This is a genomic window from Pseudomonas kielensis (assembly GCF_014236655.1).
Taxonomy (GTDB): domain Bacteria; phylum Pseudomonadota; class Gammaproteobacteria; order Pseudomonadales; family Pseudomonadaceae; genus Aquipseudomonas; species Aquipseudomonas kielensis.
In genome coordinates this window covers 113,061-168,898 of record NZ_JACMYG010000010.1, presented here as the reverse complement: position 1 = coordinate 168,898, position 55,838 = coordinate 113,061, and the positions used below count along the sequence as shown (strand labels likewise).

At 62.6% G+C, this 55,838-nt stretch carries 55 protein-coding genes and 1 other RNA gene (2 of these 56 cut by a window edge); 22 read left to right on the top strand and 34 right to left on the bottom strand.

Features of this window, described 5'->3' with window-relative positions; genetic code table 11:
• Positions 1–1,120, top strand: the 3' portion of a protein-coding gene (locus H7995_RS12815) for a DegT/DnrJ/EryC1/StrS family aminotransferase (RefSeq protein ID WP_185818452.1). The gene continues 20 nt to the left of window position 1, outside the view; only the last 1,120 of its 1,140 coding nucleotides appear in the window; its start codon lies beyond the left edge, outside the window; the stop codon is at positions 1,118–1,120.
• Positions 1,121–1,189: 69 nt separating this feature from the next.
• Here H7995_RS12815 and gcvH read toward each other — a convergent pair whose 3' ends face one another.
• The 9 genes from gcvH to H7995_RS12770 all read right to left on the bottom strand — a co-directional run bounded on the left by gcvH (position 1,190) and on the right by H7995_RS12770 (position 10,654).
• Positions 1,190–1,573 (bottom strand): glycine cleavage system protein GcvH, encoded by a 384-nt coding sequence (gene gcvH, locus H7995_RS12810; RefSeq protein ID WP_182342808.1) that lies wholly within the window; start codon positions 1,571–1,573, stop codon positions 1,190–1,192.
• Between the two features lie 51 nt (positions 1,574–1,624).
• Positions 1,625–2,707 (bottom strand): glycine cleavage system aminomethyltransferase GcvT, encoded by a 1,083-nt coding sequence (gene gcvT / locus H7995_RS12805; protein WP_159998509.1) that lies wholly within the window; start codon positions 2,705–2,707, stop codon positions 1,625–1,627.
• 155 nt (positions 2,708–2,862) lie between these two features.
• Positions 2,863–4,479 carry an ABC transporter permease gene (locus H7995_RS12800; protein ID WP_166589205.1) on the bottom strand — a complete coding sequence of 539 codons (1,617 nt, stop codon included), beginning with the start codon at positions 4,477–4,479 and terminating at the stop codon, positions 2,863–2,865.
• Positions 4,480–4,719: 240 nt separating this feature from the next.
• On the bottom strand, positions 4,720–5,721 hold the full coding sequence (locus tag H7995_RS12795; RefSeq protein WP_166589206.1) for an extracellular solute-binding protein: 1,002 nt from the start codon (positions 5,719–5,721) through the stop codon (positions 4,720–4,722).
• A 131-nt stretch (positions 5,722–5,852) separates the two neighbouring features.
• Entirely contained in the window at positions 5,853–7,070 is a 1,218-nt protein-coding gene (locus H7995_RS12790; protein WP_166589336.1) for a 2-octaprenyl-3-methyl-6-methoxy-1,4-benzoquinol hydroxylase, read from the bottom strand.
• Between the two features lie 9 nt (positions 7,071–7,079).
• Positions 7,080–7,565: a DUF4442 domain-containing protein gene (locus H7995_RS12785; RefSeq protein WP_166589207.1), complete on the bottom strand. Its 486-nt coding sequence runs from the start codon at positions 7,563–7,565 to the stop codon at positions 7,080–7,082.
• Entirely contained in the window at positions 7,558–8,745 is a 1,188-nt protein-coding gene (gene ubiH, locus H7995_RS12780) for a 2-octaprenyl-6-methoxyphenyl hydroxylase (protein WP_185818449.1), read from the bottom strand. Before ubiH ends, H7995_RS12785 begins: the two co-directional genes overlap by 8 nt.
• Positions 8,742–10,076: a Xaa-Pro aminopeptidase gene (pepP, locus tag H7995_RS12775; protein ID WP_166589209.1), complete on the bottom strand. Its 1,335-nt coding sequence runs from the start codon at positions 10,074–10,076 to the stop codon at positions 8,742–8,744. The genes ubiH and pepP overlap by 4 nt, the downstream gene beginning before the upstream one ends.
• 20 nt (positions 10,077–10,096) lie before the next feature.
• Positions 10,097–10,654: a YecA/YgfB family protein gene (locus H7995_RS12770; protein WP_166589210.1), complete on the bottom strand. Its 558-nt coding sequence runs from the start codon at positions 10,652–10,654 to the stop codon at positions 10,097–10,099.
• Between the two features lie 128 nt (positions 10,655–10,782).
• Between H7995_RS12770 and H7995_RS12765 the strand changes: the two genes are divergently transcribed.
• The 4 genes from H7995_RS12765 to H7995_RS12750 all read left to right on the top strand — a co-directional run bounded on the left by H7995_RS12765 (position 10,783) and on the right by H7995_RS12750 (position 12,232).
• A complete protein-coding gene (locus H7995_RS12765) occupies positions 10,783–10,992 on the top strand; it encodes a TIGR02449 family protein (RefSeq protein WP_166589211.1) in 210 nt (69 codons plus the stop codon).
• Positions 10,989–11,306: a cell division protein ZapA gene (locus H7995_RS12760; RefSeq protein ID WP_095164733.1), complete on the top strand. Its 318-nt coding sequence runs from the start codon at positions 10,989–10,991 to the stop codon at positions 11,304–11,306. Before H7995_RS12765 ends, H7995_RS12760 begins: the two co-directional genes overlap by 4 nt.
• Positions 11,307–11,336: 30 nt before the next feature.
• A non-coding RNA gene (gene ssrS, locus H7995_RS12755) (6S RNA) lies at positions 11,337–11,515 on the top strand.
• Between the two features lie 87 nt (positions 11,516–11,602).
• A complete protein-coding gene (locus tag H7995_RS12750; protein ID WP_185818451.1) occupies positions 11,603–12,232 on the top strand; it encodes a 5-formyltetrahydrofolate cyclo-ligase in 630 nt (209 codons plus the stop codon).
• 3 nt (positions 12,233–12,235) lie between these two features.
• Here H7995_RS12750 and H7995_RS12745 read toward each other — a convergent pair whose 3' ends face one another.
• On the bottom strand, positions 12,236–12,382 hold the full coding sequence (locus tag H7995_RS12745) for a hypothetical protein (protein ID WP_166589212.1): 147 nt from the start codon (positions 12,380–12,382) through the stop codon (positions 12,236–12,238).
• Between the two features lie 198 nt (positions 12,383–12,580).
• On the opposite strand from H7995_RS12745, the gene H7995_RS12740 reads away from it, so the two are divergent.
• The 4 genes from H7995_RS12740 (at position 12,581) to H7995_RS12725 (ending at position 17,971) form a co-directional block, all read left to right on the top strand.
• Positions 12,581–13,030 (top strand): EVE domain-containing protein, encoded by a 450-nt coding sequence (locus H7995_RS12740; RefSeq protein ID WP_166589213.1) that lies wholly within the window; start codon positions 12,581–12,583, stop codon positions 13,028–13,030.
• Positions 13,031–13,170: 140 nt separating this feature from the next.
• Entirely contained in the window at positions 13,171–14,136 is a 966-nt protein-coding gene (locus tag H7995_RS12735) for an HlyD family secretion protein (protein WP_166589214.1), read from the top strand.
• Positions 14,133–16,853 (top strand): ribosome-associated ATPase/putative transporter RbbA, encoded by a 2,721-nt coding sequence (gene rbbA, locus H7995_RS12730; protein WP_185818448.1) that lies wholly within the window; start codon positions 14,133–14,135, stop codon positions 16,851–16,853. The genes H7995_RS12735 and rbbA overlap by 4 nt, the downstream gene beginning before the upstream one ends.
• Positions 16,853–17,971 carry an ABC transporter permease gene (locus H7995_RS12725; RefSeq protein WP_166589216.1) on the top strand — a complete coding sequence of 373 codons (1,119 nt, stop codon included), beginning with the start codon at positions 16,853–16,855 and terminating at the stop codon, positions 17,969–17,971. Before rbbA ends, H7995_RS12725 begins: the two co-directional genes overlap by 1 nt.
• Positions 17,972–18,161: 190 nt before the next feature.
• Here the strand turns inward: H7995_RS12725 and H7995_RS12720 are convergent, their stop codons facing one another.
• On the bottom strand, positions 18,162–18,569 hold the full coding sequence (locus H7995_RS12720; RefSeq protein ID WP_166589217.1) for a flagellar basal body-associated protein FliL: 408 nt from the start codon (positions 18,567–18,569) through the stop codon (positions 18,162–18,164).
• A gap of 158 nt (positions 18,570–18,727) precedes the next feature.
• On the opposite strand from H7995_RS12720, the gene H7995_RS12715 reads away from it, so the two are divergent.
• On the top strand, positions 18,728–19,705 hold the full coding sequence (locus H7995_RS12715; protein WP_185818447.1) for an NADPH:quinone oxidoreductase family protein: 978 nt from the start codon (positions 18,728–18,730) through the stop codon (positions 19,703–19,705).
• 49 nt (positions 19,706–19,754) lie between these two features.
• Here the strand turns inward: H7995_RS12715 and H7995_RS12710 are convergent, their stop codons facing one another.
• The gene (locus H7995_RS12710) at positions 19,755–20,363 is read right to left on the bottom strand and encodes an energy transducer TonB (RefSeq protein ID WP_166589219.1); all 609 of its coding nucleotides are present in this window, start codon (positions 20,361–20,363) and stop codon (positions 19,755–19,757) included.
• Between the two features lie 324 nt (positions 20,364–20,687).
• Here H7995_RS12710 and glpT point away from each other — a divergent pair, with 324 nt between their 5' ends.
• A complete protein-coding gene (glpT, locus tag H7995_RS12705; protein ID WP_166589220.1) occupies positions 20,688–22,037 on the top strand; it encodes a glycerol-3-phosphate transporter in 1,350 nt (449 codons plus the stop codon).
• Here the strand turns inward: glpT and H7995_RS12700 are convergent.
• Positions 22,013–22,681: a gamma-glutamylcyclotransferase gene (locus H7995_RS12700; protein ID WP_185818446.1), complete on the bottom strand. Its 669-nt coding sequence runs from the start codon at positions 22,679–22,681 to the stop codon at positions 22,013–22,015. The two genes, glpT and H7995_RS12700, sit on opposite strands and share 25 nt — an antisense overlap.
• A gap of 331 nt (positions 22,682–23,012) precedes the next feature.
• On the opposite strand from H7995_RS12700, the gene H7995_RS12695 reads away from it, so the two are divergent.
• Positions 23,013–23,492: a sn-glycerol-3-phosphate transporter gene (locus H7995_RS12695; RefSeq protein ID WP_166589222.1), complete on the top strand. Its 480-nt coding sequence runs from the start codon at positions 23,013–23,015 to the stop codon at positions 23,490–23,492.
• 93 nt (positions 23,493–23,585) lie between these two features.
• Here the strand turns inward: H7995_RS12695 and H7995_RS12690 are convergent, their stop codons facing one another.
• The 5 genes from H7995_RS12690 to H7995_RS12670 form a co-directional block, all read right to left on the bottom strand.
• Positions 23,586–24,554, bottom strand: a complete 969-nt coding sequence (locus tag H7995_RS12690) for a CDP-6-deoxy-delta-3,4-glucoseen reductase (RefSeq protein ID WP_166589223.1) — start codon at positions 24,552–24,554, stop codon at positions 23,586–23,588.
• A complete protein-coding gene (gene ubiD / locus H7995_RS12685) occupies positions 24,554–26,020 on the bottom strand; it encodes a 4-hydroxy-3-polyprenylbenzoate decarboxylase (protein WP_166589224.1) in 1,467 nt (488 codons plus the stop codon). Before ubiD ends, H7995_RS12690 begins: the two co-directional genes overlap by 1 nt.
• A gap of 140 nt (positions 26,021–26,160) precedes the next feature.
• A complete protein-coding gene (gene rho, locus H7995_RS12680; protein ID WP_025216061.1) occupies positions 26,161–27,420 on the bottom strand; it encodes a transcription termination factor Rho in 1,260 nt (419 codons plus the stop codon).
• 247 nt (positions 27,421–27,667) lie between these two features.
• Positions 27,668–27,997 (bottom strand): thioredoxin TrxA, encoded by a 330-nt coding sequence (gene trxA, locus H7995_RS12675; protein ID WP_003206727.1) that lies wholly within the window; start codon positions 27,995–27,997, stop codon positions 27,668–27,670.
• A 120-nt stretch (positions 27,998–28,117) separates the two neighbouring features.
• Positions 28,118–28,825, bottom strand: coding sequence for a FadR/GntR family transcriptional regulator (locus H7995_RS12670; protein WP_166589225.1), 708 nt, complete (start codon positions 28,823–28,825; stop codon positions 28,118–28,120).
• Positions 28,826–29,081: 256 nt separating this feature from the next.
• Here H7995_RS12670 and H7995_RS12665 point away from each other — a divergent pair, with 256 nt between their 5' ends.
• The 5 genes from H7995_RS12665 (at position 29,082) to ppx (ending at position 33,649) form a co-directional block, all read left to right on the top strand.
• Positions 29,082–29,867 (top strand): transporter substrate-binding domain-containing protein, encoded by a 786-nt coding sequence (locus tag H7995_RS12665; protein ID WP_166589226.1) that lies wholly within the window; start codon positions 29,082–29,084, stop codon positions 29,865–29,867.
• 22 nt (positions 29,868–29,889) lie between these two features.
• A complete protein-coding gene (locus H7995_RS12660) occupies positions 29,890–30,558 on the top strand; it encodes an amino acid ABC transporter permease (RefSeq protein WP_166589227.1) in 669 nt (222 codons plus the stop codon).
• Positions 30,555–31,205, top strand: coding sequence for an amino acid ABC transporter permease (locus tag H7995_RS12655; RefSeq protein ID WP_185818445.1), 651 nt, complete (start codon positions 30,555–30,557; stop codon positions 31,203–31,205). Before H7995_RS12660 ends, H7995_RS12655 begins: the two co-directional genes overlap by 4 nt.
• Positions 31,192–31,929 carry an amino acid ABC transporter ATP-binding protein gene (locus H7995_RS12650; RefSeq protein ID WP_166589229.1) on the top strand — a complete coding sequence of 246 codons (738 nt, stop codon included), beginning with the start codon at positions 31,192–31,194 and terminating at the stop codon, positions 31,927–31,929. Before H7995_RS12655 ends, H7995_RS12650 begins: the two co-directional genes overlap by 14 nt.
• A gap of 217 nt (positions 31,930–32,146) precedes the next feature.
• Positions 32,147–33,649, top strand: a complete 1,503-nt coding sequence (gene ppx / locus H7995_RS12645; protein ID WP_166589230.1) for an exopolyphosphatase — start codon at positions 32,147–32,149, stop codon at positions 33,647–33,649.
• Between the two features lie 75 nt (positions 33,650–33,724).
• On the opposite strand, the gene ppk1 is transcribed toward ppx, so the two are convergent.
• On the bottom strand, positions 33,725–35,992 hold the full coding sequence (gene ppk1, locus H7995_RS12640; protein WP_232534570.1) for a polyphosphate kinase 1: 2,268 nt from the start codon (positions 35,990–35,992) through the stop codon (positions 33,725–33,727).
• Positions 35,993–36,010: 18 nt separating this feature from the next.
• The gene (hemB, locus tag H7995_RS12635) at positions 36,011–37,024 is read right to left on the bottom strand and encodes a porphobilinogen synthase (protein WP_095164764.1); all 1,014 of its coding nucleotides are present in this window, start codon (positions 37,022–37,024) and stop codon (positions 36,011–36,013) included.
• Positions 37,025–37,231: 207 nt separating this feature from the next.
• On the opposite strand from hemB, the gene H7995_RS12630 reads away from it, so the two are divergent.
• Positions 37,232–37,861 (top strand): DedA family protein, encoded by a 630-nt coding sequence (locus tag H7995_RS12630; RefSeq protein WP_166589232.1) that lies wholly within the window; start codon positions 37,232–37,234, stop codon positions 37,859–37,861.
• Here the strand turns inward: H7995_RS12630 and H7995_RS12625 are convergent.
• Complete coding sequence (locus H7995_RS12625; protein ID WP_185818444.1) at positions 37,842–39,077, bottom strand: sterol desaturase family protein; 1,236 nt, start codon at positions 39,075–39,077, stop codon at positions 37,842–37,844. The genes H7995_RS12630 and H7995_RS12625 overlap by 20 nt on opposite strands.
• 114 nt (positions 39,078–39,191) lie before the next feature.
• Between H7995_RS12625 and elbB the strand changes: the two genes are divergently transcribed.
• Complete coding sequence (gene elbB / locus H7995_RS12620; RefSeq protein WP_166589234.1) at positions 39,192–39,860, top strand: isoprenoid biosynthesis glyoxalase ElbB; 669 nt, start codon at positions 39,192–39,194, stop codon at positions 39,858–39,860.
• 51 nt (positions 39,861–39,911) lie between these two features.
• Here elbB and H7995_RS12615 read toward each other — a convergent pair whose 3' ends face one another.
• The 5 genes from H7995_RS12615 to H7995_RS12595 all read right to left on the bottom strand — a co-directional run bounded on the left by H7995_RS12615 (position 39,912) and on the right by H7995_RS12595 (position 45,781).
• Positions 39,912–40,367: a YaiI/YqxD family protein gene (locus H7995_RS12615; protein WP_095164772.1), complete on the bottom strand. Its 456-nt coding sequence runs from the start codon at positions 40,365–40,367 to the stop codon at positions 39,912–39,914.
• A gap of 136 nt (positions 40,368–40,503) precedes the next feature.
• The gene (locus H7995_RS12610) at positions 40,504–42,402 is read right to left on the bottom strand and encodes a cytochrome c/FTR1 family iron permease (RefSeq protein WP_182342822.1); all 1,899 of its coding nucleotides are present in this window, start codon (positions 42,400–42,402) and stop codon (positions 40,504–40,506) included.
• Between the two features lie 147 nt (positions 42,403–42,549).
• The gene (locus H7995_RS12605) at positions 42,550–43,182 is read right to left on the bottom strand and encodes a LysE family transporter (protein WP_166589236.1); all 633 of its coding nucleotides are present in this window, start codon (positions 43,180–43,182) and stop codon (positions 42,550–42,552) included.
• 107 nt (positions 43,183–43,289) lie between these two features.
• On the bottom strand, positions 43,290–43,871 hold the full coding sequence (locus H7995_RS12600) for a mechanosensitive ion channel family protein (protein ID WP_185818443.1): 582 nt from the start codon (positions 43,869–43,871) through the stop codon (positions 43,290–43,292).
• Positions 43,871–45,781 carry an ATP-binding cassette domain-containing protein gene (locus H7995_RS12595; protein ID WP_166589237.1) on the bottom strand — a complete coding sequence of 637 codons (1,911 nt, stop codon included), beginning with the start codon at positions 45,779–45,781 and terminating at the stop codon, positions 43,871–43,873. Before H7995_RS12595 ends, H7995_RS12600 begins: the two co-directional genes overlap by 1 nt.
• A gap of 50 nt (positions 45,782–45,831) precedes the next feature.
• Between H7995_RS12595 and H7995_RS12590 the strand changes: the two genes are divergently transcribed.
• Entirely contained in the window at positions 45,832–46,296 is a 465-nt protein-coding gene (locus H7995_RS12590; protein WP_185818442.1) for a TIGR02444 family protein, read from the top strand.
• Here H7995_RS12590 and H7995_RS12585 read toward each other — a convergent pair.
• Positions 46,293–47,303 (bottom strand): AlgP family protein, encoded by a 1,011-nt coding sequence (locus H7995_RS12585; RefSeq protein ID WP_185818441.1) that lies wholly within the window; start codon positions 47,301–47,303, stop codon positions 46,293–46,295. The two genes, H7995_RS12590 and H7995_RS12585, sit on opposite strands and share 4 nt — an antisense overlap.
• A gap of 192 nt (positions 47,304–47,495) precedes the next feature.
• On the opposite strand from H7995_RS12585, the gene H7995_RS12580 reads away from it, so the two are divergent.
• Positions 47,496–48,161 carry an FKBP-type peptidyl-prolyl cis-trans isomerase gene (locus H7995_RS12580; RefSeq protein ID WP_185818440.1) on the top strand — a complete coding sequence of 222 codons (666 nt, stop codon included), beginning with the start codon at positions 47,496–47,498 and terminating at the stop codon, positions 48,159–48,161.
• Positions 48,162–48,227: 66 nt separating this feature from the next.
• Here the strand turns inward: H7995_RS12580 and rsd are convergent, their stop codons facing one another.
• The 7 genes from rsd to H7995_RS12545 form a co-directional block, all read right to left on the bottom strand.
• The gene (gene rsd / locus H7995_RS12575; RefSeq protein WP_166589241.1) at positions 48,228–48,686 is read right to left on the bottom strand and encodes a sigma D regulator; all 459 of its coding nucleotides are present in this window, start codon (positions 48,684–48,686) and stop codon (positions 48,228–48,230) included.
• Between the two features lie 177 nt (positions 48,687–48,863).
• Entirely contained in the window at positions 48,864–49,415 is a 552-nt protein-coding gene (locus H7995_RS12570) for a disulfide bond formation protein B (protein ID WP_166589242.1), read from the bottom strand.
• Positions 49,416–49,646: 231 nt separating this feature from the next.
• Positions 49,647–50,885, bottom strand: a complete 1,239-nt coding sequence (locus H7995_RS12565) for a heme biosynthesis protein HemY (protein WP_185818439.1) — start codon at positions 50,883–50,885, stop codon at positions 49,647–49,649.
• Positions 50,882–52,021: a uroporphyrinogen-III C-methyltransferase gene (locus tag H7995_RS12560; RefSeq protein ID WP_182342831.1), complete on the bottom strand. Its 1,140-nt coding sequence runs from the start codon at positions 52,019–52,021 to the stop codon at positions 50,882–50,884. Before H7995_RS12560 ends, H7995_RS12565 begins: the two co-directional genes overlap by 4 nt.
• A 16-nt stretch (positions 52,022–52,037) precedes the next feature.
• Positions 52,038–52,802, bottom strand: a complete 765-nt coding sequence (locus H7995_RS12555) for a uroporphyrinogen-III synthase (RefSeq protein WP_166589245.1) — start codon at positions 52,800–52,802, stop codon at positions 52,038–52,040.
• Complete coding sequence (gene hemC / locus H7995_RS12550; RefSeq protein ID WP_166589246.1) at positions 52,799–53,740, bottom strand: hydroxymethylbilane synthase; 942 nt, start codon at positions 53,738–53,740, stop codon at positions 52,799–52,801. The genes H7995_RS12555 and hemC overlap by 4 nt, the downstream gene beginning before the upstream one ends.
• 137 nt (positions 53,741–53,877) lie before the next feature.
• Positions 53,878–54,624: a LytR/AlgR family response regulator transcription factor gene (locus H7995_RS12545; protein WP_166589247.1), complete on the bottom strand. Its 747-nt coding sequence runs from the start codon at positions 54,622–54,624 to the stop codon at positions 53,878–53,880.
• Between the two features lie 470 nt (positions 54,625–55,094).
• Here H7995_RS12545 and argH point away from each other — a divergent pair, with 470 nt between their 5' ends.
• Positions 55,095–55,838, top strand: the 5' portion of a protein-coding gene (gene argH / locus H7995_RS12535; RefSeq protein WP_166589248.1) for an argininosuccinate lyase. It continues 651 nt past the right edge of the window; the window shows 744 of its 1,395 coding nt (coding positions 1–744); its start codon is at positions 55,095–55,097; the stop codon falls past the right edge of the window.

The following is a 55,838-nucleotide window of genomic DNA, read 5'->3' as shown; positions in this document are numbered from 1 at the left end:
GCCGTTTTCCAAACCCGTCATCGATGAAGCCACCATTGCCGCCGTCGGCGATGTCCTGCGCTCCGGCTGGATCACCAGCGGGCCCAAGGTCCAGGCCTTCGAAGCCCAGTTGTCCGAGTATTTCGGCGGACGGCCGGTACGGACGTTCAACTCGGGCACCTGCACCATGGAGATCGCCTTACGCATCGCTGGAATCGGCGCCGGTGATGAAGTGATCACCACACCCATCTCATGGGTGGCCACGGCCAACGTGATTCTCGAGGTCGGCGCCACCTCGGTGTTCGCCGACATCGACCCGATCACCCGCAACATCGACCTGGACCGGCTCGAAGCCGCCATCACCCCACGCACCAAGGCAATTATCCCGGTGTACCTGGCCGGCCTGCCGCTGGACATGGACCGCCTGTACGGTATCGCGCGCAAACATGGCCTGCGCATCGTCGAGGATGCCGCCCAGGCACTGGGCTCCAGCTGGAAGGGGCAGCGCATCGGGGCGACGGGGGACTTCGTGTCGTTCAGTTTCCAGGCGAACAAGAACGTCACCTGCTCGGAGGGCGGCTGCCTGGTGCTGAACAGCGCGCAAGAGGCGCGGCTGGCCGAGAAGTACCGCCTGCAGGGCGTGACCCGCAGCGGTTTTGATGGCCTGGACGTGGACGTGCTGGGTGGCAAGTTCAACATGACCGACATCGCCGCCGCCATCGGCCTGGGCCAGTTTGCCGGGATCGAGGCGATCACCGCCCATCGCCGTCTGCTGGCCCACCATTACTTCGAATGTTTTGGCCGTGACTTCGAGGCCCGATACGGTGCACAGCTACCGCCGGCCGATTTCACCCAGAGCAACTGGCACCTGTTCCAGCTGGTGCTGCCCGAACGCGCGGACGGCAAGCCGGCACGGGCCACGTTCATGGAGAAGATGCAGGCACTGGGGGTTGGCGTCGGCTATCACTACCCGCCGATTCACCTGCTGAGTCTGTACCGCGAGCGCGGTTTCAAGGAGGGGATGTTCCCGGTGGCCGAGCGCGTTGGCCGGCTGATCGTGTCGCTGCCGATGTTCTCGAGCATGAGCACCGACGATGTCGAGCGGGTGGTTGCGGCGGTAAAAGCAGTTCTACAAAAATGACCCACTGTAGGAGCGGGTGCCCGCTCCTACAGTGGTATTGGGTGCATGCACCCCCACAGGCGAGCGCGATTATTCGCCGATTGCCGCCTTGTAGCCCGCCGCGTCGAGCAGCGTGTCGAGGTCGGCGCTGTTGCTTGGCTTGAGCTTGAAGATCCAAGCACCGTACGGGTCGGAGTTGAGCAGCTCGGGGCTGGCGCTCAGCTCTTCGTTGATCGCGATCACTTCGCCGGCAACCGGGGAGTAGATGTCCGAGGCAGCCTTGACCGACTCCACCACGCCCGCCTGATCGCCAGCGCCGAACACATTGCCGACTTCGGTCAGCTCAACGAATACCACATCACCCAAGGCTTCCTGAGCATGATCACTGATGCCCACGGTCACGCTGCCATCGGCTTCCAGACGGGCCCACTCGTGACTTTCGGCAAAACGCAGGTCGGCAGGGATATCGCTCATGTTCTGTGTCCTCAAGAAGAAATGTCAGCGGTATTGGCCCGCCGGAAATAGTTAGATCAAGGTTTTGCCATGACGCACGAAGGTCGGTTTTACCACCCGGACCGGGTACCACTTGCCACGGATTTCCACTTCGGCGCGGTCGGCGGTAGCCATCGGTACCCGCGCCAGGGCGATCGATTTGCTAAGCGTAGGAGAGAAACTACCACTGGTGATCTCTCCTTCGCCAACATCGGCGATACGAACCACCTGGTGCGCCCGTAAAACCCCACGTTCTTCAAGTACCAGGCCGACCAGTTTGTGCTGTACGCCTGCGGCAAGCTCGGCCTCCAACGCGGCCCGGCCGATGAACTGACGAGTGGCCGGTGCCCAGGCGATGCTCCAGGCCATGTTCGAGGCCAGCGGCGAAACATCCTGGTGGATGTCCTGGCCATAGAGGTTCATGCCCGCCTCAAGGCGCAGGGTGTCGCGCGCGCCAAGGCCGATGGGGGAAATGCCGGCCCCCACCAGATCGTTGAAGAAGCCAGGCGCCTGGCTGGCGGGCATGGCAATCTCCAGGCCGTCTTCACCGGTGTAGCCGGTACGGGCGATGAACCAGTCACCGTCGTATTGGCCTTCGAAGGGCTTGAGTTGCTGGATCAGGGCACCGCGCGCCTGCGTTACCAGTTCAGCAATCTTCTGCCGGGCGTGCGGGCCCTGGATGGCCAGCATCGCCAGTTCGCTGCGCTCATGCAGTTGCACTTGGTAGTCGCCGACTTGCGCCTGCATCCAGGCCAGGTCCTGGTCCCGGGTGGCGGCGTTCACCACCAGGCGGTAACAGTCTTCCAGGCGATAGACGATCATGTCGTCGACCACCCCGCCCCGCTCGTTGAGCATGGTGCTGTACAGGGCACGGCCGCAGTTGTGCAGGCGCTCGACATCATTGGCCAGTAAGTACTGGAGCCAGGCCTTGGCCTGGGGGCCGCTGACATCGATCACGGTCATATGGGACACATCAAAAACCCCACAGTCGCGGCGCACCTGATGGTGTTCCTCGACCTGTGAGCCGTAATGCAGTGGCATATCCCAACCGCCAAAATCGACCATCTTCGCGCCGAGGGCGAGATGAAGGTCATACAGAGGCGTACGCTGTCCCATGGGTTTCTCCTTCCGGGCGTGGCGAAGGTGCGGACAGGCGCTTTCTGGTTGAAAGCCTTGAAATAGAAGGCTTTCAGTCAATTTCAGGAGCCTGGTCTGAAGGACGATCCACACCGAATGCCGCGCATTGTAGCCGCATGATGTAGGACTGGCACCTAACCGATTCGCTGAGCCGAGCGCCGGATCAAACCAATCACCGGTAACAGGCCCACCAGAATCAGGGTCAAGGCGGGCAGCGAGGCCCGCGCCCATTCGCCTTCACTGGTCATTTCGAAGATCCGCACGGCCAGCGTGTCCCAGCCAAACGGGCGCATCAGCAAAGTCGCCGGCATTTCCTTGAGCACATCGACGAACACCAGCAGCGCCGCACTCAGGGTGCCGGGCAGCAGCAGCGGCAGATACACTTTGAAAAACAGTCGTGGCCCACTGACCCCCAGACTGCGGGCGGCTTCCGGCAACGAGGGGCGAATCCGCGCCAGGCTGTTTTCCAGAGGCCCGTAGGCCACCGCGATGAACCGCACCAGGTACGCCAGCAGCAAGGCTGACAGGCTGCCCAGCAGCAGCGGTTTGCCGGCGCCACCCAGCCAGCTCGACAGGGGCACCACCAGTTCGCGATCCAGGTAACTGAACGCCAGCATGATGGACACCGCCAGCACCGAACCGGGCAAGGCATAGCCGATATTGGCCACGCTGATCCCGGAGCGGATCGCCCGGGTCGGCGCCAGGCGGCGGGCGAACGCCAGCAGCAGCGCGACGCTGACGGTGATCAGCGCGGCCATGGCGCCCAGGTACAGGGTGTGCAGGATCAGCCCGGCATAGCGCTCATCCAGATCGAAGCGCCCGCGCTGCCAGAACCACGCCAGCAGTTGCAGCAAGGGAATGACAAACGCACAGGCGAACACCAGCACACACCAACTGCTGGCCGCCAGCGCCTTGACGCCGTGCAGGTGATAGAGCGCCTTGCCCCGTGGCCGCTCGTTGCTCGCCCGACTGGCGCCCCGCGCACGGCGCTCGCCGTACAACAGGAGCATCACCACCAGCAGCAACAGGCTGGCCAGTTGGGCCGCGCTGGACAGGCTGAAGAAGCCGTACCAGGTCTTGTAGATCGCGGTGGTGAAGGTGTCGAAGTTGAACACCGAGACCGCGCCGAAGTCCGCCAGGGTCTCCATCAACGCCAGGGCGACACCGGCACCGATCGCCGGCCGCGCCATGGGCAGGGCCACTCGCCAGAAGGCTTGCCAGGGGGATTGGCCGAGCACCCGCGCTGCTTCCATCAAGCCCTTGCCCTGGGCCAGGAACGCCGTGCGGGCCAGCAGGTAGACGTAGGGATAGAACACCAGCACCAGCACCAGGATCACCCCGCCGGTGGAGCGCACCCGCGGCAGGCGCAGGCCACTGCCGAACCATTCACGCAGCAGGGTCTGCACCGGGCCGGAGAAGTCCAGCAGGCCGACAAACACGAAGGCCAGGACGTAGGCCGGAATGGCAAAGGGCAGCATCAACGCCCAGTCCAGCCAGCGCCGACCGGGGAACTCGCAAAGGCTGGTGAGCCAGGCCAGGCTCACGCCCAGCAACGTGACGCCAACACCGACCCCCAGGATCAGGGTCAGGGTGTTGCCCAGCAGGCGCGGCATCTGGGTGTCCCACAGGTGGGACCAGATCTGCAGGTCGACGCTCTGCCACGACAGCAACAGAACACTCAGTGGCAGCAATACCAGGGCGGCGACAGTGAAAACCAGCGGGTACCAGCGGCGTTGTGCGGGATGGGCCAAGGGAGGTCTCGAAAAAGGCGGGGCCGGGGGTGCGAAGGCTAACAGCTTTGTTTTGCGCAGAGGAGATTGCCCCCTAGGTCCGACACAAAACCTGTAGGAGAGAGCCGGGCGGCGCTCCGTATGCTCGCGATGACTGTGTGCCATTCAACATCGATGTTGACTAGGACACCGCCATCGCGAGCAAGCTCGCTCCCACAAGGGGCCAACGCTCACAATTGGCCGAGTGTTGGCCCTCTTGACTCAGTTCCAGCCAGCGCGGTCCATCAGGCGAATGGCTTCGGCCTGACGCAGGCCAGCCACTTCGACTGGCAGGGTGTCCGGGATGAACTTGCCCCAGGCCTCGACTTCAGCCGACGGCTTGACGCTCGGGTTGGCTGGGAACTCCTGGTTGACGTCGGCGAAGATCTTCTGGGCTTCGGCGGTGGTCATCCACTCCACCAGGGCCTTGGCGGCTTCCGGGTGCGGTGCATGTTTGGTCAGGCCAATGCCCGACAGGTTGACGTGCACGCCACGGTCGGCCTGGTTCGGCCAGAACAGTTTGACCGGCAGTTCCGGCTTCTGCTTGTGCAGGCGGCCATAGTAGTAGGTGTTGACGATGCCGACATCGCACTGGCCGGCGGCGATGGCTTCGAGCACGGCGGTGTCATCGGAGAACACATCGGTGGCGAGGTTGTTGACCCAGCCCTTGATGATTTCCTCGGTCTTGGCAGCGCCGTGGGTTTCGATCAGGGTCGCGGTCAACGACTGGTTATAGACCTTCTTCGCCGTGCGCAGGCACAGGCGGCCTTCCCACTTCTTGTCGGCCAGGGCTTCGTAGGTGGTCATTTCCTCAGGCTTGACCCGCTCGGTGGAGTAGGCCAGCGTCCGTGCGCGCAGGCTCAGGCCAGTCCAGGCGTGGGACGCGGCGCGGTATTGCAGGGGAATGTTGGTGTCGATCACCTTCGAGGTGAACGGCTGCAGGATACCCATCTGCTCGGCCTGCCAGAGGTTGCCGGCGTCGACGGTCAACAGCAGGTCGGCGGTGGCGTTCTCACCTTCGGCCTTGATGCGCTGCATCAGCGGCGCTTCCTTGTCGGTGATGAACTTCACTTTGACACCGGTTTTCTCGGTGTAGGCATCGAAGACCGGCTTGATCAGCTCATCGATACGCGAGGAGTAGACCACAACTTCATCGGCGGCCTGCGCCGTGGTGCCAATCAGGGTCAGGGCGATGGCGGTCAGTAGACGCTTCGGTGCCAACATGGGAGCGGTCTCTCGATATCAGAAAGGAAGACAAATGATAAGGAGTCACATTTGCCTTCTCAACCGATCCCTCAGTGGAGGAGTTACCAGATGTTGCATGGCCGCGAAGGCGCCAGCCCCACCCCCTTGCTTCAAGGCTTGGCCAGCTCCGGCAGATCACCGCTCAAGCCCAGCGCCTGACGCACGAACAGCGCCTTGGCCTCGGGCATCTGGTCGACCAGCTTCAAGCCGGTGTTGCGCAACCAGCGCACGGGCAACGGATCGGCCTGGAACAAGCGCTCAAAGCCTTCCATCGCCGCCATCAACGCCAGGTTGTGGGGCATGCGCCGGCGTTCGTAGCGGCTCAACACCTTCACATCCGCCAACCGTTCGCCCCGTGCCGCGGCTTGCAGCAGCACTTCGGCCAGCACCGCGGCATCGAGGAAACCGAGGTTCACCCCCTGCCCGGCCAACGGGTGAATGGTGTGCGCGGCGTCACCGATCAGCGCCAGGCCTTCGGCGACGTAGCGCTTGGCGTGGCGCTGGCGCAGAGGCACACAAAGACGCGGGTCGGCGCTGAGCACCTGACCCAGGCGCCCTTCGAAAGCGCGCTCCAGCTCGGCGCAGAAAGCCTGCTCGTCCAGCGCCATCAGGCGCTCGGCTTCGCTGGGGGTGGTCGACCAGACGATCGAGCACCAATCCTGCTGGCCGTCGCGCGCAAGGGGCAGGAACGCCAACGGGCCGTGATCGGTAAAACGCTGCCAGGCCGTCATCTGGTGTGGCCGGGAGCTGCGCACGCTGGTGACGATGGCGTGGTGCAGATAATCCCATTCCCGGGTCGCCACCCCGGTCAAGCGCCGCACGGCCGAGTTGGCGCCATCGGCGGCGATCACCAAGGGGGCGCGCAAGGTCCGGCCGTCGGCCAGGGTCAGCAGCCAGTCGTCGCCGGAGCGTCGCATCTGTTCCAGACGCGCATTGGCCAGCAGGCCCAGGTCGCAATCGTGCAGGCGATCGAGCAGCGCATCCTGCACCACCCGATTCTCGACGATATGCCCCAGGACCTCAGCGTGCACGCTGGCGGCGGAGAAATGAATCTGCCCAGTGCCGCTGCCGTCCCACACCTGCATGTCGCAGTAGGGGCTGCTGCGGCGGCGCTGTACACCGTCCCACACGCCCAGGCGCTCGAGGATGCGCTGGCTGGCGGCCGACAATGCACTGACGCGCGGCTCGAAGGCCGATTGCCCATCGAAGGGTTTGACACTCATCGGGCTGCCATCGAGCAGCAGGACTTCCAGGCCACTGTTCTGGAGGGCCAGCGCCAAGGCACTGCCGACCATTCCGGCCCCGACAATCAGCAGATCTGCGCGCATTTCCATGCTTTAAGCCTGTCTCGCTTGCGGCTTGAGCCGCACGTAAAGGGTTTTTTCGACCCGGGCGACCAAGGTGCCAGCGCCGTCGTGAATATCGACCCGCATCTGCGGCAGGTATTTCTCGCCATTGGCCGTCTGCTCGCGGATCTCGTCGAGCAAGCCCTGGTCGATGCTGAAACGGGCGAACACCGGGCCTTTGCCAGGCGAGATGAAATCGATGTCGGCGGACTTGTCCCAGACAATGTAATTGCGCCCCAGGTTCTCCATCAGCATCAACATGAAAAACGGGTCGACCATCGAGTACAGGCTGCCCCCAAACTGGGTGCCCACGTAATTGCGGTTGTACCAGTGCAACCCCATGCACACCTGCACCTGGCGAAAGTCATCGCTGATATGGCGTACCCGTACGCCCGCGCCGAGGTACGGCGGGTAGAACCCCATGAACCAACGCAGCAACCGCGCCTTGCCCAGCCGCCGGGTCAACCACTTAACCATCGGCCCGGGTTCCCAGCCCCATGGCCTGGCGAGCGAACCAGCGCTTGGCCGGCGGCAGCAGATCGAGCCCCAGCAAGCCGAGGTTGCGGCCCAGGGATACCAATGGCTGAGTGCTGCCAAACAAGCGGGTGACCTGGTCGGAGAAACCTACGGTGAGGCTCTGGTCCAGGCGCTGGCGCTCGCGATAGGCCTGCAAGGTGGCGAAGTCGCCGGCCGGCTGGTCACTGCCAAGCAAGGCTTCGGCCAGGGCCTGGGCGTCGCGCAGCGACAGGTTGAAGCCCTGCCCGGCAATCGGATGCAGGCTATGGGCGGCGTTACCGAGCACCGCCAGGTGCGGGCGTACCTGCTCCTCGGCCTCGATCAGCGACAACGGATACAGGTGCCGCGCCCCCACTTGCTTAAGCGTGCCCAGGCGATAGCCGAACACGCCCTGCAATTCACTGAGGAAGCTGCGTTCATCCAGCTGCGCCAGGCGTTGCGCGTCCATGCCCAGGCGGGTCCAGACCAGTGCACAGCGATTTTCCGGCAGCGGCAACAGGGCCATCGGGCCGTCATCGGTGAACCGTTCGAACGCCATGCCATTGTGGGATTCGCTGGGCGTGATGTTGGCGATCAGCGCGCTCTGGTGGTAGGGACGCTTCTTGACGCCGATCCCCAACTGCTCTCGCAACCCCGAGCGGCCGCCGTCGGCCAGCACCGCGAGGTCGCACTCAAGGCTGGTTTCATCGTTAAGGGTCAGGCGATAGCCGTCCACCAGGGGTTCCATGCGCGTGACCTCGGCCGGGCAGCGCCAGGTGATCACGTCCTTGTCCAGGCCCTGCCACAGGCATTGGCCGAGCCAGGCGTTTTCCACCACGTAACCGAGTGCCGGAACGCCCTCTTCCATGGCGGACAGGCGGGCGGTGGAAAAGCGTCCGCGGTCGGAGACGTGAATCTGCTTGATCGGCTCGGCCCGCCGGGAGATCTCCTGCCACAGGCCCAGGCGCTGGTAAATCTGCCGGGCACCGAAGGACAACGCCGAGGAACGCGCGTCGTAGCTGGGCTGGTAGCTGTCGCCGGGGGCGAAGGGTTCGATCAGCACAATCTTCCAGCCACGGGCCTTGGCCCCGGCCTGCAGGGCCAACGCCAGGCTGGCGCCCACCAGCCCGCCACCGATGATCGCCAGGTTGACCCGGCTCATGCTGCCTGGGCTCGTGCCGCGGCCATCAAGGCCTCGATTTCGGCGACTGTCTTGGGTACGCCACGGGTCAGGATTTCACAGCCTTGCTTGGTTACCACCACGTCATCCTCGATGCGCACGCCAATGCCGCGCCATTTCTTCGCCACCTGCAGATTGTCCGGAGCAATGTAGATGCCCGGCTCGACGGTCAAGGCCATGCCGACTTCCAGCACCCGCCATTCACCGCCCACCTTGTACTCACCCACGTCATGCACATCCATGCCCAGCCAATGGCCGGCGCGGTGCATGTAGAACGCCTTGTAGGCTTCGCTGGCGATCAACTCGTCAACGTCGCCCTGCAACAGGCCCAAGTGCACCAGGCCGGCGGTAATCACCTGGACCGTCGCCTCGTGGGCCTGGTTCCAGTGCTTGTTCGGTGCGATCTGGGCAAAGGCCGCTTCCTGGGCGGCCAGCACCAGTTCGTAGATCGCCTTCTGCTCCGCAGTGAACGTGCCGTTGACCGGCCAGGTGCGGGTGATGTCGCTGGCATAGCAGTCGATTTCACACCCGGCGTCGATCAATACCAGGTCACCGTCCTTGAGCAACGCGTCGTTCTGCTGGTAATGCAGGATGCAGCTGTTGCGCCCGGCCGCGACGATCGACCCGTAGGCCGGCATTTTCGCCCCGCCCTTGCGGAACTCGTAATCCAGCTCCGCTTCCAGGCTGAATTCATGCAGCCCGGCACGGCTGGCCTGCATCGCACGAATATGGGCCTGGGCGGAAATCCGCGCGGCCTCGCGCATGACCTTCACTTCTGCCGCCGATTTATACAGGCGCATGTCATGCAGCAGATGATCCAGGGCAACGAATTCGTTCGGCGGCTGGGCACCCAGGTGCGCCTTGGAGCGGATCACGTTGATCCAGTCCATCAAATGCCGGTCGAACTCCGGATTACTGCCCATGGCCGAGTAAACCCGGTCGCGGCCTTCGATCAGGCCCGGCAGGATGTCGTCGATGTCGGTGATCGGAAAGGCGTCGTCGGCCCCGAAGTCGCGAATCGCGCCTTCCTGGCCGGCGCGCAGGCCATCCCACAACTCACGTTCGGCGTTGCGTTCACGGCAAAACAGCAGGTACTCGCCATGCTCGCGGCCAGGCATCAGCACGATGACTGCCTGCGGCTCGGGGAAACCACTGAGGTACTGGAAGTCGCTGTCCTGGCGATACACGTGCTCGACGTCACGGTTGCGGATCGCCACGGCGGCGGCCGGCAGGATTGCGATGCTGTTGGGTTCCATCTGCGCCATCAGCGCCTTGCGCCGGCGCGCGTATTCCGACTTCGGGATATGGATCATGGGCAGATGGGGATCCTTTCTTAGTGCAGCGACGGCTTGGGTGCAGCCGGCTCAACCGGTTTTTTGGTCTCGGCGAACAGCAGCAGCGGCGCAACGCGCAGGTACTCCATCACTTCCATGTAGTCGCTTTCACCGTCTTCGGACTCTTCCAGGGCGTCTTGCACCTGGGAGATGGCCGCGAGGTCCTGCAGCACTTCCCGGGCATCGATGCTCAGGTCCAGGCCGGAGGCGTTGACGCCGAAGCCGTGGAGAAAGCCCTGGCACCATTGGCCCAGCGCGGCGGCACGCTCGGTAAGCGGTGCGTCGTCGGAGGGCAGCAGCAGGACTACGGTGACTTCGTCACCCGTCAACTCGCCCTTGACCATTTCCTGCAGGCCGATCAGCGCGTTGCGTACGTTCTCGGCAGGCTCGGTTTCCAGCAGCTCGGCGACGTCAGCCAGCCAGTTGTCGGCGTCAAAGCCGACACCGGTGCAACTGCGGCCCAGCAGCACGCCGTGAAGCTCGGCAGGAGAGCAAGGATGGCCGCTGGTGCTCAGCAGGGTGGCAAAGGCGTTATACGGGGAATTCTGATTGGTCATGGGTAGCTAGGCGCCAAGCGGCGCTATGTCTAGAATGAAGGCCTTGTATCCTACATCGACAGACTCGCCAAGACTATTAAAGGCTGTCCGCCCGTTACCGCCCATCAGACAAAAAACCGTGGAACGCTATGGAAGACACCGACCTGCAAGCGCTGATGGCCAGACTCGAACTGCTAATTACCCGGGTCGAGCAACTTAAGGGCCAAAACGGACTCTTATTAGCTCAGGAAAAGACCTGGCGCGAGGAACGCGCGCACCTCATTGAAAAAAATGACATCGCCCGGCGTAAGGTCGAATCGATGATTTCGCGCCTCAAGGCCCTGGAGCAAGACTCATGAGTTCAAGCAATAGCGTAACCGTGCAGATCCTCGACAAAGAGTATTCGATCATCTGCCCCCAGGAAGAGCGCAGCAACCTGGTGAGCGCCGCCCGTTACCTGGATGGCAAGATGCGCGAAATCCGCAGCAGCGGAAAAGTCATCGGTGCCGACCGCATTGCCGTGATGGCCGCCTTGAACATCACCCACGACCTGCTGCACAGCCAGGAGCGACCGGACGTGCAGGCCAGCGGCTCGACTCGCGAGCAGGTGCGCGACCTGCTCGATCGCGTGGATCTGGTGCTGGCCACCGATCCGGATGTCAGCAAAGGCTGATTCCTTGGGGTGGTTGCGGTATACTCGCGCCACTCCCTGGGGTGCTTGCCAGTTGACGATGTCCCTGAGCCGATTCGCACTACCCTGGAGGTTGCACGTTGGGCTGGTGTGCATGTCCGCTAGACGGAAAGCCTGAAAGCCTACTGCATCTTCCACCTTGAACTTTCGGGTTCAAGGGCTAAGTCAGCAGCGGTTCATCCGGGGAGCCTGATTCAAGCCGATGCCAGCCCACGCTGGCATCGGCTTTATTACGCGAGCACCGTGCTGGTGCCTCGCCACTCGAACAGCCCATGACGATGACCGAACCTGCGCCGCTTTCTCGCCCGCAACTTCGACGCAAGCTGCGCCAGGCCCGCCGCGCACTGACCGGCAGCCAGCAACGCCAGGCCGCCCATGGGCTGTATCGGCAACTGGCGCAACACGCGCTGTTCCGCCGTGCCAGACACCTCTCCCTGTACCTGCCCACCGACGGTGAAATCGATCCGCGCCTGCTGCTGCGTGCGGCACAGCGCCGGGGCAAGGCGACCTACCTGCCGGTGCTCAGCGCCTGGCCACGCACCAAGATGGTATTCCAGCGCATTCGCCCGGGCGAAAAGCTGCGGCCCAATCGTTTCCGCATTCTCGAACCACGAGCCAACCCGGCACGCCAGCGCAAGATCTGGACCCTGGACCTGGTGCTGCTGCCATTGGTCGGCTTTGATCAGGAAGGTGGACGCCTGGGCATGGGCGGCGGCTTTTATGACCGCAGCCTGGCTTACCTGGCGCGGCGCCAGAGCTGGCGCAAGCCGACGTTGCTGGGCCTGGCCCATGAATGTCAGAAAGTCGAAAGACTGGATCAGGCGAGCTGGGATGTACCGTTGCAAGGAACGGTGACGGACCGCCAGTGGTACGTGGCGGATCCGCTGGCAGCGACGCCTGTTGCGTGAAAATCAGCGCTTGAAGGGTTGAATCTGTTGCGCGAGCTCGATCGGAGCATCGGTTTTATTCGCCCACAGGCTCTGCGCGTAGCCGGTGGTCACCACACCCAAACCGAACACTATGACCAGAATCCAGAGTAAATCCGGTTTGCGTTTCATCGATTGCCCCCCTCAAGGCATTCCACACACGATGTCAGCAGCGGTGTCCATTTCAGGCCGTGCTTGCCGCGTCTTGCTTAAAAGTCCGGCATTTTGCGGTAACGTGAGGCGACACGCAAACGCTGGCGTCAACCGACCGTCGGTTTGTCATGTATTTGCCGGAACCCTTTTCCGCCCCCCTCTTCTGGAGCAAAAAAGATGGCCTATTGGCTGATGAAATCCGAGCCCGACGAGCTCTCGATCAAGGGCCTGGAAAAGCTTGGGAAAGCCCGCTGGGACGGGGTTCGCAACTATCAGGCGCGTAACTTCCTGCGGGCCATGGCGGTGGGTGACGCGTTCTTTTTCTATCACTCCAGCTGCCCGGAGCCGGGCATTGCCGGAATCGGCCAGATCATCGAGGCCGCCTACCCGGACCCCACGGCCCTCGACCCGCAAAGCCACTACCACGACCCCAAGGCCAGCGCCGAAAAAAACCCCTGGAGCGCGATCGACGTCGCGCACGTGGAAACCTTCGCCAAGGTCCTCAAGCTCGATTACCTCAAGCAGCAAACGGCATTGGCAGAAATGCCCCTGGTGCAAAAAGGCAGCCGGCTGTCGGTGATGCCGGTCACTGCCGAGCAATGGGCGGCAGTGCTCGCCTTGCGCTGAGCAACAGAACCCGACGGTCACGCCTGCCGCGGATGCATAAGCCCCCGGTACGGGTTAGGCTGGCGTTTCATTTGACGAGCATCAAGTCGCCACTGCGCTGAAGCCGTCAAACTAGGGCGCTACAGTTGCAGGATGCACTCATGTCGACGAACCATCGCTCATCCCGTCTATTTGCCGTTTCGTTAATGGTCCTGCTGGTCGCCGCCGGCGGCTTCGGCTATTGGAAATCCCTGAGCGACCGCCTGCCCGAAGGCATGAGCATGGGCAATGGCCGGCTTGAAGCCACCGAAGTGCAGATTGCCAGCAAGCTCCCCGGACGCCTCGCCGACGTAAATGTCGACGAGGGCGACAAGGTGCTCAAGGGCCAGTTGCTGGCGCGCATGGACACCCGCACGCTGGAGGCGCAGCGCAACCAGGCCGAGGCCGAAGTGCTGCGCGCCCGACAAAACTACGCGGCGGCCGAGGCCAATCTGCAGTTGCGCCACAGTGAACTGCTGCTGGCCAGCCAGGAAATCAAGCGCTCACGGGAACTGTTCAATCGCGGATACGCCAGCCAGCAGATTATCGACCAGCAACAGGCCCGCCTGAATACCGGCAATGCCGCGGTCCAGGCCGCCAATGCCCAGGTCGCGGCGGCGCAGGCGGCGATCGGCGCAGCCCAGGCGCAAGTCGCCCAACTGGACAGTGAGATCGAAGACAGCAGCCTGCGGGCGCCGATTGACGGGGTGATCCAGCTGCGCCTGGCAGAACCGGGCGAAGTACTCGGCGCCGGCGGCCGGGTGCTGCTGCTGATCGACCCGAGCGATCAGTACATGAACCTCTATCTGCCGGCCTCGGTCACCGGACGCCTGACCGTCGGTGCCGAGGCGCGCATCCTGCTCGACGCCCTGCCCGACCGGCCATTGCCGGCCAGAATCAGTTTTGTGGCGGCTAAGTCGCAGTTCACCCCCAAGGAAGTGGAAACCCGTGACGAGCGGCAAAAGCTGGTGTTCCGGGTCAAACTCAAACTGACTGAACCGGCCGCCGTGCCCGAGGCCAAACCAGGGATGCCGGGTGCCGGTTATGTGCGCACGGCGACGGTGGACTGGCCGGCCAACCTGCAATGAGCGCCCTGGCGCTGCAGGCCAGCGGCCTGTGCCATGCCTACGGTGCACAACAGGCACTGATCGACATTGCCTTCAGCCTGCCCGGCGGCACACGCTGCGGCCTGATCGGCCCCGATGGTGCGGGCAAGTCCAGCCTGCTGGGGCTGATTGCCGGGGTGAAGAAGCTGCAACAGGGCGACCTGCAGGTGCTGGGGGGCTCTATCGACCAGCGCCACCATCGCAACAGCCTGTACCCGCGCATCGCCTTCATGCCCCAGGGCCTGGGCGGCAACCTGTACCCGGACCTGTCGATCAACGAGAACATCCGCTTCTTCGCCACCCTGTTCGGCCTGTCGAAGGACGAATGCGAGCAACGCATGCACAGCCTGTTGCTGGCCACCGACCTGGCACGGTTTGCCGAGCGGCCGGCGGGCAAGCTGTCTGGCGGGATGAAACAGAAGCTCGGCCTGTGCTGCGCGCTGATCCACGAGCCGGATTTGCTGATCCTCGATGAGCCGACCACCGGCGTCGACCCGCTTTCCCGCCGGCACTTCTGGGAGTTGGTAGAGGATGTCCGCCGCCAGCGTCCACAACTGACCCTGCTGGTCGCCACCGCTTACATGGAAGAGGCCGAACAGTTCGAGCACTGCCTGATGCTCGACGCCGGCAAGCTGATCGCCGATGGTCTGAGCCGCGACCTGGCGGCCGTGACCCCCAGCGGCAAACTGGACGATGCCTTCACCTACTTTCAAGGTGACCACAAACGCAGCAGCCAACCCCTGGTCATTCCACCGCGCGCCCCCGACAACCAAGACATCGCCATCCAGGCCCACGAACTGACCCTGCGCTTCGGCGACTTCACGGCCGTGGACAAGGTCAGCTTCGCCATCGGCCGTGGCGAGATTTTCGGCTTCCTCGGCTCCAATGGCTGCGGCAAGACCACCACCATGAAGGTCCTCACCGGCCTGATGCCGGCCAGCGAAGGCAGCGCCACGCTGCTGGGCAGACCGGTGGACGCCAAGGACCTGGCCACGCGCAAGCGGGTCGGGTTCATGTCCCAGAGCTTCTCGCTCTACGGCGAACTCAGCGTGCGCCAGAACTTGGAGCTGCACGCCCGTCTGTTCGACTTGCCCAAGGCCCAGAGCGCGACGCGCATCGAGGAACTGATCCAACGCTTCGACCTGGGCAGCATTGCCGGGCAACAGTCGGGGGCACTGCCGCTGGGCTTGCGGCAGCGCTTGTCACTGGCGGTCGCGGTGCTGCATCGCCCGGAAGTGCTGATCCTCGACGAGCCGACTTCCGGCGTCGACCCGGCGGCCCGGGATGATTTCTGGCGGCTGCTGATCGAGCTGTCCCGCGAGCAAGGAGTGACGATCTTCCTGTCGACCCACTTCATGAACGAAGCCCAGCGCTGTGACCGTATTTCGCTGATGCACGCTGGCAAGGTCCTGGCCTGCGACACTCCGGCGGCACTGCAACAGCAGTTTGCCGGCGACACCCTGGAAGACGCCTTCGTGCGCTGCCTGCAAGACGCCCAGGACGCCAGCCCGGCAGCGCCGCCTCCCGCTGCGGTCAGCGCCGCGACAGGCCCTGCACCGATGGGCGGCAGCGCATTCAGCCTGCGCCGGCTGATCGCCGTGGCCAGCCGCGAGGGCAAGGAGTTGCTGCGCGACAAGGTGCGCCTGGCCTTCGCCCTCGCCGGGGCCCTGTTCATGATGGTGATCTTTGGCTACGGCATCTCCCTGGACGTCGAGAAACTGGCTTTCGCCGTCTACGACCAGGACCAGACCCCGCAAAGCCGCGCCTACCTCGAGGCGTTTCGCGGCTCGCGCTACTTCGCCGAGCAAGCGCCCATCCAGGACGCCCGGCAATTGCACCAGCGCCTGCAACGCTCGGAGATCAAGCTCGCACTGGAGATCCCCCCAGGCTTCGGCCGCGATCTGTACGCCGGCCGCCAACCGGCCGTGGCCGCCTGGCTCGACGGCGGCATGCCGTTTCGCGCCGAGACCAGCCGCAACTACGTCCAGGCGGTGCACCAGGCCAACCTCGAGCAACTGGCCGCGCAAAGCAGCCCGGCGCTCAACCAACGCCCGGCGGCCAGGCTGGAAACGCGCTTTCGCTACAACCAGGACGTGGTGAGCGTGAACGCCATCGGCCCAGGCGTCATGGCGCTGATCCTGGCGTTCATTCCGGCCATGCTCACCGCACTGGGCATCGTCCGGGAAAAAGAGCTGGGCTCGATCACCAACTTCTATGCCACGCCACTGACCCGCCTGGAGTTCCTGCTGGGCAAACAGGCGCCATACCTGGCCGTGAGCCTGGTCAACCTGGGTTTGCTGGTGGCGATGAACCGCTGGCTGTTCGATGTGCCGTTCAAAGGCAGCGGCCTGACCCTGGCCTTCGGTGGCCTGCTCTATGTACTGGCGACCACCAGCATGGGCCTGCTGATTTCGGCGTTCACCCGTACCCAGATCGCCGCCATCCTCGGCACCATGATTATCACCAGCCTGCCGACCATCCAGTTCTCCGGCCTGATCGTGCCGCGGTCTTCGCTCGAAGGCGCTGCGGCGCTGATGGGGCAGTTGTTCCCGGCCGGCTACTTCCTCGATATCGCCGTCGGCACCTTTACCAAGGCCCTGGATGTGCGCCAATTGTGGCCACAGTTCTTGGCCCTGTTCGGGTTTTTCCTCGGATTCACCGGGTTGAGCCTGATCATGCTCAAGAAGCAGGAGGTCTGATGCACAAGCTCTCGCACATCCTGCGCCTGGGGCTCAAGGAGCTCACCAGCCTGCGCCACGACAGCGTCCTGCTGCTGTTCTTGCTGTACGCCTTCAGCGTGGCGATCTACATGCCCGCCGCCGGCTCGGTGATTGGCGTCAACAACGCCAGCGTGGCCTTCGTCGACGAAGACCACAGCCAGCTCTCACGCCAGCTCGCCGATGCCCTGCAACCGCCGCAGTTCCAGCCCGCCGTACCCTTGCCGTACGACCAGTTGGACAAGGTCATGGACCGCGGCCAGTACACCTTTGTGATCAACGTGCCGGCCAACTTCCAGGCCGACCTGCTGGCAGGGCGCTCGCCGACCGTGCAGGTCAACGTCGACGCCACCGCCATGAGCCAGGCGTTCATGGGGGCTGGCTACATCGGGCGGATCTTCCAGCGCGAACTGCTCAACTACGGCGGGCAGGCGGACACGGCCAGCCAGGCACCGGCCCTGCTGACCACCCGCGCGCTGTTCAACACCAACCTGGAGGGTGGCTGGTTCCTGGCGGTGATCCAGATCGTCAACAACATCACCATCCTCGCCATCATCCTGACCGGCACCGCGCTGCTGCGCGAGCGCGAACACGGCACCCTCGACCATTTGCTGGTGCTGCCGCTGACGGCGCTGGAAATCATGCTGGCGAAAATCGGCAGCAATATGCTGGTGGTGGTGCTGTGCACCTGGGTGTCACTGGAGGTGGTGGTCAAAGGGCTGTTGGGGGTTCCGCTGGCAGGCTCCCTGGGACTGTTCCTGCTGGTGACGGCGCTGTATCTGTTCGCCAGCACGGCGCTGGGGATTTTTCTCGCAACCCTGGCCCGCTCGACGCCGCAGTTCGGCCTGCTGGCGATTCCGGTGATCATTCCGATGTTGCTGCTCTCGGGCGGGAGCACCCCGCTGGACAGCATGCCGCAATGGCTGCAGTGGGTCATGCAGGGCTCGCCCTCCACCCACTTCGTCAGCCTCAGTGCCGCGATCCTGTTCCGCGATGCCGCACTCGACGTCGTCTGGCCGGACGTGCTGGCACTGGCCGTGATCGGCCTGGTGTTCTTTGCGATTGCCCTGGCCCGGTTTCGCAAGAGCCTGACGTCCTGACAGACCGCCATCGCGAGCCCGCTCGCTCCCACGCAGGTTTGGTGGTTGTATGCAAAATCTGCGAACACCCAGAATCCCTGTGGGAGCGAGCTTGCTCGCGACGGGGGCGGTGCATTCACCATCGATGGCGCTCGATGCACCGCTATCGCGAGCAGGCCGCAAGCGGGCACTCGCTCCTACAGATCCAGCATTACTGGATGATCAGGTTGTTGAACAACAGATCGTCCACCATCGGCTTGCCGGTTTCGTCGTTCATCACTTGCTGGGTCTGCTTCAGGGCTTCCTGGCGCAGCTTTTCCTTGGCTTCGACGTTGTTCATGGTCTCGGTCGTCTGCTGGCCGAACAGCGCCACCAGTTGGTTACGAATCAACGGTTCATTGGCCTTGACCGCCTTGGCGGCTTCCTCGCCCGTGACCCGCAGCGCCACATCGGCTTTATAGACCTTGAGCCTGGTCGTGCCATCCAGGCCGTAATTGCCCACGAACGGCGGGCTCAGGCTGATGTAGCTGACCTTCGGCGCTTCGCCCTCTTTGGCTTCTTCGGCCTGCACTGCCACAGGCAGCGACAGGGCCAGCATCAACATGATCCACGCTTTCACACTTCGCTCCTTATCCGGTTTGCGGCCTAGCATAACCATCCACCCCCATGCGCCCAAGCGCAAAGCTTATGGGCGGCTATCAGGGTGGGGCATGCTCGTTGACCCCTTGACTCACCCACCTACACTTATCGGCCATCACTCCCAAAGGAATAGCCCTGATGAAAGCCGTGCTGTGCAAAGCCTTCGGCCCTGCCGAATCGCTGGTGCTGGAAGAAGTCGCCAGTCCTGTCGCCAAGAAGAACGAAATCCTCCTGCAAGTGCACGCCGCCGGGGTCAACTTTCCGGACACGCTGATCATCGAGGGCAAATACCAGTTCAAGCCACCCTTCCCGTTTTCCCCGGGCGGGGAAGCGGCCGGCGTGGTCAGCGCGGTGGGCGAAAAGGTCAGCCACCTCAAGGTTGGCGACCGGGTCATGGCGCTGACCGGCTGGGGCAGCTTTGCCGAGGAGGTCGCGGTGCCGGGCTACAACGTGCTGCCGATCCCGCCGTCCATGGACTTCAACACCGCCGCCGCCTTCAGCATGACCTACGGCACTTCGATGCACGCGCTCAAACAACGCGGCCACCTGCAGCCGGGGGAAACCCTGCTGGTGCTGGGTGCATCCGGCGGTGTGGGCCTGGCTGCCGTGGAAATCGGCAAGGCCATGGGTGCCCGGGTCATCGCCGCGGCCAGCAGCGCCGAGAAGCTGGCGGTGGCCAAGGCGGCCGGCGCCGATGAACTGATCAACTACAGCGAAACCAGCCTGAAGGAGGAAATCAAGCGCCTGACCGACGGCCAGGGCGCCGACGTGATCTACGACCCGGTCGGCGGCGACCTGTTCGACCAGGCCATCCGGTCCATCGCCTGGAACGGCCGCCTGCTGGTGGTCGGTTTCGCCAGCGGGCGCATCCCCGAATTGCCGGTGAACCTCGCCCTGCTCAAGGGCGCTGCCGTGGTCGGCGTGTTCTGGGGCTCGTTCGCCCAACGCCAACCGCAGGACAACGCGGCGAACTTCCAGCAACTGTTCGGCTGGTTTGCCGAAGGCAAACTCAAGCCGCTGGTGTCGCAGGTCTATCCTTTGGCCAACGCGGCCCAGGCCATCAATGATCTGGGCCAGCGCAAGGCGGTGGGCAAGGTGGTGGTGCAGGTTCGCTGAGTCGATGGCTCGCTCTGCACAGCTGACAAGGCTGTGCAGTGCCCACCGGCTAAAGCACCTTGCGAATCTCCTCCGGCAGAAACCGCACGAACCTCGATGCGGGGTAGTCCAGGCAGCGCCTGGCGATCATGTGCGCTTGCTTGTTCAGCCTGGCGATCATGGCCAGGCGCTCTTGTGTCGTCCATTGATGCTGGAAAAAGCCACTCGACAGATACGCCCGGGTGTATCGGAACGCGGCGAGGTCGACCCACTGGTAATCGGCGGTACGGGCGAAATCCGGGTTGATCTCTCGGCATTTCACCTCTTTGAGCCATTGGTTGAGGCCGGTCGGGTCATCCAGATGGAACTGCATCGGCGCGATGATTTCCAGTTCAGCCGGCTTCTCCTTGCTCACCGTCCAGGGCTTGAAGCGCCACTGCTCGATCGCTTTTTTACTGACCGCGCTCAGATCCGGGTGAACGCTTTGGAGAATCCTGACCCGGTCCACCGAACCATCGGCCTGCACCGTAAAACCAACCCGTACCTCACCGCTGATCCCCGCCCTATGCAACGCCCGGGGATAGACCGGTTTGGGCGTGTCCTCTGGAATCAGGAACAACTCCCCGGCCAAAACGTCACTCGAAATACACCAGATCAAAAGCAAACCCAACCAACGCATGTCACCCTCCGCGATTTCCGTGCCAGCGTTGGCACCTGCGCAAAAGGTTACGGCGAAGGGTTCTGAGGCCCCATCCCCCGACTTCCGACCGACTCGCAGGAAGTCTCCCAAATCATTGCTGTTTTTTACCAGGCGACCGCCGGCGTTCAGCTCCGGAGAAATCTCCTACACCGCCCTTCAGTTATATCTGAGCGACATGTTCATAAAAGAACACGCGACTTTGTTCGTTTGCGACTGTTTTGCGGATGAGATGCAGTGCTATTTTCGGTAACGAAACTGTAACATTCGCATCCGCAGTCAAAACAAGAAATTTGGAGCTCTTGAATGTTTGCTTTTTTTCGCCCTGCCGCCCATCAGGCCCCCTTGCCTGAAGAAGACGTTGACAGCACTTACCGGCGCTTGCGCTGGCAGATTTTCGCCGGGATTTTCATTGGCTATGCAGGCTACTACCTGCTGCGCAAAAACTTCTCCCTGGCCATGCCCTACCTGATCGAAGAAGGCTACACCCGGGGCCAGCTCGGCCTGGCGATGTCGGCGATTGCGATTGCCTATGGCCTGTCCAAGTTCCTGATGGGCCTGGTGTCCGACCGCTCCAACCCGCGTTACTTCCTGCCATTCGGCCTGCTGGTGTCGGCCGGGGTGATGTTCGTGTTCGGTTTCGCACCCTGGGCCACGTCCAGCGTGACCATGATGTTCATCCTTTTGTTCATCAACGGCTGGGCTCAGGGCATGGGCTGGCCGCCGAGCGGGCGGACCATGGTGCACTGGTGGTCGCAGAAGGAGCGCGGCGGCGTGGTGTCGGTGTGGAACGTCGCGCATAACGTCGGCGGCGGCCTGATCGGCCCGTTATTCCTGCTCGGCATGGGCCTGTTCAACGACTGGCACGCGGCATTCTATGTGCCCGCTGCCGTGGCCCTGCTGGTGGCGGTGTTTGCCTTCGTCGTGATGCGCGACACCCCGCAGTCCGTAGGCTTGCCGCCCATCGAGCGGTACAAGAACGACTACCCCCACGGCTACGATGCCAGCCACGAAGAAGAATTCAGCGCCAAGGAAATCTTCGTCAAATACGTGCTGCGCAACAAAATGCTCTGGTACATCGCCCTCGCCAACGTGTTCGTCTACCTGCTGCGCTACGGCGTGCTGGACTGGGCTCCGACTTACCTCAAGGAAGCCAAGCACTTCACCGTCGACAAGACCTCCTGGGCCTACTTCCTCTACGAGTGGGCCGGTATTCCGGGGACCCTGCTGTGTGGCTGGCTATCGGACAAGGTATTCCGTGGCAACCGTGGCCTGACCGGCATGGTGTTCATGGCGCTGGTGACCGTGGCGACCCTGGTGTACTGGCTGAACCCGGCCGGCAACCCGACCGTCGACATGATCGCCCTGGTGTCCATCGGCTTCCTGATCTACGGCCCGGTGATGCTGATCGGCCTGCAGGCGCTGGAGCTGGCACCGAAAAAAGCCGCGGGTACGGCGGCGGGTTTCACCGGCCTGTTCGGTTACCTGGGGGGCTCGGTCGCAGCCAGTGCGGCCATGGGCTACACCGTGGACCACTTCGGTTGGGATGGCGGGTTTGTGCTGTTGATTGGGGCATGCCTGCTGGCCATGGCATTCCTGGCGCCCACCCTGCGCCACAAGCAAATCGCCAGTCAGGGCCGCGAAGCTATCGCCTGATCCCTGGATGAGTCGCAACGCTTGAGCCGCGCCTCCAGATTCCGGTCTGGCATGGCGTGGCTACGCAGGGCGCTGACGGTCTGCTCAACATATTCGCGCGTGCTGCCGTAGCGTCCGCTGGCACTTTCAAAGACCTGGCTGAGCACATGGTCCGGCAAGTTGCCGGCATAGCTGGGCAGGTGCCGCTCCAGGACAAAACCCAATGCCTGAACCTTGCTGCCATCTTCCAGACGGCAGTTGAGCCAGTGCGGACGGTACGAAGGGACCGGCATTTCGCGTTGCCACAAGGCGTACAACGACGCTTCCAGTTTCTCCTCGGGCAAGCGGTAGGCAAAACCACTGCAGGAACCGCCGCGATCCAGACCAAACACCAGCCCTGGCAACTCCGGCGTGCCCCGGTGTTCGTGGGACCACAGGTACAGACCACGATGGTAGCCATGCACGCGACCGCGCACCCGCTCGACGGCGGTGCACTCGGGACGCCAGATCAACGAGCCATAGGCGAACAACCAGACCGGCCCACCTTTGTGCAGGGCCATGGTGGAGTGCATCGAGTGCAACAGCTGCTCGCGCGTCAATTGCGCACCCAGATCAAGTCGCGGAGGGTAAGCCAGATCGAGAATGTCGGATTCAATGGCTGTCATGATAAAAACGATCGCCCCCACACATGTTGCAAGATGTAATTAACTTTAGCTCAACTGAAGGTAAAACTGTAAATACAACGCGCAAAGCACTAAGAACTCAGCACTTTCCCGAACAACAAAGTTAAATATTGGCGGGTATATAGCCTAACGCCATTTGGAAGTGATCTTAAATATCGTTATGAGCTAACCATAAGCGATTCGAGCCAATGCTCGCGCTGCCCATAACACGACCTTTGCCACGCCCCCGGCAACGTGTTCAGCCTGGTTACAGGAGCGACCCGGTATAAAGGCCTGCTGCCGTGCAAGTCCAACCGCACCCAGGGAGCGAACGATGAACACAACCTGGATCTGCCTGCTTCTGGCATTCACTCAAACTGCCCTGGCGTGGGGGCAGGAAGTCCCGCAACCCACGGGCCAAGGGCCGTGGTACCTGCAAACCAGTGTGTATACCCGACACTTCTCCCCCGACCCCGAGCACAATAATCACCAGCAGTTGATTGGCCTGGAGTACCACGACACTTCTGGCTGGCTGTTGGGTGGGGCAACCTTTCTCAATTCATTCGACCAGCGGGCTTATTACGCCTACGGCGGTCGCCGTTATGCCAGTGCGGACTATCCCCTTTATGTAAAGCTCACGGGCGGATTACTGGAGGGCTATCACGGCAAGTACCAGAACAAAATCCCGCTCAATCGCTACGGCATTGCACCGGTCGTCATCCCATCGCTTGGAACCTATTACGGACCGGTCGCCGCCGAGCTGATTCTGCTCGGTTTCAACGCGGCGATGGTGACCACGGGGGTGCGGTTTTAGACGGGGGGATTGTGGGGAAGACCTTGATCCGCGATTGCGGATCAAGGTCGAGGATCAAGAGCGAGGATCAAGATAGAGGCTCAAGAGCGTGGCTCAAGAGCGAGGCGCGTATGCAAATACGTCGGCGCGCATTTGGTGGGCGTCCATGCCGGCTTCGACCAAAGCGTCCAACGTGCCATAGACCATCGCCGGCGAACCGCTGGCGTAGACATGCAGGGGCTTGAGGTCGGGGAAGTCCTGGCAGACCGCTTCATGCAACATGCCGCAACGCCCTTCCCAGCCACACAGGTCGCTGACCACCTGGTGCAGGAACAGGTTGGGCAACTTCAGCCACTCGTCCCAATGTTCCATCTGGTAGAAGTCTTCCGGGCGGCGCACGCCCCAGTACAGGTGCACCGGGTACTTGAAGCCCTTGGCCCGGCAGTGTTCCAGCAGGCTGTGGATCTGACCCATGCCGGTACCGGCCGCAATCAGCACCAGCGGCCCCTCCGGCAACTCAGCCAGGTGGGTATCGCCGAATGGCAGCTCGACCCTGGCCATGCGGTTGCGCTGCAACTGCTCGATCAGGCTCAGGGCACTGGCTTCGCGGGCCAGCACGTGGATTTCCAGGTCACGCCCCGAATGGGGCGCCGAGGCCAGGGAAAACGCCGACTTTTCACCGTTTTCCCGTTCGATCATCAGGTACTGGCCGGCGTGATAGCGCGGCGGCTTGCCTGCTGGCGCGCGCAAGCGTATCCGCCAGGTATCGCCACCCACGTCCACGCACTCAATCACCTGACACGACACGCTGCGCACCGGCAGTTCTCCCAGCGCTAGGACGCCATCCCACAATACGATGCAGTCTTCCAGCGGCGCTGCTATGCAAGTGTAGAACTCGCCGTGGTCGCGCACCTCTGCGGCCTGCTCGACCCGGCCTTCGACCAGCAGCGCCGCGCACACGTGGCAATTGCCGTTGCGGCAGCTTTGTGGGCAGTCGTAGCCCAGGCGCCGCGCCCCATCGAGAATCCGCTCGCCGGGCAGTATCTCAAGCACTGCTCCGGACGGCTGCAAGGTTACACGCATCAATCTATTCCTAACTGATTCCAGATGGCATCGATCCGGCGCGTCACCGCCTCATCCTTGACGATAACCCGGCCCCACTCGCGGGTGGTTTCACCCGGCCATTTATGCGTGGCATCGAGCCCCATCTTCGAGCCCAGGCCGGAAACCGGCGAGGCGAAGTCCAGGTAGTCGATCGGCGTGTTGTCGATCATCACCGTATCGCGCTTGGGGTCCATGCGCGTGGTGATGGCCCAGATCACGTCGTTCCAGTCGCGGGCGTTGATATCGTCGTCAGTGACGATAACGAACTTGGTGTACATGAACTGTCGCAAAAACGACCAGACACCCAACATTACCCGCTTGGCGTGGCCCGGGTACTGCTTCTTCATGGTCACCACCGCCATACGGTACGAGCAGCCTTCGGGCGGCAGGTAGAAGTCGGTGATCTCCGGGAACTGCTTTTGCAGGATCGGCACGAACACTTCATTGAGCGCCACGCCGAGAATCGCCGGCTCATCTGGCGGCCGGCCGGTGTAGGTGCTGTGGTAGATCGGCTTGATGCGGTGGGTGATGCGCTCGACCGTGAACACCGGGAAGCTGTCGACTTCGTTGTAATAGCCGGTGTGATCGCCATAGGGACCTTCGTCGGCCATTTCACCCGGATGGATCACGCCTTCGAGGATGATTTCAGCCGTGGCCGGTACTTGCAGGTCGTTGCCACGGCACTTCACCAGTTCGGTGCGGTTACCGCGCAGCAGCCCGGCGAACGCGTACTCGGACAGGCTGTCCGGCACGGGCGTCACCGCGCCGAGAATGGTCGCAGGGTCGGCCCCCAGGGCCACGGACACCGGGAACGGCTGGCCCGGGTGCTTCTCGCACCATTCGCGGTAGTCCAGCGCGCCGCCACGGTGGCTCAGCCAGCGCATGATGACCTTGTTGCGGCCAATCACTTGCTGGCGATAGATGCCCAGGTTCTGGCGGTCCTTGTTCGGCCCCTTGGTGACCGTCAGGCCCCAGGTGATGAGCGGGCCGACATCGCCCGGCCAGCAGGTCTGCACGGGCAGCATCGCCAGGTCGACGTCGTCGCCCTCGATGACCACTTCCTGGCACACCGCGTCCTTGACCACCTTGGGCGCCATGGCAATGATCTTGCGGAAGATCGGCAGCTTGGACCAGGCGTCCTTGAGCCCCTTCGGCGGCTCCGGCTCCTTGAGGAAGGCCAGCAGCTTGCCGATTTCTCGCAATTCGCTGACCGCTTCGGCGCCCATGCCCAGGGCCACGCGCTCAGGCGTGCCAAACAGGTTGCCGAGCACCGGGATGTCGTAGCCGGTGGGGTTTTCGAACAGCAGCGCCGGCCCCTTGGCCCGCAGAGTGCGATCGCAAACCTCGGTCATTTCCAGCACAGGGGACACTGGAACCTGGATGCGCTTGAGTTCGCCGCGCTGTTCCAGGCCGCTGATAAAGTCGCGCAAGTCGCGATACTGCATGCGTTAGCCTCGCTTGGCCGTGGCGTTCGGGGGCATGAGTTTAGCGCCGAACCCGACGGTTCAAAATAGTGACAGCTCAGATCATGAAAAGTCAGATAGCAAAAAGCCGGGTTTCCCCGGCTCTTGCGGTCCCGCTCGACTTACTTGCGTTTCATCGACAGGAAGAACTCATCGTTGGTCTTGGTCTGTTTCAGCTTGTCGACCAGGAACTCGATGGCAGCCACTTCATCCATTGGATGCAGGAGCTTGCGCAGGATCCACATGCGCTGCAACTCGTCGTCGGCAGTCAGCAACTCTTCGCGGCGGGTGCCGGAACGGTTGATGTTGATCGCCGGGAAGACGCGTTTTTCAGCGATTTTGCGGTCCAGGGGCAGTTCCATGTTGCCGGTACCCTTGAACTCTTCGTAGATCACTTCGTCCATCTTCGAGCCGGTTTCAACCAGCGCGGTGGCGATGATGGTCAGCGAACCGCCTTCTTCGATGTTCCGTGCCGCGCCGAAGAAACGTTTTGGTTTCTCCAGGGCGTGGGCATCGACACCACCGGTCAGAACCTTGCCGGAGCTCGGGATCACGGTGTTGTAGGCACGTGCCAGACGGGTGATGGAGTCGAGCAGGATGACCACGTCTTTCTTGTGTTCAACCAGGCGCTTGGCCTTCTCGATGACCATTTCGGCAACCTGCACGTGGCGGGTTGGCGGCTCGTCGAACGTCGAGGCAACCACTTCGCCGCGCACGGTGCGCTGCATTTCGGTTACTTCTTCCGGACGCTCGTCGATCAGCAGCACGATCAGATGAACTTCCGGGTTGTTACGGGCGATGTTCGCTGCGATGTTTTGCAGCATGATCGTCTTACCGGCTTTGGGCGGTGCAACGATCAGACCGCGCTGGCCTTTGCCGATCGGGGCGCACAGGTCGATGACACGACCGGTCAAGTCTTCGGTGGAACCGTTGCCGGCTTCCATCTTCATGCGCACGGTCGGGAACAGCGGGGTCAGGTTCTCGAAGAGAATCTTGTTCTTCGCGTTCTCCGGACGATCGAAGTTGATCGTGTCGACCTTGAGCAGTGCGAAGTAACGCTCGCCTTCCTTTGGAGGGCGGATCTTGCCAACGATGGTGTCACCGGTGCGCAAGTTGAAACGGCGGATCTGGCTCGGCGAGACGTAGATATCGTCTGGGCCGGCGAGATAGGAAGCGTCTGCAGAGCGCAGGAAGCCGAAGCCGTCCTGGAGGATCTCCAGCACGCCATCACCGGAGATTTCCTCGCCGCTTTTCGCGTGCTTTTTCAGCAGGGAGAAAATCACGTCCTGCTTGCGCGAACGGGCCATATTTTCTATGCCCATCTGTTCGGCCAATTCGAGCAGTTCGGTAATCGGCTTTTGCTTGAGTTCAGTCAGATTCATATAGGAATGACGTAATCATTTATGGAGGGGGGGGAAATTAAGCTTTTGGCTTAATGAGGCCGCGCCGCAGAGAAGGCGACAGGATCGCGTACTTATTCGAAAAGGAGTGCGTCGGCGACGGCTAGCAGGGGGCAATGGAGAAACCAGTGCGGGGCCGAATGTACCACCTGAGTTTCGGAGCGTCTAGCCCTCTATAACGAAAAGCCCCGCAATTTGCGGGGCTTTTCGGTGCTGCAGGCAACGACGCTTAGATGTTGGCGTCGAGGAAGGCAGCCAGTTGCGACTTCGACAGCGCACCGACCTTGGTGGCTTCGACGTTGCCGTTCTTGAACAGCATCAGCGTCGGGATACCACGCACGCCGTGCTTGGCCGGGGTTTCCTGGTTTTCGTCGATGTTCAGCTTGGCAACGGTCAGCTTGCCTTTGTAGGTCTCAGCGATTTCGTCCAGGACCGGAGCGATCATTTTGCATGGACCGCACCACTCAGCCCAGTAGTCGACCAGTACAGCACCTTCGGCCTTGAGTACGTCAGCTTCGAAGCTAGCGTCGCTAACGTGTTTGATAAGATCGCTGCTCATGGAAGTCTCCAGGTTGTAAGCAAAAAAACGTGGCCCATCATAGCCGCCCTTCCCTCGTTCAGGAAGCCGCAGTTGATTGAGTCTCGCTATGGTGTTGCGTGAGTTTGGGTATAGCTCAAGTCAGGCGGTGGCGGGAGCGACGAAAGCGATTCCGGTGCGTAGCGCGGCGTTGCGCACGTGTTCGTGCATCGCCCTCTGTGCCGCGCCTGACGCTCGGCGAGCCAGTGCGCGAAGGATTTTGCGGTGCTCCTGCCAGGTTTCCATGGCCCGCTCGGCCCGGATGAACGGTAGCTTCTGGCTCTCGAGGAAGATATCGGCACTGGCGGTCAGAATGCTCAGCATCGCCTGATTGCCGCTGGCCAGCAGAATGCTGCGGTGAAATTCGAAATCCAGCCGCGCGGCGGCCTCGAAGTCACCGCACTTGAGTTCAATGCGCATGGCGGCAACGTTGTCTTCCAGCGCATCAAGCGCCTCGGTGCTCAAGGTCACGGCCGCCAACCCTGCAGAAAACCCTTCCAGCGCATAACGCAGCTGGAAGATATCCAGCGGCGACGCCTGCGCCGCGAATGGCCAGGCCGGCGCCGAGTCACCCCGCGGCAACGCCTGCGGCGACTGCACGAACACACCTTTGCCTGGCTGGATGCTGATGACTCCCAGCGCACTCAGCGATGACAACGCCTCGCGCAGCGACGCCCGACTGACCCCCAACCGCAGCGCCAGGTCTCGTTGCGAGGGCAGCGCCTCCCCCGGCTTGAAGCCCTGCTCGGTGATCAGTTTGCGGATCGCTTGGAGCGCCACTTCGGGTACGGCGCGGGAGATCGAATTCATGGTTTTCCATACAAACCAGGCCAATGTGCGCCCAGTTGTAAAGCTATTCGAGGCGCCCGGCAAGTCGCGCCCCATGGGGGTTCGTCGAGTTCCACGGATGCGCTATCGGGGTGCGAAATCCAACCTGACTGTTCAGACCAGTAAGACCGTTCAACGCCAGTAAAACCGTGCCCTGGCCACCCCGAAACCCCATGTTGGCATGTCCCGTGCTCTGTCGATCCGCAGAAATCACTAATCGAAGAGTCGGAGATTTGCCATGATCCAGCGTTACAGCGCCCTCCTCGCAGCCTTGTTCACCAGCCTGATGCTGATCCAGGCACCCGCCCACGCCGACGGCCTGGAAGATGTGGTCAAGCGCGGCATCCTCAAGGTGGCCGTGCCACAGGACTTCCCACCCTTCGGTTCGGTCGGGCCGGACATGAAGCCGCGCGGCCTGGACATCGACACCGCGAAACTGCTGGCCGAGCAGCTCAACGTCAAACTCGAACTGACCCCGGTCAACAGCACCAACCGCATTCCATTCCTGACCACTGGCAAAGTCGACCTGGTGATCTCCAGCCTGGGCAAGAACCCGGAGCGTGAGAAGGTCATCGATTTTTCCCGCGCCTACGCGCCGTTCTACCTCGCCGTGTTCGGCCCGCCAGACGCCGACATCAAGGGCCTGGACGACCTCAAAGGCAAAACCATCAGCGTCACCCGTGGCGCCATCGAAGACATCGAGCTGACTAAAGTTGCCCCGCCAGGCGCGACCATCAAGCGCTTCGAAGACAACAACTCGACCATCGCCGCCTACCTGGCAGGGCAAGTCGACCTGATCGCCAGCGGCAACGTGGTGATGGTGGCAATCAGCGAAAAAAGCCCGAAACGCGTGCCGGCACTGAAAGTGAAACTCAAGGACTCACCCGTCTACGTAGGCGTGAACAAGAACGAGCCGGCGCTGCTGGACAAGGTCAATCAGATCCTGATCACCGCCAAGGGTGATGGCGCACTGCAAAAGAATGCCCTGACCTGGCTCAAAGAACCGCTGCCGGCCGACCTCTGATCCGGCGCGCAGGAGACACGTTATGGCTTATCAGTTCGATTTTTTGCCGGTGATAACCAACACCGATCTGTTGTTGCGCGGTGCGTTGTTCACCCTTGAGCTGACGGCCATCGGCGCGGTGCTCGGCGTCGGGCTGGGCATCATCGGGGCGTTGGTGCGGGCGTGGAACATTCGTCCGTTTTCCGGGATTTTCGCGGTCTACGTCGAATTGATCCGCAACACACCGTTTCTGGTGCAGTTGTTTTTCATCTTCTTCGGCCTGCCGTCCCTGGGCGTACAGATATCCGAATGGCAGGCGGCGGTGCTGGCGATGGTGATCAACCTCGGCGCCTATTCGACCGAGATCATCCGCGCCGGCATTCAAGCGATCCCCCGCGGTCAACTGGAAGCCGCCGCCGCGTTGGCGATGACGCGCTTCGAGGCGTTCCGCCATGTTGTATTGCTGCCGGCACTGGGCAAGGTCTGGCCCGCCCTGAGCAGCCAGATCATCATCGTCATGCTGGGTTCGGCGGTGTGTTCACAGATCGCCACCGAGGAGCTGACCTTCGCCGCCAACTTCATTCAGTCTCGCAACTTCCGCGCCTTTGAGACCTACGCCCTGACCACGCTGCTGTATTTGTGCATGGCCTTGTTGATCCGCCAACTGCTGAACTGGATCGGGACACGTTACATTTCGAGGAGCAGCCGATGAGCGACTTCACTTTCTGGGACATCGTGCGCAACCTGCTCACGGGCCTGCAATGGACGCTGTTGCTGTCTCTGGTGGCGTTTATCGGCGGCGGCATCATCGGCCTGCTGGTCATGGTGCTGCGCATCTCCAGCAAACCCCTGCTGCGCAGCGTCGCGCGGACCTACATCGAGCTGTTCCAGGGCACACCGTTGCTGATGCAGCTGTTTCTGGTGTTTTTCGGGGTGGCATTGGCTGGCGTGGATATTTCCCCGTGGATGGCCGCTGCGGTCGCCCTGACGCTGTTCACCAGCGCCTATCTGGCGGAGATCTGGCGCGGTTGCGTCGACTCGATCCCCAATGGCCAGTGGGAAGCCTCGTCGAGCCTGGCGCTCACCCCGTTGGAACAATTGCGCTATGTGATTCTGCCGCAGGCACTGCGCATCGGCGTGGCGCCGACCGTGGGCTTTTCGGTGCAAGTGGTCAAAGGCACTGCTGTGACGTCGATCATCGGCTTCACCGAACTGACGAAGAGCGGCGGCATGCTCGCCAACGCTACGTTTGAACCCTTCATGGTCTACGGCCTCGTTGCCCTCGGCTACTTCCTGCTCTGCTACCCCTTGTCGCTCAGCGCGCGCTACCTGGAAAGGAGACTGCATGCCTCTGCTTAGAATTTCCGCCCTGCATAAATACTACGGCGATCACCATGTGCTCAAAGGCATCGACCTGAGCATCGAGGAAGGCCAGGTGGTAGCAATCATCGGCCGCAGTGGCTCGGGTAAATCCACGTTGTTGCGCACGCTTAACGGCCTGGAGTCGATCAACGATGGGGTCATCGAAGTCGATGGCGAATACCTGGACGCAGCCCGCGCCGACCTGCGCAGCCTGCGGCAGAAGGTCGGGATGGTGTTTCAGCAGTTCAACCTGTTCCCGCACCTGACGGTGGGCGAGAACGTGATGCTCGCGCCACAAGTGGTGCAAAAAGTACCCAAAGCCAAGGCCGCCGAACTGGCGCGCCAGATGCTCGAGCGGGTCGGGCTGGGTGAGAAGTTCGATGCTTTCCCGGATCGCCTGTCCGGTGGACAGCAGCAGCGGGTAGCCATTGCCCGGGCGCTGGCGATGTCGCCGAAGGTGTTGCTGTGTGACGAGATCACCTCGGCCCTGGACCCGGAACTGGTCAACGAAGTGCTGAGCGTGGTCCGGCAACTGGCCAAGGAAGGCATGACACTGATCATGGTCACCCACGAAATGCGCTTCGCCCGGGAGGTGGGGGACAAGTTGGTGTTCATGCACCAGGGCAAAGTGCATGAAGTGGGCTATCCAAAGACGCTGTTTGCCCAACCGCAGACGGCGGAGCTGGCGAATTTCATCGGGACCGTCGAGGCGGCGGGCTGACCGTTCTTCAGCGTCAGTCAGCCCGTCTTCGCAGGCAAGCCCGCTCCCTCAGTGAATGGCAACATGGAAACCCACAGGTGGGAGCGGGCTTGCCCGCGATTGACCGCGCAGCAGTCAGCGGTTTTCCTGCACTGGATCAAGGCTTTGAACACTGCGCGTTGGCGGCAGCGATTGATCGTGGCACGATGGTCGGGTTATCGACCGAGACCTCTAGACCATGCCCCAATCCCAAGCCAAGAATCTGTCCCTGATCGCCGCTATCGACCTGGGCTCGAACAGCTTTCATATGGTCGTGGCCAAGGCTCACCACAATGAGATCCGCATTCTCGAGCGGCTTGGCGAAAAGGTGCAACTGGCGGCCGGGATCGACGAGGCCCGCCAGCTCAATGAAGAATCCATGCAGCGCGGGCTCGATTGCCTCAAGCGATTTGCCCAACTGATCAACGGCATGCCTTTGGGCGCGGTGCGGATCGTCGGCACCAACGCCCTGCGTGAGGCGCGCAACCGTGGCGAATTCATCCGCCGCGCCGAAGAAATCCTCGGCCACCCGGTCGAAGTCATCTCCGGCCGTGAAGAGGCGCGCCTGATTTACCTGGGCGTCTCCCACACCCTCGCCGACACCCCGGGCAAGCGCCTGGTCGCCGACATTGGTGGCGGCAGTACCGAATTCATCATTGGCCAGCGCTTTGAGCCGCTGCTGCGCGAAAGCCTGCAAATGGGCTGCGTGAGCTTCACCCAGCGCTACTTCAAGGACGGCAAGATCACCCCGGCACGCTACGCCCAGGCATACACCGCAGCGCGCCTGGAGATCATGAGCATCGAACACGCCCTGCACCGCCTGACCTGGGATGAGGCGATCGGCTCCTCGGGCACCATCCGCGCCATCGGCCTGGCCCTCAAGGCCGGCGGTCATGGCACGGGCGAGGTCAATGCCGAAGGCCTGGCCTGGCTCAAGCGCAAGCTGTTCAAGCTGGGCGACGTCGAGAAAATCGACTTTGAAGGCATCAAGCCTGACCGCCGGGCGATCTTCCCGGCCGGCCTGGCGATTCTCGAAGCCATTTTCGATGCCCTTGAACTGCAGCGCATGGACCATTGCGACGGCGCCCTGCGCGAAGGTGTGCTGTACGACCTGCTGGGCCGCCATCACCACGAAGACGTCCGTGAGCGCACCCTGAGCTCGCTGATGGACCGCTACCACGTCGACCTGGAACAAGCCGCCCGGGTTGAACGCAAGGCCCTGCACGCGTTCGACCAGGTGGCGGTGGACTGGGAGCTGGATGACGGTGTGTGGCGCGAGCTGCTGGGCTGGGCCGCCAAGGTCCATGAAGTTGGCCTGGATATCGCCCACTACCATTACCACAAGCACGGCGCCTACCTGATCGAGCACTCCGACCTCGCCGGTTTCTCCCGCGAGGACCAGTTGATGCTGGCGCTGCTGGTGCGCGGCCACCGCCGCAACATTCCCAAGGACAAGTTTGCCGAGTTCGGCGACGAAGGCATCAAGCTGATCCGCTTGTGCGTGCTGCTGCGCTTCGCGATCCTGTTCCATCACATCCGTGGCACCCAGACGATGCCCCAGGTCACCCTGCACGCCAACGGCGACAGCCTGGATGTGCTGTTCCCGGAAAAGTGGCTGGACGACAATCAACTGACCCAGGCCGACTTCGCCCTGGAGGCCGAGTGGCTGGCGCGGATCGGGTTCACCCTCAACGTGCGCTGACCCGTGGCCTGAGCGCTGCACAAACAAAAATGGCGATCCCCAGGGATCGCCATTTTTTTGCCTGCTAGCTGCAGATCAACTGCTGACCGGCAGGATCGGGCTGCCCAGGCGCTCGAGCAACGTCGCCTGCGCACTGCGCGGGTTCTGGTTGCCGGTCGGGGTGTTGCGGATGTACCGACCGTCCGACTGCAGGCTCCAGCTGTGGGTGTTGTCGCTGAGGTACAGCTCCAGCTCTTTCTTGACCCGGGTCAGCAGCTTCTTGCCTTCCACCGGGAAGCAGGTCTCGACCCGTTTATCCAGGTTGCGCTCCATCCAGTCGGCACTGGACAGGAACATCTGCTCCTCGCCGCCATTGAGGAAGTAGAACACCCGTGTGTGCTCAAGGAAGCGACCGATGATCGAACGCACGTGAATATTGTGCGAGACCCCGGCGATGCCTGGCCGCAGGCAGCACATGCCACGCACCACCAGGTCGATGCGCACCCCGGACTGGCTGGCCTTGTACAGCGCGCGAATGATCTTCGGATCGGTCAGCGAGTTGAACTTGGCGATGATGTGTGCCGGCTTGCCGTCGAGCGCAAACTGGGTTTCGCGGGCAATCATGTCGAGCATGCCCTTCTTCAGGGTAAACGGCGCGTGCAACAGCTTCTTCATGCGCAGCGTCTTGCCCATGCCGATCAACTGGCTGAACAGTTTGCCGACGTCTTCGCACAAGGCATCGTCGGACGTCAGCAAGCTGTAGTCGGTGTACAGACGGGCGTTGGCGGCGTGGTAGTTACCGGTACCCAAGTGCGCGTAGCGGACGATCTCGCCGGCCTCGCGACGCAGGATCAGCATCATCTTGGCGTGGGTCTTGAAGCCGACCACCCCGTAGATCACCACCGCACCGGCAGCCTGCAAGCGGCTGGCCAGTTGCAGGTTGGACTCTTCATCAAAGCGCGCGCGCAGTTCGATCACGGCCGTGACTTCCTTGCCGTTGCGCGCGGCGTCGACCAGGGCATCGACGATTTCCGAGTTGGCGCCGGAACGGTACAGCGTCTGGCGGACCGCCAGCACATGTGGGTCCTTGGCGGCCTGGCGCAGCAGATCGACCACCGGCGTAAACGACTCGAAGGGGTGCAGCAGCAGAATGTCCTGCTTGCTGATCACGCTGAAAATGTTCTCGCTGTTCTGGAGCAGTTTCGGGATCTGCGGGGTGAACGGCATGTATTGCAGCTCGGGATGACTGTCCAGGCCGGTGATGCTGAACAGGCGCGTCAGGTTGACCGGGCCGTTGACCTGATACAACTCGGTCTCGTGCAGGTTGAACTGCTTGAGCAGGTAGTCGGACAGGTGTTTCGGGCAGGTATCGGCCACCTCCAGGCGCACCGCATCACCGTAGCGCCGCGAGAACAGCTCACCGCGCAGAGCGCGGGCCAGGTCTTCGACATCTTCGGTGTCGACCGACAGGTCGGCGTTGCGAGTCAGGCGGAACTGGTAGCAGCCCTTGACCTTCATACCCTGGAACAGGTCGTCGGCGTGCGCGTGGATCATCGACGACAGGAACACATAGTTGTCGCCCGTGCCGCCCACTTCTTCCGGCAGTTTGATGACCCGCGGCAGCAAGCGTGGCGCCGGGATGATCGCCAGGCCGGAGTCGCGACCGAAGGCGTCGATACCCTCGAGCTCGACGATGAAGTTCAGGCTCTTGTTCACCAGCAATGGGAACGGGTGCGTCGGATCGAGGCCGATCGGGGTGATGATCGGCGCGATCTCGTCGCGGAAATAGCGGCGCACCCAGGTCTTGATCTTGGTGTTCCAGTGACGCCGACGGATGAAGCGGACCTGATGTTTCTCCAGCTCCGGCAACAGGATGTCATTGAGGATGGCGTACTGGCGATCGACGTGGCCGTGCACCAGTTCGCTGATGCGCGCCAGCGCCTGATGCGGCTGCAGGCCGTCGGCACCGGCTTGTTCACGGGCGAAGGTGATCTGCTTCTTCAGCCCGGCGACACGAATCTCGAAGAACTCATCCAGGTTGCTGGAGAAGATCAGCAGGAACTTCAGCCGCTCCAGCAAGGGATAGGACTCGTCCAGCGCCTGTTCCAGCACGCGGATGTTGAACTGCAGTTGCGACAGCTCGCGATGGATGTACAGGCTGCTGTCATCCAGGCCCGGGATCGCGATGGCCGGTGCCGCAGGGGCGGTGTCGGCGACCGCCACCGGTGCCGCCGCGACCGGGGCCGGGACCGGGACCGGGACCGGCTCAAGTTCCGGCAGCGCTTCGGGGGTGGATTCAACGACGGGCTCGACCACGGGCTGAGCTTCGTTTACAGCAACTTCAGTGAGTCCTTCGGTATTCATCGCGTGTTCCTGGGAGGGCTATTTTTGCTCTCGTAACAATTGAGCGGCACGTACGGCAAAGTAAGTGAGGATGCCATCAGCACCGGCGCGTTTGAAAGCGGTCAGGGATTCAAGAATCACCCCCTCGCTCAACCAGCCATTCTGGATTGCCGCCATGTGCATGGCGTATTCACCGCTGACCTGATAGACAAAGGTCGGCACTTTAAATTCTTCTTTGACCCGATAAAGAATATCCAGGTACGGCATGCCTGGCTTGACCATGACCATATCCGCACCTTCTGACAAGTCGCTAGCCACTTCATGCAAGGCTTCGTTGCCGTTGGCCGGGTCCATCTGGTAGGACGCCTTGTTCGCCTTGCCCAGGTTCAGGGCCGAACCGACCGCATCGCGGAACGGGCCGTAGTAGGCACTGGCGTACTTGGCCGAGTAGGCCATGATCCGCACGTTGACATGACCGGCCAGCTCCAGCGCCTCGCGGATTGCCTGGATTCGCCCATCCATCATGTCCGAGGGGGCCACCACCTGGGCGCCCGCAGCGGCATGGGACAAGGCCTGGCGGACCAGTGCATCGACGGTGATGTCGTTCTGCACGTAGCCTTCCTCATCGAGGATACCGTCCTGGCCGTGGGTGGTGAACGGGTCCAGCGCGACATCCGTGATTACCCCCAGCTCCGGGAAGCGTGCACGCAGGGCGCGGGTGGCGCGCTGGGCGATGCCGTCCGGGTTCCAGGCCTCGGCGGCGTCCAGGGACTTGAGCTCGCTCGGGGTCACCGGGAACAGCGCAATGGCCGGGATGCCCAGCTCGACCCACTGGGCCGCTTCTTCGAGCAACAGGTCAATGGTCAGGCGCTCCACGCCCGGCATCGAGGCCACCGCTTCGCGACGGTTCTCACCGTCCAGCACAAACACCGGCAAAATCAGGTCGTTGCTGGTCAGGACATTTTCCCGCACCAGACGGCGCGAAAAATCATCACGACGGTTGCGTCGCAGGCGGGTTGCAGGAAACAAACGGTTGGCGGGGGTAAAGCTCACGGCAGACTCCTGAGCCCGCGCTGGCGGGCGAGCGTGACAGTTATAAGCACTCATTATGACCGTCGTATGACAGTTGTGTGCACCCCTGTGACCGGTAGCCGCATTCATTGTCCTTGTAGGAATAGTTCACGTCGAGACACATTTGGATACTTTCCTCCATGGGCCCGAAGGGTTAGGCTGCGCGTTCATTTCGCCAGCACCCAGACAATGCTCCAACAATTCCTGCATGATTTTGGCTACTTTGCCCTCTTTCTAGGCACGTTCTTCGAAGGCGAAACCATCCTGGTTCTTGCGGGATTCCTCGCGTTCCGCGGATACATGGACATCAATGTGGTGGTGGTCGTCGCGTTCCTCGGCAGCTATGCCGGTGACCAGCTGTGGTACTTCCTGGGACGCAAGCACGGGCGCAAGCTGCTGGCGCGCAAGCCACGCTGGCAAATGATGGGCGACCGGGCGCTGGAGCATATCCGCAAGCACCCGGACATCTGGGTCCTGAGCTTTCGTTTCGTCTACGGCTTGCGCACGGTGATGCCGGTGGCCATCGGCCTGTCGGGATACCCGCCGGGACGCTACCTGATCCTCAACGGCATTGGCGCGGCGATCTGGGCCACTGCGCTGGCGGCAGCCGCCTATCATTTTGGCGCCGTGCTCGAAGGCATGTTGGGCAGCGTCAAGAAGTACGAGCTATGGGTACTTGGCGCCCTGCTGGTGCTGGGCGTGGTCCTGTGGCTGCGTCGACGTTTCAAGAACGCGCGCCTGGCCCGCCAGATCTATGCCGACGAGCAGGCCTTGATCGCCGAAAAGGCCAAGAACGAGCCTAAGACGCCAGCCGAGTGAAAGACCTTCGGCAACCGTAGAGCGCAATCACACTCAGCACGCTGTAAGCGCACAGGCCGACCCAGACCAGATGGCTGGCCGGCCATAGCCCCACCAGCGGTGCCAGCCACACCAGCGGCAGGTTCGATAGCAGCCGCAGCAGTTCCAGCCTGACCGCCTGCGGGCGATTCTCCAGGGCCATACCCAGCACATACAGACCGAACGCCAGCGCGGCCCAGCCCAGCAGCAATGCGCTGCCTGGCAGTTGTTGCTCGCGGCCCAGCAGGTAACTGCCCAAGGCAACGTACAGGCAGAACTGCAAGGCTATGTACAGTTGCTGGCGCCTGCCCAATGGCACCTCGAACTTGCGGAACTGGCTCAACTGCGGCTTGGACAGCGGGTACTTGGCGGCGACGTCCGCCGGCCGCCAGCCGGTGCGCATGAACCAGATCCGCAGCTTGTCCCACCGCCGCTCGGCGCGCCGCGCATCGGCCCACAACTGCGCGTAGAACTGCACATTGGCCCACAACGGATTCCAACTGGCCAGCGGCGTGGTCACGCCAAAAATCACCGGCTCGTTGTCGTCTTCCTCCTGATAGGAGCCAAACAGTCGGTCCCAAATAATGAACACCCCGCCGTAGTTGCGATCCATGTAGAGAGCGTTCTGTGCATGGTGAACCCGATGATTGGATGGGGTAATGAAGAACCACTCGAACCAGCCCAGCTTGGGAATGTGCCGGGTGTGGACCCAGAACTGGTACAGCAGGTTCAGCGCCGCGACACTGACAAACACCAGCAGGGGCACGCCGAGCACCGCCAGCGGCAGATAGAAGATCCAGCCCAGCAGGAACCCGGTGCTGGTCTGGCGCAGCGCCGTGGACAGGTTGTAGTCCTCGCTTTGATGGTGCACCGAATGTGCCGCCCAGAGGATGTTGCGCTCGTGGCCACAGCGATGCAGCCAGTAGTAGCAAAAGTCATAGAGGACAAAGGCCGACACCCAGGTCCATGGGTTGTCGGCCGACAGCTCGAACAGCGCCAGGTGCTCGAGGGCAAAGGCGTAGGTCAGCAGGCCCACGCCCTTGGTCAGCAACCCGGTGGTGGTCGACAACACGCCCGTGCTGAGGCTGTTGATCGCGTCCGCCAGGCGGTAATGACTGACGCCACGCCAACGGTCGGCCAGCAACTCGATGGCAATCAGCACGAAGAAAAACGGCACCGCATACAAAATGAAATTCATGACGCGACCCGTGAGCAGTGGTTGCCCTGAGATTAGGCCCGGACGCGCAGCAACCCTATGGCAACGAGCGACAAATTAGTGGACATTTAGCGCCATGAACCTGGAGAAGAACCCATGAGCAAAAAAGTTGCAGTGATACTTTCCGGCTGTGGCGTCTATGACGGCGCCGAGATCCACGAAAGCGTGATTACCCTGCTGCGCCTGGACCAGCGCGGCGCACAAGTGCAGTGCTTCGCCCCGAACATCACCCAGTTGCATGTGATCAACCACCTGAGCGGCGAAGAAATGCCCGAGTCGCGCAATGTGCTGGTGGAGTCGGCCCGCATCGCCCGCGGCCAGGTCAAGGACCTGCGTGACGCCAACGCCGAGGACTTCGACGCGCTGATCGTTCCCGGGGGCTTCGGTGCCGCCAAGAACCTCTCCAACTTTGCTCTCGAAGGCGCGGGTTGCAGCCTGCAGCCGGAAGTCCTGGCCCTGGCCGAAGCCTTTGCCGAAGCCGGCAAGCCCGTGGGCCTGATCTGTATTTCCCCAGCGCTGGCGGCGAAGATCTACGGCCCCGGCGTCACCTGCACCATTGGCAACGACGCCGATACCGCCGCCGCGCTGACCAAAATGGGCGCCACCCATACCGACTGCGCCGTCACCGACATCGTCGAAGACAAGGCACGCAAACTGGTGAGCACCCCGGCCTACATGCTGGCGCAGTCGATCAGCGAAGTGGCTTCAGGCATCAACAAGCTGGTGGACCGGGTGCTCGAACTGACCCACGAAAACGACGCCTGACCTGCCCCGCAGGCGCTGGCTGGCCAGCGCAGAGGGCCTGGGTGGCAACGCTCAGGCCTGGCGGCTGAGCCGGGTCAGGATACGGTCCAGTGCATTGGCAAACGCCTGTTTTTCCCGTTCGCCGAACGGCGCCGGACCGCCACTCATCTGCCCCTGCTCACGCAAGTCGGTGAACAGGTTGCGCACCGCCAGGCGGTCGCCCATGTTCTGCGCATCGAACTCCTTGCCACGCGGGTCCAACGCGGCAACGCCCTTTTTCACCAGGCGGTCGGCCAGCGGCACATCGCTGCAGATCACCAACTCGCCAGGTACGGCGTGCTCAACCAGGTAGTCGTCCGCCGCATCCGGGCCACTGGGCACCACGATCAACTTGACCAGTGCCAGGCCCGGCTTGGTCTGCGGCTGCCCCGCCACCAGCAGCACCTCGAACTGACGCTTGAGGGCAAACTTCACTACCAGATCCTTCGCCGCCCTGGGGCAGGCGTCGGCATCGATCCAGACACGCATCGTGTTTTCCTCTGTTAAAAGCATCGCGGGCAGTCGAATCGTCGCCCCGCTGCCCCCACAAGGTTAACGCTAAATTTGTGGGAGCGGCGGTGCGACGATTCGACTTGCCCGCGATTGTGAGCGAAGCGAATGCTGGTTACGAAACCGGCACTCGCCGCTTCTCGGCCATACGACTGCGGCTGTACAGCACGGCAATCGCCAGGATCGCCACCGCCTGGGCGCCGAGCGAGTAAGCGTCAGCGTGAATCCCCAGCCAATCGAAGTCGAAGAATGGCACCGGACGCGTGCCAAAGATCCCGGCCTCCTGCAAGGCTTTCACGCCATGCCCGGCAAACACCACCGACAAGGCGCACAGCAGGCCGGCATTGATGCCGAAGAACAGCGCCAGAGGCAGCTTTGCCGAGCCGCGCAAAATCACCCAGGCCAGGCCAATCAACAGCACCAGCGCGGTTGCACCGCCCGCCAGCACCGCGTTATGCCCGGCCGGACCGGCTTGCAGCCACAGGGTTTCGTAGAACAGGATCACTTCGAACAGCTCGCGGTACACCGAGAAAAACGCCAGGATCGCAAAACCGAAACGCCCGCCTCCGCCCACCAGGCTGCTCTTGATGTAATCCTGCCAGGCCGCCGCATGGCGACGGTCGTGCATCCAGACCCCCAACCACAGCACCATGACGCTGGCAAACAGCGCGGTCGCCCCTTCGAGCAATTCGCGCTGGGCACCACTGACATCGATCACATAGGCGGCCAACGCCCAGGTGGCAAGGCCAGCCAACAAGGCCAGGCCCCAGCCGACGTTGACGCTGCGCACCGCCGATTGCTGGCCTGTGTTACGCAGGAACGCCAGGATCGCCGCCAGCACCAGGATTGCTTCCAGACCCTCGCGCAACAGGATCAACAGGCCGGAGAGGTAACTCAGCGACCAGCTCAAGCCATCACTGCCCAGCCGGCTGGCGGACTCCTTGAGCTTGGCTTTGGCGGTGTCCAGGCGCTGCTGGGCCTGCTCCACCGGCAAGCCGTCCTGCAGTGACTGACGGTAGGCCATCAGCGACTTTTCGGTGTCTTTGCGCACAGTGGCGTCGACGTTATCCAGGGAGCTCTCGACCAGTTCGAACCCTTCCAGGTAGGCCGCCACCGACAGGTCGTAGGCCTGGTCGTGGTCGCCGGCACGGTAGGCGGCGATGCTCTTGTCCAGGGTCGCGGCGGTGTAGTCGAGCAACTGCCCCGGGCCACGCTTGACTTGCGGAGGCTGGGCCCGTTGCGCGCGAAAGGTGGCCGCCGCTTCAGGACCGTTGGCTGCCAGCACTTCGGCTGGAGTCTGGCGCGCCAGATCCGCCAGGTTGTAGGTCTGTTGGTTTTTCACCGCCGCCGGGTCGACGCTGAAACTGGCGATGTAAGTCGCCAGGTCCCAGCGCTGACGCTCGTCCAGCTGATCGGCGAACGACGGCATGTCGGTGCCTTCGATGCCCTGCCCAAGGGTGCTGTAGATCGCGTAGAGGCTCAGACGGTCCTGGCGCGACCTGTCCCGCAGGTTCGCGGGCGCAGGCTCCAGGCCGACCCCTGCGGGGCCATCGCCAGCACCATTGGCGCCGTGGCACACCGAGCAATGCTGGGCGTACAACGGCGCACCGCGCACGGGGTCAGGGGTAATGATCGGCGCCTGGCTGACCTCGTAGGCCACTGCCAGCTTCGCACCCAGTTGCCGCGCCTGGCGGGCGACACTGGCACCGTCCTGGCGCTCGGCGACCGCCTTGTTCAGTGCCAGCACGCCCTGCTCCAGCTCCGCCTTCTGCGGCTTGGCCGGCAGCGCGGCGATAGAGGCTTGCAGCGCTCGCAGGAACTCAAGCTGCTCCTGGTACTCGGCGCTATCAATCACCTTGCCTGCCTCGACCGTCGCCGGGTAGTCGGCGCCAATGTAGTCAAGTACATGCAGGGCTTGGGGAGCACCGTCCACGGTGTCGGCCAGCAGATTGAAGCTGCACAGCGTTAACCACGGGAGCACCAGCCAGGCCAGAAAACGGGACGGGGCAGTCATGAATGAATCTCAATTGGAAATACGAAGTTACACATTGTTCACTTCGAATGAGTTTCATTCAAGCTTTGTCGTGCTGTGTGCGATTTTATCCCGCGCAGAAATGAAAAAGGCGACCCCTCGGGGTCGCCTTGCCAGGTGGCGGAAGGCCTACACCACGGCTTTACGCAGGGTCGCCATAAACGCTGCGGCACCGATGAACAAACCGGCAAAGGTACGGTTCATGCGCTTCTGTTGTTTAGGCGTACGCAGCAGGCGCAGCACCTTGGACGCGAGGCCGGTGTAGCCGGCCATCACCACCAGGTCAACGCAGATCATCGTCGCACCCAGGATCAGGTACTGCGCCACGAGCGGGGCGTGCGGGTCGATGAACTGTGGCAGTACCGCCAGCATGAACACCAGCGCCTTGGGGTTGCTGATGTTGACCAGGAAACCGCGAAACACCAGCGCCAGGGGCTTGCCGATCGGGCGGACTGCCGCCTCATCGTTCAGGTCGCTGGGCAGCGCTTGCCATTGCTTGACGGCGAGAAACACCAGGTAGGCCACACCAAACCATTTGATCGCATAAAACGCAGTGGCTGAGGTCGCCAGGATCGCCCCGACCCCGGCCGCGACGATCGCGATCTGCAAGGCCAGGCCCAGTTGCAGGCCCAGGGCATTCCAGTAACCGCGCCAGAACCCGTAGCGCAAACCGCTGGACATCGACGCGATAGCGCCAGCGCCCGGAGAAAGACTGATTACCCAGCACGCGGCAAAAAACGCCAGCCATGTTTCTAGCACCATCGCACACCTCGACTCAAACGCTTGTCAGGCGTCTAAGCTAATGCGCCAGCCGGTGAATGACTATCGATTTTTTGTAGAAAGTGGCCGCTGCCGACCAGCGTGTCCGGCTATTTTTCAAAGCCGCTGGAAGGCAGTACGTCGCTACCGCGCCAGCGGCGCACCGAGCGCTGGAAGAACAGGCTGTTGGGCACTTGCACCATGGCGCTGCCGGTGCCCAGTTCCTCGGCCTCGATCAACGTGGTGTACAGCAAGTTGATCGCCACCACCCGCCCCTTGATGCCGGGCTTGTCCGTGGTATCCACCAGTTCGACCACATCACCCAGGCGAAACGGCCCGACGGTGAAGATCAGGATCGCGCACAGCAGGTTCGACAGCACACTCCACATGGCGAAGAACGCCACCGCGGCGACCGCGACAAACCCGGACAGCGCGGTCCACAGCACCGTGGCGGAAACCCCCAGCCGTTCGAGGACAAAGATCAACGCACTGCCCATGATCAGCCAGCGCAGGCCGCCGCGCAGCGGCATCAGCAACTGCGGCGGAAACGGGTAGCGCTCACCCAGACGGGTCAGGCCCTTCGCCACGAAGCGCTGCGTCAGGTAGCCCGCCAACAGGATCAGCAGGATCTGCACGCCGAGCCAGATCGGCTCGACCCACACTGCCGGCAATGGCAGCTTGAAGGCTTCCATCACGACAACGCCTCCAGCTCCGCCTGCATGCCCTCCAGCAGCTCCAGGGCTTCCATCCAGGCCTCTTCGAGCTCGGCTTCACGGACTTTCAATTTGGCCTGTTCGGCCAGCAGGTCACGCAATTCGTTCTTGCGCGCCGGCTCGTAGATGTCGCTGTCGCCCAGACTGGTGTCGACCTTCGCCAGCTTCTCGTGAAGCTTGCCCAGTTCGGCTTCCAGCTTGTCGGCTTCGCGCTTGTGCGGTGCCAGTTGCTGACGCAACGCCGCGGCGGCCTGGCGCTGGGCCTTCTTGTCGGTCTTGTCCGGGTTGACCGGGGTGTTGCTCACCGGCGCGTTGCGCTGGCGATACTCGACCAGCCAGCGGGCGTAGTCTTCCAGGTCGCCGTCGAACTCCTCGACCTTGCCATCGGCCACCAGGAAAAAGTTGTCGGTGGTGCTTTTGAGCAGGTGACGGTCGTGGGAGACCACCAGTACCGCGCCACTGAATTCCTGCAGGGCCATGGTCAGCGCCAGGCGCATTTCCAGGTCCAGGTGGTTGGTGGGTTCGTCGAGCAGCAGCAGGTTCGGCCGCTCCCAGGCGATCAAGGCCAGCGCCAGGCGAGCCTTTTCACCGCCGGAGAAGTTCAGCACCGGCTCGTCGATCCGTGCACCACGGAAGTCGAAGCCACCGAGGAAGTCGCGCAGGGTCTGCTCACGCTCGGTCGGCGCCAGGCGTTGCAAGTGCAGCAACGGGCTGGCCTTGGCATCCAGCGAGTCCAGTTGATGCTGGGCAAAGTAACCCACCACCGTGTTCTCGCCACGGGTCAGGCGGCCCGCCAGGGGCTCGAGCTCACCGGCAAGGTTTTTGATCAGGGTCGACTTGCCGGCACCGTTGGGGCCGAGCAGGCCGATCCGGGCGCCGGGGGTCAGTTGCAGCTTGACCTTCTCCAGGATGGTCTTGTCGCCATACCCCAGGCGGGCGTCGGACAGGTCGATCAGCGGGCTGGAGATTTTTGTCGATTCGCGGAACACGAAGTCGAACGGCGAATCGACGTGGGCCGCGGACAACTCTTCCATCCGCTCCAGCGCCTTGATCCGGCTCTGGGCCTGACGGGCCTTGGTGGCCTGGGCCTTGAAACGGGCGATGTAGCTTTCCATGTGCGCCCGTTGCGCCTGCTGCTTCTCGTAGGCCTGTTGCTGCTGGGCCAGACGCTCGGCACGGGCCCGTTCGAACGCGGTGTAGCCACCGCGGTACAGGGTGATCTTGCGCTGATCGACGTGGGCCACGTGATCGACCACTGCATCGAGGAAGTCACGGTCGTGGGAAATCAGCAGCAGAGTGCCGGGGTAGCTCTTGAGCCACTCTTCGAGCCAGATGATGGCGTCGAGGTCCAAGTGGTTGGTCGGCTCATCGAGCAGCAACAGGTCCGATGGACACATCAATGCCTGCGCCAGGTTCAGACGCATCCGCCAGCCACCGGAGAAATCTCCGACCTGACGGTCCATCTGCTCGTTGGTGAACCCCAGCCCGGCGAGCAATTTGCGCGCACGGGCGTCGGCGGTATAGCCATCGGCGCTGTCGAGCTCCGAATGCAGGCGCGCCAGGGCGGCACCATCATGGGCCGCTTCGGCTGTCGCAAGGTCGCGTTGGACCTCGCGCAGACGCAGGTCGCCATCGAGCACGTAGTCGACCGCCAGGCGTTCGAGTGTCTCGATTTCCTGGCGCATGTGGGCGATACGCCAATCGGCCGGCAGGAAGCAGTCACCCGAGTCCGGGTGCAGTTCACCCCGGATCAAGGCGAACAGGCTCGATTTGCCGGCGCCGTTGGCACCGATGAGGCCGGCTTTGTGGCCGGCGTGCAGGGTCAGCTCGGCGTCTTCTAGCAGACGTTGCGGGCCACGCTGTAAAGTCAGGTTCTGAAGTCGAATCATAATGGCGGCGGAGTCTACCAGCTTCGCTCGCAACTAGCGCGAGTAGCACTATGCCCTCTGACCTATGGAGCTTTTCCCTCGACACCTATGCACGGCCAGGCGTGGAAGACGCGTGCCTGCGATTGCAAGGCGCCGGGGCCAACGTCTGCCTGCTGCTCTGCGCAGCCTGGCTCGGTGCGCGGGGTGTTGCCTGTAGCCAACAGCGCCTGCAAGCCCTTTCGCAAGTCGCCTTGCCCTGGTCCCGCGACGTGGTGGAGCCCCTTCGGCAATTGCGCACGTTGTGGAAGACCGCCGCCGCCGCGGACCCACAGCTCGCGACTCTGCGCACGCAGGTCAAGGCACTGGAGCTTGCAGCCGAGCGGCAACTATTGGAGCGTCTGGAAAGTTCGGCACAGGACTGGCCGGTCGCTCAAGCGATCGACTTGACCGCGTGGCTGGAAGGTTTGGCGACGGACGCCGCCAACCTTGATCGCGACGCGCTGCAGCAGCTGCGCGTCGCGTTGACCTCGGCTTAGGAAGCGCTGGTCGGGGTGGTGGTGCTGTTGGTGGCGGCTGGCGCGGTGCTGGTCACTGCGGCCGGTGCTGGTGCAGCAGCTGGTGCAGGGGTCGCAGGCTTGGCAGCCACGGCAGCGGGGGCCGGTTTGGCAGCAGCCGGTTTCGCAGCGACCGGTTTTTTCACCGCAGGTTTGGCGACGGGTTTGGCCGCTGCTGGCTTGGCGGCAGGTTTCGCAACGCTGGCTGCCGCGGGTTTTGCTGCAGGTTTGGCAGGTGCCTTGGCAGCTGGTTTAGCAGCCGGCTTGGCAGCAGGTTTAGCGGCAACCGGTTTGGCGGCTGGCTTGACGGCCGGTTTGGCGGCTGCGGTTTTCGCTACTGGCTTGGCAGCCGGTTTGGCGGCGGCTGGTTTGGCTACTGGCTTGGCTACTGGCTTGGCTGCTGGTTTGGCCACTGGCTTGGCTGCTGGTTTGGCGGCTGCGGTTTTAGCCACTGGCTTGGCCGCTGGTTTGGCCGCTGCAGTTTTAGCCGGGGCCTTGGCTGCAGGCTTGGCTGCTGCAGTTTTAGTCGCAGCCTTGGTCGCTGCCGGTTTGGCCGCAGGTTTTTTTGCCGCAGGTGCTGGCTTGGCCGAACGCTGGGTCAGGACCTTGCCAACGGCCTCTTTCACCCGGCCCACACCCTGGGCCAGTTTCAGGCTTTCCTGGGCATCGCGCTTGAGATTGAGGATGTAGTTGCGCGTCTCGGATTGACGGTCCTTGAGCGCGTCGAGCAGGTCTTCAAGTTCCTTGACCGCACCCTTGGCCTTGGCCTGTGCCTTGGCTTTGCCGGCCGCCGCAGCGTCCTGCAATTTGGTGCGCGACTTGTGCAGTTTTTCCTGAGCTTTTCCGCGTTGCTTTTCCAGCTTGGCGAGCAGTTTTTCAGCATCAGCCAAGGCTTGCGAACAAGCAGTTTCCAAATGTTCGAGCAGGCTGCCCGAAAGCTGTTGGAGTAAGTGCAACGGAGTATTTACAGGCTTCTTATTGGCCGACATGGTTTACCTCCTGGCTGACGTGAGTGCGGCTCATACTAGACCTCTGCTGCTACCGCCGCTAGGTCATGTTGACAGTATCGATTGCCTTGGGTTGCACGGAACTGAAAATGTTCCGCCTGCACCACAAAGCAGTTCACCGTCCGACGTATTCTCACTGGCATAATCCTGAGCATTCCACGCTGGAGAGTGCTCATGTCGCGTCTGCTTTTTTTACCCCTGTGCCTGATCTTTTCAATGGCTCAGGCTGCTGAAAAAAAACCCGGAAATGAGGCTCATGATCTCGCCTACAGTCTCGGCGCGAGCCTGGGTGAACGCCTGCGCCAGGAGGCTCCCGACCTGCAGATCCAGGCCTTGGTCGATGGGTTGCAACAGGCCTATCAAGGCAAGCCGCTGGCGCTGGACGACCAGCAGATCGAGCGAATCCTGGCCGAGCACGAAGCACGAATGAGCGAGCAGCCGGGCGTACCGCAAAGTGAAGTTGCCCTGCAAGCCGAGCAGCGTTTTCTGGCCAGCGAAAAGGCCCGACCGGGAGTACGCGAACTGGCGGACGGCATTCTGCTGACCGAGCAAGTTGCCGGTAACGGCGTCAAGGCCGGCCCCCACGGCAAGGTCCAGGTTCGCTACGTTGGCAAGCTACCCGACGGCACGGTGTTCGATCAGAGCGAGCAGCCACAATGGTTCAGTCTCGACAGTGTGATCCGTGGTTGGCACACGGCTCTGCAGCAGATGCCGGTGGGCGCGAAATGGCGTTTGGTGATTCCTTCGGCACAAGCCTATGGTGCCGACGGCGCCGCAGATCTGATCGCTCCGTTTACACCCTTGGTATTTGAAGTGGAGCTGCTGGGCGCCTCCGGCTGATCAATCCGCGAAAACGAAAAACGGCGCGCCATGCGCACCGTTTTCAGATTGCCAACCGATCAAGGCTCAGGCTTGTGCCGGAGCCTCTTCCTTGTGGGCGGTATGCAGCACTTCGATCAGGCAGTCTTCCAGTTCGAAGCGCTCGTGGAGCAAGCCCCCCAACTCCTTGAACTTCTCGGCAACACACTTGCCAGCATCACACAGATCGTTGAACGCCAGCAGCTTTTCAGTGATGACGTCGATGCGTGGGTAGAGGGTTTCAGCCAACTCCAGCCCGCGTTTGTCGCCAAACGCCTTGGCCTCGCCGGTGAGCTGTTCGTAGATTTCGAAGTGGCCGGCAGAGACGTAGTCGACCAGGATTGCGCAAAACTCCTGCAAGGGCTGTCGATTGTCGCCCAGCGCCTCGGGCTTGGCGCCGAGAGCATCATAGGCCCGAACCAGCTCGTGACGCTCCTGCAACCAGCGATCGATCAGCAGGTGCACTCCACCCCAGCGTTCCTGAGCATTCTGACAACTTTCGAGCATGGTGATCTCTCTTCCCTTTTGGGTAATGCCACCCGCGCTGGCCGCAAGACTTGAGGATCAAGGTTCGGCCAGGCAAGGCACCATCGAGCAACATGAATCCAATGACACGTGCGGGCCAGATTATGCTCGCACGCCAACTGCTTCAAGGTACGCAGGAGATAAAGTTCATACAAGTGTTTAATCCGTTGTCCAGCTCGGGTGCGACGACTCGCCGCTGGACGGTCGCTGACGAGCGTACCAGACCAGTCGCAGGGTTTGGTAGGCGGCGAGAATCAGCACAGCGACAAAAAACATCAGGCTCCACTCAGCGATGCTCAGGTCGAACAGTGACCAGGAAATATGCGCACAATCGACAGTGCCATCGAACATTCGCTTGAGCAGGCACAACAACGGAGTGTCGGAAGAATAGGCCAGGGCTTCGGGCGAACAGGCCACCAATTGCTCGACCGGGTCACTCTGCAACAGCACCTGGCGCCACGCAATGGCCGTGCCCGCACCGGCACAGGCAAGCCCCGCCAGCCAGTACAGGACGCTGCCCAGGCGACGGGGGCCGTGCAATGCAGCGCTCATGCAGACCAGCGTGAACAGCAGCAGGCAGACCCGTTGCAGCATGCAAAGGCCACAAGGCTCGAGCCCGATGGCGTACTCCAGATAATACGAAGCGCCCAAGGCCATGGCACCAGCAAGGAACGCCATGAAGAACAAGGAGCGTGAGCAGGCCAAAGGCATGGCATATCCGTAGAAGAAGGGACAGGCCATTACGGTAGAGGAAAGCGCTGAGGCCTTTCAAGGCGGGGCTGCGCGGAGACTTCGACAAGTACGTAGGGAAACGCCGACAAATGTGAAAGGACCCCGTGTAGCCCACTGTAAGACTGCGCCTACAGCGTGAGGATCAACACGTAGCCCGGCCTTCGTGACGCGGCAGGTCCGCCCTTCTGGACGGCCCTGCCTGATCCCATCCTACACTCGAACGGGAACCGGTAACGGTGAAGCCAGCAGGCGCTCATCCAGCAGCCCAAGCCCTTCCTGGAAGAGTTGATTGCTGCGGTCGGTATCACCCAGTTGTGCCAGCAGCCGCGCCAGCTCGGCACAGGCTTCCGGATTGCGCTGCAAGCGCAGGCTGCTTTCCAGATAGTCCCGCGCCTTGCCCCACAGGCTGGTCTGCAGGCACAAGCGGCCGAGGGTCAGCAACAGGCTTGGGTCGTTGGGGTGCTGCTTCAGCCAGCCCTCGGCGGTCTGCAACTGGCGCGCCGGATCGCTGCCGCGCAGCAACCCGTACAGGCGCGCCAGGTGGCTGTCGTATTGACGCTTGAGGGCGGCCCGCAGGACCTCTTCAGCCTCGACCTCGGCGCCCAGCTGACGCAACTGCTCGGCATAGGCCAGCACCAGTTGTGGCTCCTGGCGCTGGGCCGAAGTCAGCTGTTGCCAGGCGCGATTGAGCGATTGCAGGCCCACGGTCCCACCCTCGTCCTGGCGCGCTGCCAGGGTCAGGTTTTCCCCCCAGGCCCGACGTTCCAGCTCAGCCAGCTCACTGGCCGGCAAAGCCTTGTCCTTGCGCAGCTCGGGCAACAGGCGGATCACCGAGGACCAGTCGCCCCGTTGCTGATACAGACGCTGCAACTGGCGCAACACTTGAACACTGTGGGGATGACGTTCGTGCATGGCCAGCAGCGTGGACAGGGCGCCGTCGGTATCGCCACGGTCGGTCTGCAGTTGCGCATGGCTCAAGGCAATCGCCAGCTCGGCCTGGGGCTGACGCTCCAGGGCACGCTCCAGCAGGTTGTCGCTTTCTTCATAGCGCCCCTGCTCATTGGCTGCCCGGGCAGCGCCCAGGTAGTAGAGCAGCGGCTGGCGCTCGGCCTCGGCAGCGCGTTGCAGGTGGCGCTGGGCGCTGGCCCAGCGGCCTTCGGCGAGGTCCAGCTGACCGTGCTCGATCGCCACCTGGACCCGCCGGCTGCGGTTGCGGTTCGACCAGGGATTGACCACACCACTGGAGACCGCCACCAACTCGACCAGGGCCTTGACTCCCCACAGCACCAGCCAGATCAGCGCAACCAGCAGCAAGGTCGCCCACAGGCTCGACTCATAACGGAAGGTCTTGTAGGCGATCAGTACGTACCCAGAGTGCTGGGCAATCGCCAGCCCCAACGCACCAGCGGCGGCGATCACCAGGAACACAATCACATAGAGACGTTTCATGGACTGGTCTCCGGCGTCGTGCCCTCGACGGCCTTGGCCGCAGGCTTGACCGACTCCTCGGCATTCACGTTACGCCGCTCCAGATAACCCTGGACCGCGCTCAAGGTGGTCGCCAGGTCAGGGGTCATTACCGTGACCGGCTGCTTGCTCAGTTCGTTGAGCTGCTCAAGCATCACCTGGCTTTGCGGGTTGTCCTGATTGAAACTGCCTTTGAGCACATCCCGCGCCTCGGTCAGCGCCTGGCTGTAGACCGGTGCCTGACCGTTAAGCGCGGCCCATTGCGCCTGCTCGATCGCCAGGCTCAAGGCCAGGCGGACCTGGGTCAGGCTCTGGCCGGCGAGCAACGGACGGATGTTTTTGTCGGCATTGAAATCGATGCGGATGTAGCGCGATATCTGGTCCCACCATTGCGCCCAGCGACTGGCCCCGTCGCCATCGGCGGTCAGGCCCAGCAGCGAGTCGCCGCGGTCGTGGTACTCGGGCGCCAGCTCGGTGAGTTCGGTGACCTGGTCACGCAAGGCGCCCAGCTTCAGGAACAACCCGGTGCGGTCCGGCTGCTCGGTGCTGCGCAACGCTGCCAGGCTCTTGGCGAGCTGCTCGCGAGCGGCAAAGGCACCCGGGTCATTCTGCTCACGGAGAATTTCGTCAGCACCCTGGACCAATGCCCGGGCGCTGCTGATGTCTTGCAGAGCGGAGAGGCGCAGGCTGGCCAGGCGCAGCAAATGTTCGGCCTCAGCCAAACGCCAATCCTTGCGGCTGGCCCCCAGCACGGTTTCCAGGCGCTGGTTCAAGCGCTGCTGGTCGCCCTGCAACTGGGCGACCAGACGCTGCCGGGCGTCCAGCTCGTCGGCACCCGGCAATTGCTCCAGGCGTGCCGTCAGGCGTTGCTCATTGAGCTTGAGGCCTTGCGCCTGGTCGCTCAGCGCCTGCATTTGCGCCATTTGTTGCTGGGTGTTGGCCTGCAGGCTGCGCATCTGCCAGACGCCCCAGCCGCCAACGGCCACGCCCGCGGCGCCCACCAACAACGCCAGAATCGCCAGTCCGTTACCCCGGCGTGGCTCTGGGCTGTTCACAGTTTCAACCGGCGCATCGAGCGCGGGCTGGACGTCATCTTTAGGCAAGGCTGTTTCGCTCACGTATCCATCCTTTGCATTAGAGAACGGGTCGGGTTGCTCCCAACGCCGTTAGCAAGGCCGTGGCACTGGCACCACGACAATCCACAACTGTTCGGGCGCCCGCTGCCCGTGCCATTTCGGCGACACGCGGGCTCGGCACAAACAAGGGCAACTGCGCCAACGCCGGCCAGGCATCACCGGCCATTTGGTGCAGGTGCGCAAAACCCTGTCCACTGCTGACCACCAGGCCGTTCAAGCGTTCCGCTCGAATCAGTTCCGGCAAGGTCGCCTCGGCGTACTGCGGCAAGTCGCGACGGTACACCTCCAAGTAATCGACACTAGCACCTTGCTCGCGCAAACGCTCAGCCAGCAGCTCACGCCCACCCTCACCGCGCAGGATCAACACGCGCCCTGCGGGCCGCGCGATCGCCTCACGCAACTGCCTGACCTGCAGCAACGCTTCGCTGTCATCGCCTTCCAGCGGAAAGCTGACGTCCAGGCCGTGTGCCTGCAGAACCTGCGCCGTCGCCGCGCCGACGCTGAACCACGACACGCGTGGTAACGGCGACCAGCGTTGCTCGAGCAGGGCCAGGCCCATTCTGGCTGCCGGCTTGCTGACCACTATGACCGCGCAGTAACGGTCGAAACCGTCGATCACCGCACGCATTGTGTCAGTCAATGCCAGGGGAGCCATTTCCAAAAGCGGCAAGCTGCTGCTGAAAATCCCCTGTTCGGCCAGCAAGCTCGCCAGTGCCGCCGAATCCTCAGCCGGACGCGTCAGCAGCAGGCGCCAGCCAGTCACTCGTGACCTGCCTCACCGTAGACCGCCTTCAGAATGTCATCGGCACCCTGGCGCAGAAGGTCTTCGGCTACTTGCACACCCAAGGCCTGGGCAGCGGCGCGTGGCGCACGGGCCTCAGCGCTGAGCAACAAGCCACCGTTCGGATCGCCGACCAGGCCACGCAACCAGAGCTGCTCGCCTTCAAGCACGGCGTAACAGGCGATCGGCACCTGGCAACCACCATTGAGGTGCTTGTTCAGAGCGCGCTCGGCAGTGACCCGGGTGGCGGTGTCTTGGTGATGCAGAGGCGCCAGCAGCGCGTGGATTTCGCTGTCGGCGCTGCGGCATTCAATGCCCACGGCGCCCTGGCCACCGGCCGGCAGGCTGTCGTCGACGCTGATCGAGTCGCTGATGCGGTGTTCGAAGCCTAGGCGAATCAGGCCAGCTGCGGCGAGGATGATCGCGTCGTACTCGCCGGCATCGAGCTTGGCCAGGCGAGTGTTGACGTTGCCACGCAGGAAGCGGATCTGCAGGTCAGGGCGACGGGTCAGCAGTTGAGCCTGGCGACGCAGGCTCGAAGTGCCGACCACACTGCCCGGGGGCAATGCGTCGAGGCTGGCGTAGGTGTTGGAGACAAAGGCATCGCGCGGGTCTTCGCGCTCACAGATGCAGTACAGGCCCAGGCCTTCGGGGAAGTCCATGGGCACGTCTTTCATCGAGTGCACGGCAATATCGGCTTCGTTTTCGAGCAGCGCGGTTTCCAGCTCCTTGACGAACAGGCCCTTGCCTCCGATCTTCGACAGGGGCGAATCAAGCAGCTTGTCGCCGCGACTGACCATGGGCACCAGCGTCACGACCAGGCCGGGATGAGCCTGCTCCAGACGAGCTTTGACGTATTCGGCCTGCCACAAGGCCAGGGCACTTTTGCGGGTAGCGATGCGGATTTCGCGAGGGGACATGGATCAATCCGTACTGAATAGATACGGCGGATAATAACAGCTCAGCCAAATTCGCTTTGACTTGTATCAGAAACAGCGCGGCCTCCCTGGCCTCGCTTGCCCGCGAAAGGGCCGCGCAATCGTTGCACCGCAGCCTTCTACAGCTGTTGCATCATCTTGCGTACACCGGCGACATGGCGCCGGCTGACAATCAGCGCATCGCCGTTGAGACCTTTGAGAAACAGCTGGAAATGTCCCAGTGGCGTGCGTTGCAGGCGCTCGATCCGCTCGCGGGCCACCAGCGCATTGCGGTGGATACGAACAAAACGGTCGCCAAATTCGTCTTCGAGGGCCTTGAGCGGCTCATCCAGCAGCACTTCGCCGCCCTCGTGACGCAAGGTCACGTATTTGTGGTCGGCGATGAAATAGACCACTTGCCCCAGCGGGATCAGTTCGATGCCTTTGCGGGTGCGGGCGCTGATATGGCTGCGTGGCCCGCTGCCGCTTTCGGCCGCAGGACGGGTCAGGGCCGCGAGCTGTACCCGGTTGGGTCGCTCGGCCTTTTTCAGGGCGTCGAGCAGTTGCTCCGAACGCACCGGCTTGAGCAGGTAACCCACGGCGCTGGCTTGCAGGGCTTCAGTGGCAAATTCATCCTGGGCTGCGCAGAACACCACCGCGGGTGGGGTTTCACGCTCGCACAAGCGGGCTGCGACTTGCAGCCCATCAAGGCCGGGCATGCGGATATCGAGCAGCACGATGTCGGGTTTCAGGCTGTCGATCAGGGTCAACGCCTCATCGCCATTGGTGGCGCTGGGCTCCAGGACACTGTATCCCTCGAGTTCGCCGACCATACGGCTCAGGCGCTCGCGGGCTAGGGGTTCGTCATCAACGATCAGGACATTCATATTGCGCTGGATTCCTGCGTGAGTCTCGCACAAGGATAGCGTAGACAGGTGAAGTGACATCCGTCACCGCGATCCACGCTAAGACTAGCGCGAGCGCCAAAAAGTGCCGCACGTCGGACAGCAATATTTATCGGTGCCGGTGCAGCCGCGTTCAAAATCAGTCCTGGCCAGGCATCACCGCGGGGAATGTTGGTAGCCAATATGAACACCCCGCTCGTTGGTTTTCGGCCTGGCGTCTGAGCGCTGCGCGCATCGTTCGCGCGGCTCCTAACGTGCAACTGTAGACGCTCGCCGTGCCAAAAGTGGGCAATTGACAAATATCGTTGCGCATTCGTGGCGGCGACCTCTTGAGTATGGCCCCCCATCAGGAAAAAACGTATCGACCAGCGTCACCGACACGATTGGCAACCCTGTTATTATCCGCCGCAGGTTTTTACGCCATCTTCCTTCAGCCGATCACGAGCGAATTCATGAGCACTGACAAGACCAATCAGTCCTGGGGCGGCCGCTTCAGTGAACCCGTCGACGCCTTCGTCGCCCGCTTCACCGCCTCCGTCACTTTCGACCAGCGCCTGTATCGCCACGACATCATGGGCTCCGTCGCCCACGCCACCATGCTGGCCAAGGTGGGCGTGCTGACCGACGCCGAACGCGACAGCATCATCGACGGCCTGCGCACCATCCAGGGTGAAATCGAGGCCGGCACCTTCGACTGGCGCATCGACCTCGAAGACGTGCACATGAACATCGAGGCGCGTCTGACCGACCGCATCGGCGTCACCGGCAAAAAGCTGCACACCGGGCGCAGCCGTAACGACCAGGTGGCGACCGATATTCGCCTGTGGCTACGGGACGAGATCGACCTGATCCTGGCTGAAATCACCCGCCTGCAAAAAGGCCTGCTGGAGCAGGCCGAGCGCGAAGCCGAGACCATCATGCCGGGCTTCACGCACCTGCAGACCGCCCAGCCAGTGACCTTCGGGCATCACTTGCTGGCCTGGTTCGAAATGCTCAGCCGTGACTACGAGCGCCTGGTCGACTGCCGCAAGCGCACCAACCGCATGCCCCTGGGCAGCGCCGCGCTGGCGGGCACCACCTACCCGATCGACCGTGAACTGACCGCACAGTTGCTGGGCTTCGACGCCGTAGGCGGCAACTCGCTGGACAACGTGTCGGATCGCGACTTCGCCATCGAATTCTGCGCCGCCGCAAGC

Excerpts from the sequence above, each read along its gene's own strand:
- gcvH (WP_182342808.1), bottom strand. The coding sequence starts at position 1,573 with ATGAGCGATATCCCTGCCGACCTGCGTTTTGCCGAAAGTCACGAGTGG.
- gcvT (WP_159998509.1), bottom strand. The coding sequence starts at position 2,707 with ATGGGACAGCGTACGCCTCTGTATGACCTTCATCTCGCCCTCGGCGCG.
- H7995_RS12795 (WP_166589206.1), bottom strand. The coding sequence starts at position 5,721 with ATGTTGGCACCGAAGCGTCTACTGACCGCCATCGCCCTGACCCTGATT.
- H7995_RS12790 (WP_166589336.1), bottom strand. The coding sequence starts at position 7,070 with ATGCGCGCAGATCTGCTGATTGTCGGGGCCGGAATGGTCGGCAGTGCC.
- H7995_RS12785 (WP_166589207.1), bottom strand. The coding sequence starts at position 7,565 with ATGGTTAAGTGGTTGACCCGGCGGCTGGGCAAGGCGCGGTTGCTGCGT.
- ubiH (WP_185818449.1), bottom strand. The coding sequence starts at position 8,745 with ATGAGCCGGGTCAACCTGGCGATCATCGGTGGCGGGCTGGTGGGCGCC.
- pepP (WP_166589209.1), bottom strand. The coding sequence starts at position 10,076 with ATGATCCATATCCCGAAGTCGGAATACGCGCGCCGGCGCAAGGCGCTG.
- H7995_RS12770 (WP_166589210.1), bottom strand. The coding sequence starts at position 10,654 with ATGACCAATCAGAATTCCCCGTATAACGCCTTTGCCACCCTGCTGAGC.
- H7995_RS12765 (WP_166589211.1), top strand. The coding sequence starts at position 10,783 with ATGGAAGACACCGACCTGCAAGCGCTGATGGCCAGACTCGAACTGCTA.
- H7995_RS12760 (WP_095164733.1), top strand. The coding sequence starts at position 10,989 with ATGAGTTCAAGCAATAGCGTAACCGTGCAGATCCTCGACAAAGAGTAT.
- H7995_RS12750 (WP_185818451.1), top strand. The coding sequence starts at position 11,603 with ATGACCGAACCTGCGCCGCTTTCTCGCCCGCAACTTCGACGCAAGCTG.
- H7995_RS12745 (WP_166589212.1), bottom strand. The coding sequence starts at position 12,382 with ATGAAACGCAAACCGGATTTACTCTGGATTCTGGTCATAGTGTTCGGT.
- H7995_RS12740 (WP_166589213.1), top strand. The coding sequence starts at position 12,581 with ATGGCCTATTGGCTGATGAAATCCGAGCCCGACGAGCTCTCGATCAAG.
- H7995_RS12735 (WP_166589214.1), top strand. The coding sequence starts at position 13,171 with ATGTCGACGAACCATCGCTCATCCCGTCTATTTGCCGTTTCGTTAATG.
- rbbA (WP_185818448.1), top strand. The coding sequence starts at position 14,133 with ATGAGCGCCCTGGCGCTGCAGGCCAGCGGCCTGTGCCATGCCTACGGT.
- H7995_RS12725 (WP_166589216.1), top strand. The coding sequence starts at position 16,853 with ATGCACAAGCTCTCGCACATCCTGCGCCTGGGGCTCAAGGAGCTCACC.
- H7995_RS12715 (WP_185818447.1), top strand. The coding sequence starts at position 18,728 with ATGAAAGCCGTGCTGTGCAAAGCCTTCGGCCCTGCCGAATCGCTGGTG.
- H7995_RS12710 (WP_166589219.1), bottom strand. The coding sequence starts at position 20,363 with ATGCGTTGGTTGGGTTTGCTTTTGATCTGGTGTATTTCGAGTGACGTT.
- glpT (WP_166589220.1), top strand. The coding sequence starts at position 20,688 with ATGTTTGCTTTTTTTCGCCCTGCCGCCCATCAGGCCCCCTTGCCTGAA.
- H7995_RS12700 (WP_185818446.1), bottom strand. The coding sequence starts at position 22,681 with ATGACAGCCATTGAATCCGACATTCTCGATCTGGCTTACCCTCCGCGA.
- H7995_RS12695 (WP_166589222.1), top strand. The coding sequence starts at position 23,013 with ATGAACACAACCTGGATCTGCCTGCTTCTGGCATTCACTCAAACTGCC.
- H7995_RS12690 (WP_166589223.1), bottom strand. The coding sequence starts at position 24,554 with ATGCGTGTAACCTTGCAGCCGTCCGGAGCAGTGCTTGAGATACTGCCC.
- ubiD (WP_166589224.1), bottom strand. The coding sequence starts at position 26,020 with ATGCAGTATCGCGACTTGCGCGACTTTATCAGCGGCCTGGAACAGCGC.
- rho (WP_025216061.1), bottom strand. The coding sequence starts at position 27,420 with ATGAATCTGACTGAACTCAAGCAAAAGCCGATTACCGAACTGCTCGAA.
- trxA (WP_003206727.1), bottom strand. The coding sequence starts at position 27,997 with ATGAGCAGCGATCTTATCAAACACGTTAGCGACGCTAGCTTCGAAGCT.
- H7995_RS12670 (WP_166589225.1), bottom strand. The coding sequence starts at position 28,825 with ATGAATTCGATCTCCCGCGCCGTACCCGAAGTGGCGCTCCAAGCGATC.
- H7995_RS12665 (WP_166589226.1), top strand. The coding sequence starts at position 29,082 with ATGATCCAGCGTTACAGCGCCCTCCTCGCAGCCTTGTTCACCAGCCTG.
- H7995_RS12660 (WP_166589227.1), top strand. The coding sequence starts at position 29,890 with ATGGCTTATCAGTTCGATTTTTTGCCGGTGATAACCAACACCGATCTG.
- H7995_RS12655 (WP_185818445.1), top strand. The coding sequence starts at position 30,555 with ATGAGCGACTTCACTTTCTGGGACATCGTGCGCAACCTGCTCACGGGC.
- H7995_RS12650 (WP_166589229.1), top strand. The coding sequence starts at position 31,192 with ATGCCTCTGCTTAGAATTTCCGCCCTGCATAAATACTACGGCGATCAC.
- ppx (WP_166589230.1), top strand. The coding sequence starts at position 32,147 with ATGCCCCAATCCCAAGCCAAGAATCTGTCCCTGATCGCCGCTATCGAC.
- ppk1 (WP_232534570.1), bottom strand. The coding sequence starts at position 35,992 with ATGAATACCGAAGGACTCACTGAAGTTGCTGTAAACGAAGCTCAGCCC.
- H7995_RS12630 (WP_166589232.1), top strand. The coding sequence starts at position 37,232 with ATGCTCCAACAATTCCTGCATGATTTTGGCTACTTTGCCCTCTTTCTA.
- H7995_RS12625 (WP_185818444.1), bottom strand. The coding sequence starts at position 39,077 with ATGAATTTCATTTTGTATGCGGTGCCGTTTTTCTTCGTGCTGATTGCC.
- elbB (WP_166589234.1), top strand. The coding sequence starts at position 39,192 with ATGAGCAAAAAAGTTGCAGTGATACTTTCCGGCTGTGGCGTCTATGAC.
- H7995_RS12615 (WP_095164772.1), bottom strand. The coding sequence starts at position 40,367 with ATGCGTGTCTGGATCGATGCCGACGCCTGCCCCAGGGCGGCGAAGGAT.
- H7995_RS12610 (WP_182342822.1), bottom strand. The coding sequence starts at position 42,402 with ATGACTGCCCCGTCCCGTTTTCTGGCCTGGCTGGTGCTCCCGTGGTTA.
- H7995_RS12605 (WP_166589236.1), bottom strand. The coding sequence starts at position 43,182 with ATGGTGCTAGAAACATGGCTGGCGTTTTTTGCCGCGTGCTGGGTAATC.
- H7995_RS12600 (WP_185818443.1), bottom strand. The coding sequence starts at position 43,871 with ATGGAAGCCTTCAAGCTGCCATTGCCGGCAGTGTGGGTCGAGCCGATC.
- H7995_RS12595 (WP_166589237.1), bottom strand. The coding sequence starts at position 45,781 with ATGATTCGACTTCAGAACCTGACTTTACAGCGTGGCCCGCAACGTCTG.
- H7995_RS12590 (WP_185818442.1), top strand. The coding sequence starts at position 45,832 with ATGCCCTCTGACCTATGGAGCTTTTCCCTCGACACCTATGCACGGCCA.
- H7995_RS12585 (WP_185818441.1), bottom strand. The coding sequence starts at position 47,303 with ATGTCGGCCAATAAGAAGCCTGTAAATACTCCGTTGCACTTACTCCAA.
- H7995_RS12580 (WP_185818440.1), top strand. The coding sequence starts at position 47,496 with ATGTCGCGTCTGCTTTTTTTACCCCTGTGCCTGATCTTTTCAATGGCT.
- rsd (WP_166589241.1), bottom strand. The coding sequence starts at position 48,686 with ATGCTCGAAAGTTGTCAGAATGCTCAGGAACGCTGGGGTGGAGTGCAC.
- H7995_RS12570 (WP_166589242.1), bottom strand. The coding sequence starts at position 49,415 with ATGCCTTTGGCCTGCTCACGCTCCTTGTTCTTCATGGCGTTCCTTGCT.
- H7995_RS12565 (WP_185818439.1), bottom strand. The coding sequence starts at position 50,885 with ATGAAACGTCTCTATGTGATTGTGTTCCTGGTGATCGCCGCCGCTGGT.
- hemC (WP_166589246.1), bottom strand. The coding sequence starts at position 53,740 with ATGTCCCCTCGCGAAATCCGCATCGCTACCCGCAAAAGTGCCCTGGCC.
- H7995_RS12545 (WP_166589247.1), bottom strand. The coding sequence starts at position 54,624 with ATGAATGTCCTGATCGTTGATGACGAACCCCTAGCCCGCGAGCGCCTG.